Raw genomic sequence first — 41,067 nt, 5'->3', positions numbered from 1 at the left:
GCCCGTCGACGCCCAGCCGTCGCCGTCCTCGCGCGGCCGTCGCCGCGCCCTCGTGATCGGCGCCGGGATCGGCGCCGCCGTCCTCGTCCTCGGCGGAGCCCTCGTCGCCGTCCCCCTGCTCACGCAGGGCGGGGACGACGCGGCGGAGCCCGTCGCCGCGGCACCCGGCACCACGGAGGCGGCCGTCGCGTGGGTCGCCTCCTCGCTCGACCCCGACTCCGTGCTCCTCGTCGAGGACGCCCTCGTCACCGACGTCACCGACGCCGGCTTCCCGGGCGACACCGTCGTCTCGGAGTCGACCCTCACGGCCGCCGCGCCGGACTCGGCCTGGCGCGCGGCGGACTACGTCCTCGCGACGCCCGCGCTCCGGGCGAGCGCGTCCGGCGAGGCCGAGACCGCGCTGGCCAACTCCGAGCCGGTCGCCGCCTTCGGCAGCGGCGGGTCCGCCGTGGAGGTGCGCCGGGTGCTCGACGAGGGGATCGATCAGGCCGCAGCCGCAGCCGCCGTCCTCACCGCCGCTCGCGCGTCGGCCGGAGGGCAGCTCGCCGCGAATCCGGCGCTCACCACGACTCCCGCCGCGCGTGCTCTGCTCGAGCAGGGTCGGGTCGACGCCCGCCTGCTCCTGCTGCTGGGTCAGCAGCTCGCCTCCGCGCCGCTCTCGGTCGCCGACTTCCCCGTCGGACCGAACGAGACCGACGGAGTGCGCCACCTCCTGGTCCTGTCCGGCTACAACGGGGCCGGCGTGCCCGCGGACCCCACCGCCACCACCGAGGCCACGACGTGGCTCGGCAGCCAGTCGGGGGAGTTCGTCCCCACCTCCGTCGAGTCGACCCCCCAGGGCCTGCTCGTCACCCTCGACCTCGACGAGCCGACCGGGCTGCTCCCGGGCGCGCCGTAAGGCACCACCTCACCCGAAGGACCTCTCATGCACCCGTTCGCCCCCTCCTCCCGCCGCCGCACCTGGGCCGCGATCGCCCTCGCCGCGGTGTCCGCCGCGACGCTCCTCGGAGCGGCCCCCGCCTCGGCCGCGGAGCAGGGGACCGGATGGGTGCGGGTCGCGCACCTCTCGCCCGACACCAAGTCGGTCGACGTGACCCTGACGTCGCTGGCGGGCGGCGGCGCCGCGTTCGAGCTCGACGACGTGGCCTACGGAGCGGTCTCGCCCTACTGGACCCTGCAGCCCGGCACCTACGTCGTCTCGATGGTGCCCTCCGACGCCCCCGAGGGCACGTCGCCCGTCATCGAGCAGTCCGTCGACGTGTCAGCGGGCACTCCGCTCACCGTCGCCGCTCTGGGCCGGAACGCCGTGCTGCGCACCACCGTCTTCATCGACGATCTGACGCCCCCGGCCGACGGGCAGACCCGCGTGCGGGTGATCCAGGCCTCCACGACGGCCTCGCAGGTCGACGTCGCCACCACCACCGGCACCGCTCTGGCCACCGACGCCGCGCAGGGGACCGCCACCCCGTACACGAGCGTGCCCGCGGGTCCCTGGAGCCTGGACCTCTCCGCCGGCAGCGTCTCGGCGACCGCCGACCTCGACCTGGCCCCCGGTTCCGTGGCGTCCCTCTTCGTCCTCGACGACGCGAGCTCGGGACTGGTCGTCTCCCCGGTCCTCGACTCCGCCGCGGTGGGCGATCTCCCCGTCGGCGGCATCCAGACCGGTGGCGGAGCGACCGCCGTGCACGTCTCCTCCGCGCAGGGTGCGGCGGTCCCCGGACTGCTCGGCGTCGTCTCCGTCCTCGGCCTGATCGCGGGAGCGGCCGCCCTGCTCGCGCGTCGCACCCGCCTCGGCGGCCGGACGAGCTGATGCGCGCCGCCGCGCACGCCGCAGGCCTCGTCGCGGCGCTCCTGCTCCTCGCCGGCTGCTCGGGCGCCCCGGGGGCGGGCGCGCCCGAGGGGAGCTCCCCGGTCGCCGCGAGCACTGCGCCGTCGCCGACCGCGCCCGCGACGCCCGGACCCGGTGCCGCCGGAGCGCTGCAGGACCCGGTCTCCACCGCAGCACCGGCCCGCTCCTCGGTCGTCCCCGTGCGCGTGGTCGTCCCCGCGCTCGGGGTCGACTCCACCCTCGAGTCGCTGACCAGGGACGGCACGGGCTGGATCCAGCCTCCTGTCGCGGTCGACGAGGCCGGCTGGTACCGCGACGGAGTGGTGCCCGGCGACATCGGTCCCGCGGTGATCGCGGGTCACGTCGACTCCCGCATCGGCCCCGGGGTCTTCCTCGACCTCGACTCCCTCGTCCCGGGCGACACGGTGGACGTCGTGCTCTCCGACGGCAGCACGCGTACCTTCGCGGTCACGGGCTCCGTGACGGTGCCCAAGGAGGCCTTCCCGACGGAGGACGTCTACGGCCCGCAGCCGACGGCCCAGCTGCGCCTGATCACCTGCGGCGGCGTGTTCGACGACTCCTACGGCCACTACGTCGACAACGTCGTCGTCTCGGCCGAGCGGGTCGCCTGACGTCCCGCGACTCGCAGCGGGCTCCGTGGTTCGGCGCGTACCCTCCCGGGGTATGAGCACCACTTGGAAGCGCTGGGCGCCCGCTGCGGCCGTCCCCCTGGTCGTCGTCGCCGCGGCCGTCGCCCTGCCCCTCTCCGCGAGCGCCGCCGGGGACCTCCCCGAGAAGTCCGCCTCCGAGCTGCTGAGCTTCGTCGCCGAGAACGACGTCACCGCGTTCTCCGGCGACATCGAGCAGACCTCCGACCTCGGGCTGCCCGATCTGTCCGCGCTGGGCGGGTCGGCCGCGGGCGGAGCGCCCGACTCCGAGGCCTCCGCAGTCGACGCCCTGATGGAGCTCGCCACCGGCTCGCACGAGGCGCGGGTCTTCGTCGACGCCGACCGCGGCGCCCGGCTCCAGGTCCTCGACCGCCTCGCCGAGCGCGACGTCGTCGCGACGAAGGGCGAGGGCGTCTGGGTCTACGACTCCGCCGAGAACACCGCCACCCACTTCCTGCCCCCGGAGTCCGACGACGCGGCCCCCGAGGCCGTCCCGCCGACCGAGGTGCCGACGCCCTCGAGCGTCGCCGAGCAGCTCCTCGCGAGCATCGATCCCACGACGACCGTCGCCGTCGGCTCCGACGTCGAGGTCGCCGGGCGGGACGCCTACGAGCTGGTCCTCACGCCGCGCGACGGCACGACCCTCGTCGGCTCCGTGACGGTCTCGATCGACGGAGAGACCGGGCTCCCGCTCGGCGTCGCCGTCACGGCCCGCGGAGGCACGGCCCCCGCGTTCAGCGTCGCGTACTCGAGCATCGACTTCGACGCTCCCGACGCGGCGATGCTGACGTTCACCCCGCCCGCCGGTGCCGAGGTCACCGAGAAGGCCGCGCCCGTGCACGAGGCGCCCGAGCCCGGTGCCGTCGAGCCCGGTGCGGTCGAGCCCGGTGCCGTCGAGCCCGGTGCGGTCGAGCTCCGGAAGCCCGGCGCCGACGGATCCGAGGTCGTCACGACCGGAAGCGGATGGGCGACCGTCGTCGAGCTGCCCGCCGGCGGCACCGGAGCGCTCGGCGCCCTCGACGCCGTGAGCACCCCCGTCGCCGGCGGCCGCGCCCTCGAGTCGGCCCTCGTCTCGGTGCTGCTGACCGACGACGGCCGCGTCCTCGCCGGAGCGGTCCCCGTCGACGTCCTGGTCGACGCGGCCGGTCGGTGACCGCGGCCGACCTCGCGGTCGAGACCCGCGGCCTCACGAAGCGCTTCGGGCGTCAGGAGGCCGTCTCGGGTCTCGACCTGGCGGTCCCGCGCGGAGCCGTGTTCGGCTTCCTCGGACCCAACGGCTCCGGCAAGACCACGACCATCCGGATGCTCCTGGCCCTCGCCGCACCGACCGCGGGGAGCATCACCGTACTCGGTGAGAGCATGCCCCGGCGCTCGGCCGACGTGCTCCCGCGGGTCGGCGCCCTGGTCGAGGGGCCCGGCTTCTACCCGTTCCTCTCGGGTTCGGCCAACCTGCACCGCTTCGACGCCGCCGAGGCCGGCACGTCGTCGCGCACCCGCAGGGCGCGCGTCGACGAGGCGCTGGCCCGCGTCGGGCTGGGCGCCGCCGCCCGCAAGAAGGTCGGCTCCTACTCGCTCGGCATGAAGCAGCGTCTCGGCATCGCCGTCGCCCTGCTCTCCCCGCGCGATCTCATCGTGCTCGACGAGCCCACCAACGGCCTCGACCCGCAGGGCACCCGCGAGGTGCGGTCGCTCGTGCGCAGCCTCAACGCCGACGGCACGACCGTGCTGGTCTCCAGCCACCTCCTCGCCGAGATCGAGCAGCTCTGCACCCACGCCGCCGTGATGCGGACGGGGCGCCTCGTGGCGCAGGGAGGGCTGGACGAGCTCCGCGGGGACGCCGCTGCGATCGAGCTCGTCACCCCCGACCCAGAGCGGGCGCAGCGGAGCCTCGCGCAGATGGGGCTGGTGCCCCGCACCGCGCCCGGAGGCCATCCCTCCGACCCGCCCGTCGTCCTCGCCGCGATGCCTCCCGGACTCGCCGCCGAGTCCGTCGTCGCCGTGCTGGTCGCGGACGACGTGCGCGTGCGCGGCTTCGCCGTGCGCCGCCCCTCGCTCGAGGAGCGCTTCGTCGAGCTGACCGGGGAGGGATTCGATGTCGAGCGCTGACCCCGCGATCGCCGTGCGCCGCTCCCGCGGGGGAGCGGGCGGGCTCCTGCTCTCGGAGCTCGCGCTGCTGTTCCGCCGCCGCCGCACGTGGGCGCTCCTGGCGGCCCTCGCGGCGATCCCCGTGCTGCTCGCCGTGGCCGTCCGGCTGTCGGGCGAGGGCGGCGGCCCGTCCTTCGTCGGAGCGATCGGGGGCAACGGCCTGTTCACCGGGTTCGCGGCCGTCACCGTCGCTGTGCCGCTCTTCCTGCCGTTGACCGTCGGAGTGGTCGCCGGCGACGCGATCGCGGGCGAGGCGTCCCTCGGGACGCTCCGCTACCTCCTCGTCACCCCGGTCGGGCGGCTCCGCCTGCTCGCGGTCAAGTTCGCGGCCTCGCTCGCCTTCTGCCTCGCCGCCGCCCTCACGGTGATGGTGGTCGGCATCCTGATCGGCTTCGCGCTGTTCCCCGTCGGGCCGGTGACGCTGCTGTCCGGCAGCACGGTGCCGCTGGCCGACGCCGTCGCACGCGCGCTGGCGATCGCCGTCTACGTGGCCCTCTCGCTCGTCGGACTCGCCGCGATCGGCCTGTTCGTCTCGACGCTGACCGACGTGCCCGTCGGCGCCATGGCCGCCACCGTGGTCGTGTCGATCGCGGCGCAGATCGTCGGCTCCCTCTCGCAGCTCGACGCGCTGCATCCGTTCCTCTTCACCGACCGGTGGTTCGACTTCGCCGACCTGCTGCGCGACCCGATCGCGTGGAGCTCGATCGGCGAGAACGCGCTCCTGCAGCTCGCGTACGTCGCCGTCTTCGGCGCCCTGGCGGCCGGCCGGTTCACGACCCGCGACATCCTGTCCTGACGCTGGCCGCAGGAACACGAGAGGCCGCCTCCCGCTGGAGCGGGGAGGCGGCCTCTCGACGGTTCAGCGGACTCAGCCCTGCGCGGCGAGCCCGAAGCTGACGGTGCCGCTGTCGTCGACCTGCGCGTCGAGCACCTTGTCGCCGAGGGCGACCGAGGCGGCGACGTCGAGGAAGACGCGGGCGCCGTCCTGCTCCACCACCGCGTCGGTGGTCTCCGGAGCGGCCGCGACCGCGACCGCGAAGTTCTGCGCGTCGAGGTCGTTCCCGCTGATGCGCAGGCCTCCCTCGACGGGGGTCTCGGTCTGTCCCGTGATGGTCTTGACGACGGTGCTGGCGTTGTCGGTGAGCGTGAGCATCGGTCGTTCCTTTCCGTCCGTGGTCGATGAGACGGCCACGATTCCGAGAACCGCCGTGCGTCTCAAGGCGGGGGAGCGGATGTGGAGGGGATGCACACCTGAGCGGCCTGCTCCCTCACCTGCGACACTGTCCGGATGCACCCCGCCGACGCCTGCCCGTGCGGAAGCCGCCGCCACTACGCCGACTGCTGCCGCCCCGCCCACCTCGGCGAGACCCCGTCGCCCACCGCCGAGCGCCTGATGCGCAGCCGCTACAGCGCGAACGTGCTCGGCAGCGCTCCGTACCTGCTCGCGAGCTGGCACCCGTCGACCCGGCCCGCGCGCATCGACCTCGACGACGGCGTCCGCTGGCGCCGTCTGCAGATCGTCGACACGGCCCGCGGAGAAGAGGGCGACGTCGACGGGCTCGTCGAGTTCCGCGCGTCCTACCGCTCGTCCGAGGGCGTCGGCCTCGTGCACGAGCGCAGCCGGTTCGTCCGCGAGGACGGGCGCTGGTACTACGTCGACGGCGACCTCCTCGACGACGAGTCCTGATCGGGGTCTTTCGGACACCTCGCCCGCGGCGCCCGCCCTCGTCCTACGCTGAGGGCATGGCCCAGGAATTCCGTCGAGCGGACGACGCCTCCCGCTACGAGCTGCACCAGGACGGCGCCCTCGTCGGCGTCCTCGACTACCGCGAGAACGACGAGGCGGTCTCGCTCGTGCGCTCGTTCACGTCGCCGCCGTTCCGCGGGCGGGGCCTCGCCGGCGAGCTCGTGGCGTTCGCGGTGGAGGACATCGAGACCTCGAGCACGCGACGGGTGGTGCCGCTCTGCTGGTACGTCGGCCAGTGGTTCGACGAGCACCCCGAGAAGGCGCACCTGCTCACCCGCGGGGGCTGAGCCTCACTCCCGGACGAGCGGCTCGACGCCTTCGAGGTCGGGTCCCAGTCCGATGTCGACCAGGCGGATGCGCCCGGCGAACGCATCACCGGGCGGCAGCAGGAGCCCCGCCTTGATCGCCCCGAAGGTGACGGTCACGTCAGCGCGCAGGACGACCGGGTCGGGCACGCCGCCGTCGTCCGGTCCGACGCCGCTGGGCAGATCGACCGCGACGACGACGGGCGGGTGCTCGCGGTCGGTGAGAGCATCGATCACCGTCGCGACGATCTCGCGCGGCCGTCCCGTCAGAGCGGGGTGGCGGGTGCCGATGCCGAGGATCCCGTCGACGACGACGTCCGCCTTCGCGACCGCCGCCAGCAGAGCGCGCACATCGTCGGCCTGCACGCGGTCGCAGCCCTCGTCGAGCGCGACCGCGAGGCCGCGCTGGTGCCAGCGGTCCGCGGTGAGCACCAGCAGCACGTCGACTCCGGAGGACGCCACCTCGGCCGCCGCGTAGAGGGCGTCTCCGCCGTTGTTCCCCGGCCCCACCAGCACGAGAACCGTTCCGGGCCCGCGGCGGTCGCGTCGCCCGGCGAGCAGTGCGCGGATCTCGCGTGCCAGACCGTCCGCAGCCCGCTGCATCAGCGGTTCGCGCCGGGCGAGGTGCGGCGCCTCTGCGGCCCGCACCTGCGCGGCGGAGTAGCCCTCGACCATCCCTCCACTGTGCGCTCCGAGGGGCGGTTCGGCAAGCCCGGTCCGGTGCTCGACAGCGGGCGATCGTCGGGTTCGGCAGAGGTGAGGGAATGTCAGTGGTCGCTGGTTCACTCCTAGTGGGGCGGGGGAGCGATCAGAGGAGGTGGCGGGTGTGGCGAGAGGGTTCGAGAGCGACGAGCGAGAACAGTCGTCGGGGTCGGAGTCGGGGCTCGCGGAGGTGCGCGGGCGCGGTGATCGGGCGGACGTGCTGGTGCGTTCGGTGGCTCCGGTGCTGCTGGCGGCGGCGGAGGAGCTGTATGAGGGGCATCGGGCGGCGCTGAGGTGTCCGGAGGCGTTCGCGCGGGGGCTGTCGCGGAGCGAGTCGGATGACCTGGTGGAGCGGTCGGTGCGCGCCGAGCTGGCCGTGGCGCTGGGGGTGTCGGAGCGGGTGGTGTCGCGGGAGCTGGAGTACGCGCAGCTGCTGGTCGAGGATCTGCCGTGCACGCGGGCGGCGCTGGCGTCGGCGTCGGTGCGGTGGGAGGCGGGGCAGGTGATCTGCGCGGTCGCGGCGACGCTGCCGCCGGAGTCGCGGCCGGCGTTCGATGCGCGGGCCGCACCGTTAGCGGTCGAGCTGACGCCGACGCAGCTGCGACGGCGGGTGGCGCGGTTGCGGGACGAGCTGCACGCGGAACCCCTCGCTGTGCGGCATGCGCGGGCTCGGGAGGATCGTGCGGTGTGGGTGGTGCCGGAGGTGGACGGCATGGCGGTGCTGTGCGCGCTGCTGCCGGCTCCGGTGGCGGTGGGGGCGTTCGCGCGGCTCGATCGCATCGCCCGCTGCCTGCGCGAGGGCGCGGAGAGCGGGCGGGTGGACGGCGACGGGCGCACGCTGTCGCAGCTGCGCGCGGACGCCCTCGCTGATCTGCTGTGCGACGGGGACGTCGCGGGCACCGCTCCCGGCGCCGGACCGGCGGACTCGACGTTCGTGCCGGGGGTGCGCGCCGAGGTGCGGCTGACCCTGGCCGCGAGCACCGCTGCCGGACTCGACGACGCGCCCGCGGTGCTCGACGGCTACGGCCTGGTCCCTTCCGGAGCCGCCCGCGAGCTGGTCGGGGTCGCCGCGTCGTTCACCCGGGTCCTGACCGAACCGCGTGCGGGAACCGTGATGTCGGTCGGGCGCACGCACCGGGTGCCTCCGCCGCAGCTGCGCCTCGCGCTGCAGCTGCGGGATCAGACCTGCCGCTTCCCCGGCTGCACCAGGGTCGCGGCGAGAGCGGAGGCGGACCACACGATCGAGTGCCGCCACGGAGGCGAGACCGCGCTCGAGAACCTCGCGTCGCTCTGCGTCGCGCACCATCACGTGCGACACGGCGACCGCTGGACCTACGTCCTCCACCCCGACGGCCCCGCCGACTGGACCACCCCCACCGGACGCCGCATCACCACGAGACCACCCGCACTCGCCCCCGAGCTCGCCACCACCGCGCGCTCGCCACGCTTCCAGGAGTCCCCACCGCCGTTCTGAGGGTGCCGGCCGGTGGCCGAGCCGGCCGTCGGGTGCGGCGGAGAGAGCGTCCTGCGGCGTTCCGAGCAACTCCTGGGGCGCTGCCGAGCCGCTCCTGCGCGCCCGGACCGCCGGCATCCCTCGGAGACGCTCGTCTTCCTCCGGCCGGAGGCGTCGGTTCGAGGTCCGAGCCGCCGGCGAGCACGGCTGCTCAGGACGACTGCACCGCCCGATCCGACTCCTCCACGATCGCCCGCATCGCGGTCTCGGCGGACTCCCCGTCCCCGTCGGCGACAGCCGATGCGACCGCGCGGTGCAATCGCACGGCCTCGCTGTCCGCCTCGCGCGGCATGAGCGCGTTGCGGGTGCGCCCCGCGAGTACCTCGGCCACCAGGTCGGCGAGCTGCGCGAGCATCCGGTTGCCGGACGCGGCCAGGAGGGTCCGGTGGAAGGCGGTGTCGGCGGCGAGGTAGGCGCTCTCGTCCGCCGACCCGGCGTTCGCCGACATCGTCCGCACCGAGTCCACCAGTGCCTCCCGTTGCGCAGGAGTCGCGTTCACCGCCGCGAGCCGCGCGGCCAGCGGCTCGACGCCCAGGCGGAGCTCGCTGAGCTGATGCAGCTGCCGTTGGCGGTCCGGTCCGTCCAGACTCCAGCCGATCACCCGGGGATCCAGCGCGTTCCACGACTCCTGGGGCTCCACTCGGGTGCCGGAGCGGCGCCGCGAGGTGACCAGTCCGAGGGACTCCAGCACGCGCACGGCCTCGCGCATCACCGACCGGGACACCCCCCGGCGCTCCGCCCGCTCGTCGGCGCTGAACGCCGTTCCCGGCTCCAGCTCCCCGCGCACGATCTGCGAGCCGAGCTCGTCGAGCACCGAGTGGTGCAGGGAGGGCGGCGTCGCGGTCATGGGGACATCCTCCCAAGTCCGCTCGACGCCGCGCCAATCATCGGACATAATCTTCGAGCACACCGGTTATGTCGGACATAACGCTCCTCAGGAGCCGTCCGGCCGCCGTCGGATCGACCAAGGACGCTCATGACACCGACTCTTCCCTCCCTCCTCCGCGCCGCGGGCGAGGAGGTCAGCACCACCGCTCCGCAGGGGCAGCTGATCCTCGCCGCGATCCTCGGCATCGCCGTGATCGTCGTGCTGATCACCTGGCTCAAGCTGCACCCCTTCGTCTCGCTGCTGATCGGCGCACTCACCACCGGTCTCGTCGCGGCGATGGCCCCCGCCGACGCCGTGGCGAGCTTCGCGCTCGGCTTCGGCAACACCATGGGCGGCGTCGGCATCCTCATCGGCCTCGGAGCCATGTACGGCAAGCTCCTCGCCGATTCCGGCGGCGCCGACCGCATCGTCGACACCCTGATCGCCCGCTCCAGCACCCGGGCACTGCCCTGGATGATGGGCTTCGTCGGCGCGCTGATCGGCCTGCCGATGTTCTTCGAGGTCGGCCTCGTGCTGCTCATCCCCGTCGTCATCCTGGTCGCCCGCCGAAGCGGACTGCCCCTGATGAAGGTGGCCGTCCCGACGCTCGCCGGCCTCTCCGTCATGCACGGTCTCGTGCCGCCGCACCCGGGCCCGCTCGTCGCCATCGACGCCCTCGGAGCGAACCTCGGTGTCACCCTCGCGTTCGGCGTCCTGGTCGCGATCCCGACCGTCGTCGTCGCCGGCCCGCTCTTCGGCCGCCTCGCGGCGAAGTGGGCGCCCGTCGAGACGCCTCCGCTGTTCGGCGAGGGAGCCGGCGACGCCCGCGAGCACCGCCCCGGCTTCGTAGCCGCGGTCGCGAGCATCCTGCTGCCCGTCGTGCTCATGCTCGGCAAGGCCGTCGCCGACATCGCCGCTCCGGGATCCGACGACGCGTGGAAGTCCCTGCTCGACTTCCTCGGCACTCCGACCATCGCCCTCGCCATCGCGCTGCTGGCCGGTCTGGTGCTGCTCGGGCGCGGCGGCCGGATGAACCGCTCCGAGCTGCAGGACTCGCTCTCCAGCTCCCTCCCGCCCATCGCGGGGATCCTGCTGATCGTCGGCGCCGGCGGCGGATTCAAGCAGGTCCTCGTCGACACCGGCATCGGCAGCGTCGTCGCTCGGCTCGCCGAGGGGAGCGGAGCGTCCGCGCTCCTGCTCGCCTGGCTCGTCGCGGTCGTCATCCGCATCGCCACCGGCTCGGCGACGGTCGCCACCGTGACCGCCGCAGGGATCCTCCAGCCTCTGACCGAGACGATGGACGGACCGATGGTCGCCCTCATGGTGCTCGCGATCGGCGCCGGCTCGGTGTTCCTGTCCCATGTCAACGACGCGGGCTTCTGGCTCGTCAAGGAGTACCTGGGACTCAGCATCGGCCAGACACTGAAGACCTGGACCGTGATGGAGTGCCTGGTCTCGGTGACCGGGCTCGCCGGGGTGCTCGTGATCGGTCTGTTCGTAGGAGGTCTCTGATGTCGCAGCCGCTCACCGCGCCTGTCCGCGCGATCGTCGTCATGGGGGTGTCCGGCAGTGGGAAGTCCACGGTCGCCGCCCTGCTCGCCGGTTTCCTGCACTGGAGCTTCCTCGAGGGCGACGACCTGCATCCGCGCTCGAACGTCGAGAAGATGGCGGCAGGAACGCCTCTGACCGACGTCGACCGGGGGCCGTGGCTCGCCGAGATCGCCCGAGAGGTCGACGAGCGGATCGCTAACGGCCGCCCTGTCGTCGTCACCTGCTCGGCTCTGCGCCGCAGCTACCGCGACATCCTGCGCCGCGACGACCTGGTGTTCGTGCACCTCGCCGGGTCGAAGGAGGTCGTCGCCGACCGTCTTGCCTCGCGGCTCGACCACTTCATGCCGGCGGCGCTCCTGGACTCGCAGTTCGGCCTGCTCGAGCCCCTCGGCGACGACGAGCGTCACATCGCGGTCGACGTCGGCAGGGCTCCGGAGGAGGAGATCGCGGAGATCGTCGAGCGGCTCGGTCTGAGCTGACCCGAGCCGACCCGGTCCGTCCGACCCGGTCCGGCCCGCCCGCCCGATCCGCACCGTCCCGGGCGATCCGTCCTCTCCTGGTCGGCCGCGGAGCGAGTTCCGCTTGCACCCCTGTCCGCATCAGGGCACTGTCGTCCCAGGGCCCGCCGAGCACTGGAGACCGATGGACGACGAGAATCTGCTCGCAGCACTGCACCGCGGTCGTCCGGGCACTCTGGCCGAGGCGGCCGAGCTCACCCACCTCGATCCGTCCGAGGTGGCGGCGGGGGCCGAGCGGCTCCGCGGCCGGGGGCTGCTGGCGGGCGAGGGCGAGCTGCTCTCGTACGTCCCGCCGGCCGAGTGGGCAGGCCTGCGGATCGCGCAGCACACGGCGGCGGCCCGCCGCGCCACCCGGGAGTCGACCGACGGCATCGAGGGCATCGTGGCCGAGCTGCAGGGCCTGCTCGGAGCCTGGTCGGTCGGCGAGGTGTCCGGCGACCTCGTGCCCACCCTCCTGCGCCACGGACCGCACGCCTCCGAGGACCTCTGGTTCGATCTCGTCCGCCGCGACTCCGGAACCCTCATCGCGGTCCTGCCGGATGTCGAGCGCTTCCTCGATCCGCCGACCGAGCGGGCGCTGCGCTTCGGGCGCGCACTGGCCGCCAAGGACCGCGTGCGGGTCATCATCCCGTCCGAGGGGATCCGCGACCCGCGGGTGCTCGCCCGGATCGAGGCGTACCAGCAGGCGGGCGTGGAGTACCGGCTGCTCGAGACCCCGCCCAGCTGGTTCTGGGTCGACGGCGAGTACCTGGCGGTGCCGTTCGAGTGGGGCGAGACCCGGCCGACGAGCGTGCTGGGCCTGCGGCATCCCGCCCTCGCCGGGCTGGTCGGCTCGTACTTCGAGGAGCTCTGGCGGCAGGCCGTCCCGGTCGACGCCGTCGAGGAGCACTGGACCCCGCTCCTGCGCCTGATGCGCACGGGCATCACCCTCGAGACCGCGTCCTACCGGCTCGGCATCAATCCGCGCACCGGCCGTCGTCGGGTCGCCGCCGCCATGGAGCACCACGGGGTCTCCACCCTGTTCGCGCTCGGGGCGGCCTGGGCGGTCGACTACCGCTCAGCGGGGGCCGAGCCGGGCACCTGACGCGGTGCGCGCCCGCTCGTCGTGGGCGGGGCCGGCGGCCCGGCGCTCCCGTCCGTCCGTAGGATCGGGTCATGGCCAGGGGGACGCGCTCGCACCGCACACAGGCCTACCTCCTGGAGCACCCCTGGGCGCTGTCGCTCATCAGCGCCGTCTTCGTGCTCGCGATCGTGGTCCTGGCGGCCGACGCCGGCTGGGACCTCCGGGCCGACATCGGCGGCTCGCGCCGCCACGCCCCGCTGTGGTTCGTGCTCCTGCTCGGTCTGCCGCTGTTCGGCGCCGGAGTGGTGCTGGGAGTCGTGCAGCAGGTCCGGCTCCTGATCCACCGGTCCGCGGCATCGGCCGCACCGGGAGCCGACGGCACGCCGAGCGATGATCGGCGGCGGCTCGGCAGTGAGGGACCGGGGTGGCTGAGCCGGCGCGGCGAGGTCGGGGACGACGACCCCCCGAGCGCCGCATGAGCGCCCGGCGTGCCCATGCGCGGACCCCGGCCGCCGTGGCCGTGCTGCGGATCTCCCTGGCACTCGTCGTCCTCGCGGTCCTCGGCTACGCGTACGGCCTCCGTCTCGCCGCCGGCGACGGCGCCCCGTTCGACTACTTCGGCTACTTCACGAATCAGACGAGCGCCCTCTTCGCCGTCGTGCTCCTCGCGTCCGGCGCGGGCGCGATAGCCGGGCAGCGCACGTCGGCGGTGTTCGATCTCGTCCGGGGCATCGCGACGGCGTCGCTGATCGTGGTCGGCGCGATCTACAACACCCTCGTCCCGGGCACCGGATCCGCCCCGACCTGGGTCAGCGCGCTCCTGCACGTCGTGCTCCCGCTGCTCGCGGTCCTCGACTGGGCGCTGGTCGCCGACCGCCGCCGGCTGCGCTGGTCCGCCCTGCCCGTGGTCCTGGCGCACCCGCTCGTGTGGCTCGTCGTCGTCCTCATCCGCGGACGCACGGACGGCTGGGTCCCCTACGGCTTCCTGCTGCCCGCGAACGGCGCGCCGTCCCTCGTCCTCCACGTCGTCGGCCTCTCCGCCGCCGTGCTCGCGGCAGGAGCGGCGGTGTGGGCGCTCAGCCGCCGTGCCTCCCGCCCAGCAGCTCGTCCACGCGGGTGACGGGCAGCCCGAACGCCTCCGCGACCGCCGCGTTCACCACGTGCCCCTCGTGGGTGCTGAGGCCCTTCGCGAGGGACGGGTCGGCCGACAGCGCCCCCTCCCATCCGCGGTCGGCCAGGGCCACGACGTAGGGGAGCGTCGCGTTCGTGAGGGCGCGCGTCGAGGTCTCGGGAACGGCACCCGGCATGTTCGCAACGCAGTAGTAGACGCTGTCGTGCACCGCGAAGACGGGATCGTCGTGCGTGGTCGGCCGCGAGCCCTCGAAGCAGCCGCCCTGGTCGATCGCGATGTCGACCAGCACGGAGCCCGCCTTCATGGTGGCGACCATCTCGTCCGTCACGAGCTTCGGAGCGCGAGCCCCCGGGATCAGGACGGAGCCGACGACCAGATCGGCCTCGGCGACCTGGGCGGCGATCTCGTAGGTCGACGACGCCCGGGTCTGCACCGCGCCGCCGAACCGGTTCTCGAGCTCGCGCAGGCGGGGGAGCGACAGGTCGACGACGGTGACGTCCGCGCCCATCCCGAGGGCGTTGGCCGCGGCATGCTCTCCGGCGACTCCTCCGCCGATCACCACGACCTTCGCCTTGGGTGTGCCGGGCACTCCGCCCAGGAGCGTGCCGCGCCCTCCGGTCGGGCTCATCAGGTGGTAGGCCCCGACGGTGATCGAGAGGCGCCCCGCGACCTCGCTCATCGGCGAGAGCAGCGGCAGCCGGCGGTCGGGGAGCTGCACCGTCTCATAGGCGATCGCGGTCGTGCCGGAGGCGAGCAGCGCGTCGGTGCAGTCGCGCGACGCCGCGAGGTGCAGGTAGGTGAAGAGCACCTGCCCCGAGCGCATCCGCGGGTACTCCGCCTCGATCGGCTCCTTGACCTTCAGGATCAGGTCCGCCTCGCCCCAGACCTCGTCGGCGTCCGCCGCGAGCCGGGCTCCGGCGGCGGTGAAGTCCTCGTCGCGGAGGTGCGAGCCCAGGCCCGCGCCGGACTGCACGAGCACGTCGTGCCCGCGCCGGACGAGCTCGTGGACGCCGGCGGGCGTCGCGGCGACGCGGCTCTCGTTGTTCTTGATCTCGCTGGGGATCCCGATGCGCATGACGGCTCCTCGACTCGCGGGCGCCCGAGGTGCGGCGCCCGGCACTGGGCGGTGGACGCCGATCCTGCACCGACGTCGGTCCTATCGTGCGAAGATCGTGTTCCGAACACATGACGTTCCGCAGGATCGTCGATGATCGCCGCCCGATCCGCAGGATCAGCGGTGCGAGAACAGGTGGGGCGGATGAGACCGAAGGATCTGCACGACCTCGGCGATCTCGACCCGGTCGATCGCACGCTGGTACGGCTGCTGCGCGCGGATGCCCGGACGCCCAACAGCCGCCTCGCCGAGCAGGCCGGCATCGCGGCGTCCACGTGCGTCTCGCGCGTGCGCTCGCTCCTGGACCGCGGCATCATCACGGGCTTCACCGCCGAGCTCGACCCGGCCGCGCTCGGACTCGCACTGCAGGCCCTGATCAGCGTCAGCATCCGCGTCGGTCAGCGCCAGGCGATCACGCGGTTCGCCGATGAGATCCGGGCGCTGCCCGAGGTCGTCCAGCTCTTCTTCCTCGGCGGCTCCGAGGACTTCATCATCCATGTCGCGGTCCGCGACTCGAACGATGTGCGCGACTTCGTGGTGTCGAACCTGTCGGCGCACCCGGCGGTGGCGTCGACCCGCACGAGCATCGTGTTCGACCACCACCGCAAGGGCCCGGCGGTCCCGGAGTAGCGCGGCCGGCGAGCGGTCAGTGCGCTCCGGGGTTCATCTCGCCGTCGCTGCGCTCGTCCAGCCCGGGGATCCGCTTCACGAGCCCGGCGATGCTCTCCTCCGGGATCTCGATGCGGGTGTCGCGCAGCCGCTGGCGCAGCAGTGCCTCCGGGTCCTCGTCGGGCCGCAGCTGGAGGTCTCCGGCGACCTGGAGCAGGATCCCCTGCACCTTCTCGTCCTCGACCGCGTCGTCGCTGCCGTGCTGGATCGGGTGGTCCTGGGATGCATTCGTCATGCCTCCATGCTTCCACCCCGCGCAGGGCTCGGCGAGCACTTGCGGACGCCGCCGCGCGGCAGGATGGAGTCATGCCGTTCACCCGCGCCGAGCTCGCCTCGTTCCGCGACCGCACCGTCGAGGACCTGCTGGGGCCCCGCGTCCGGCTCCTGTTCGTCGGCATCAACCCCGGGCTCTGGACGGCGGCGACGGGCGCGCACTTCGCCCATCCCGGCAACCGCTTCTACCCGGCGCTGCTCGCGGCAGGGATCCTCGAGCGGCCGATGCGCGTGTCGGAGGGGATGAGCGACGACGACCGCCGCCTCCTGATCGAGCGCGGCGTCGGCATCACGAATCTGGCCTCCCGCGCCACCGCGCGAGCCGACGAGCTGAGCGCGGCCGAGCTCCGCGCCGGAGCGGACCGACTGGTCGCCACGGTCGAGCGCGTCCGCCCGTCGGTCGTGGCGATGGTCGGGATCACCGCCTACCGCGCCGCGTTCGGCCGCCGCACCGCGAAGCAGGGCCGTCAGGAGGAGGGCATCGCGGGAGTCCCGCTCTGGGTGCTCCCCAACCCGAGCGGTCTGAACGCGCACGACACCACGGCCACGCTCGGCCGCGCGTACCGCGAGCCGGCCCTCGCCGCCGGGGTCGTGCAGCCGGAGGTCGAGGAGGCCGATATCGTCCTGAACGGCGCCGTCGAGGAATAGTCCTCGTCGCCGGGAGGTTGCAGAAGTCCATGAGTACGCATGAAGTGAAGTTCGGGGTCGACACGTTCGGCGACGTCACCCGCGGCGCCGACGGCGCCCTGCTCCCGCACGGCCAGGTGCTGCGCGACGTCGTCGAGGAGGGCGTCCACGCGGACGCCGTCGGCATCGACTTCTTCGGCATCGGCGAGCACCACCGCGCCGACTTCGCGGTCAGCGCGCCCGACGTGGTCCTCGCCGCGATCGCGGGGCGGACCGAGCGCATCCACCTCGGCTCCGCGGTCACGGTCCTCTCCTCCGACGACCCGGTGCGGGTCTACCAGCGCTTCGCGACGCTCGACGGCCTCTCCGGCGGCCGTGCCGAGGTCATCCTCGGCCGCGGCTCCTTCACCGAGTCCTTCCCGCTCTTCGGTCTCGACCTCTCCCAGTACGAACTCCTCTTCGAGGAGAAGCTGGAGCTGTTCCACGCGCTCGTCGAGGGCGGTCCGGTCACCTGGGAGGGTCGCACCCGCGCCGCGCTCACCCAGCAGAGCGTCTACCCGTCCGTCGAGAGCGGACGGCGCCTGCGCACCTGGATCGGCGTGGGCGGCAGCCCGGAGTCGGTGGTGCGCGCGGCGCGCTTCGGGTTCCCGCTCGTGCTCGCGATCATCGGGGGCTCGCCCGCGCGGTTCCGCCCCTACGTCGATCTGTTCGGCCGTGCGCTCGACCAGCTCGAGCAGCCCCGGCTCCCGGTCGCCGTGCACTCGCCGGGCTTCGTCGCCGACACCGACGAGGAGGCGCGCGAGCTCTACTTCCCGCACTACAAGGGCATGGCCGACGCCATCGGCCGCGAGCGCGGCTGGTCCCCGCTCACCCCCGAGCGCTTCGCGGAGGAGGCGGGCCCCGACGGCGCCCTGCACGTGGGATCGCCCGAGACCGTGGCCCGCAAGATCGCGAACACGATCGGCGCCCTCGGCATCGACCGCTTCGACCTCAAGTACAGCGCGGGCACCCTCCCGCACGCCGCGATCATGCACAACCTCGAGCTCTACGGCACCCGCGTGATCCCGATGGTGCGCGAGATGCTCGCCGAGGGCTGAGCCGCCGCTCCCGGCGCGTTCCGAGCGGGCGCAGTGCGGGCTCCCATCGGGCACCCGGCCCCCGCCGATATGCTCGAGGACCCGGTGCCCGCACCGCCCCCGACCCCTCCGGAAGACCATGCCCGACAGCCACGCCGCCCGCACGCCCTACGAGGTCCTCGGCGTCCGCGCCACCGCGTCCGACGACGAGCTGAGGAAGGCGTACCGCCGCCTGCTCCGCGAGACCCACCCGGACACGGGCGGGGACGCCGCCTCGTTCCACGCCGTCCAGCTCGCCTGGGAGCGGATCGGCAGCGCCTCCGCGCGGAGTGACTACGACCGCGGCGCTCCGGCTCCGGGTGCGCAGTCGCCGCAGTCGCCCTACACCGGCTCGCCCCGCCCGCAGACGGCCTCGGCCGTCCGGGCCCGCTCCTACGGCCACCCGGGCGGAGCGGCGCGCGAGTACTACCTGCGCCTCGTGCGCGAGTGGCTCGGCCGCGGTGTCGACGTCGACGATCCGTTCGACCCCGCGATCGTCCGCTCGGCCCCGCGCGAGGTGCGCAGCTGGCTGGCGAAGGCGCAGGCCGAGGAGGCGACCGCGTCCCTCGTCGCCTCCCTCGGCATCGCGTACACGGTCTGGAACGACGTCGCCGTCGGCGACGGCGGGCTGAAGGTCGACCATGTCGTGCTCGGACCGTCGGGCCTTCTCGCCCTCACCTCGGCGGACTGGGGCGATCCCGTCCGCCTGCGCAAGGGCGAGCTCGAGGGCCCGGGCATCCGGGAGGACGAGAAGCCGATCGCGTCGCTGTCCAAGGCGGCGCGCCGCCTCGGCCGGGAGCTCGGAGTCCGCTTCTCGGCGAGCGTGGTGGTGGTGCCGGACGACGGGCTCGAGCAGCCCTACGAGCAGGTCGAGCGGGGCCGCCACCAGGGCGCCGTGGTGATCCGGCGCTCGCTCCTGCCGCAGCTGCTGCGCTCGGGAACCGACGATCGGCTCGGCGGCTACGGCGAGTCGTTCGAGGTCCGCACCCGCGTGCAGAACCGCGTCCGCTTCGTCTGACGCCGCGCTAGCCCCCTCCGCCGGCCCGTGCAAGGGGTTAGCACGCGCCGGGGTCGCCGCGCACGATGGGACGGTGCCCGCGGGCACGCCCCACGAGCGGAACGAGGAGCGACCATGGTGCGATTCGGATACACCCTGATGACGGAGCAGAGCGGACCCAAGCAGCTGGTCGGCTACGCGGTCGACGCCGAGCGGCACGGCTTCGAGTTCGCGGTCTCGAGCGACCACTACTCGCCGTGGCTGACCGAGCAGGGTCACGCCTCCTACGCCTGGACGATGCTCGGAGCGGTCGCGCAGGCCACCTCGACCATCGACCTCACGACCTACGTCACCGCCCCGACGATCCGCTACCACCCCGCGGTCGTCGCCCAGAAGGCGGCGACGCTCGCGATCCTCTCCGACGACCGCTTCACCCTGGGCCTGGGCTCGGGGGAGAACCTCAACGAGCACGTGGTCGGCGAGGGCTGGCCCGCGGTCTCGGTCCGGCAGGACATGCTCGAGGAGGCGGTGCACATCATCCGCGCGCTGCACACCGGCGAGCTGGTCACCTGGGAGGGCGAGTACTTCCGTGTCGACTCGGCGCGGATCTGGGACCTGCCCGACCGGCCCGTCGAGATCGGCCTCGCCGTCTCGGGCGAGAAGTCGATCGAGCGCTTCGCCCCGCTGGGCGACCACCTCATCACCACCGAGCCCGACGCCGAGCTGATCTCGCAGTGGACCGCGGTCCGCGGAGCCGACGCAGCGCCCTCGCGCACCATCGGCCAGATCCCGATCTGCTGGGCGCCGGACAAGGAGCAGGGCATCGCCCTCGCGCACGAGCAGTTCCGCTGGTTCGCCGGCGGCTGGTCCGTGAACGCCGACCTCCCGACCCCGGCGGGCTTCTCCGGAGCGTCGAAGTTCGTCCGTCCCGAGGACGTCGCCGAGCAGATCGCCTGCGGCCCCGATCTCGACGAGCTGGCCGAGAGCTTCGTGCCCTACATCGAGGCGGGCTTCACCGACATCGCCCTGGTCCAGGTCGGGGACGAGCTCCAGCAGCGCTTCCTCGACGAGGCGGCCGACGGCCTGCTCGAGCGGCTGCGGGCCCTCGCGCCGTGACCCTCAGAAGCCGCGCAGGCGCTCGATCTCGCGGCGGTCGCGCTTCGTCGGCCGCCCGGCGCCCCGGTCGCGCTCGATGATCGCGGGCGCCGACTCGCGCGGCGGGGGCGGCGGAGTGAGATCCTCCGCGCACTCCGCGGCGATCGGCGCGCCGACGCGCTTCACGATCAGCCCTCGCACGATCAGGCGCCGGTCGAATCCGGCGATGCGCGCGCGGACCTCGTCGCCGACCTTCACGGTCTGCGCGGCCTTCGAGCGCTCGCCGTTCACGCGGATGTGGCCCGCGCGCGCCGCCGAGGTCGCGGCCGAGCGCGTCTTGTACACGCGGACCGCCCACAGCCAGGCGTCCACGCGCACGGCGCCGGTGACCGGGATCTGCATCCCACCAGTCTACGAACCCGAGCACGACGCGGTCCTCCCGGACCGCCCGACAAGGAGAACCCCATGAGCACCGACGGCATCAACACCGGATCGAACCCCAACGGCAGCACCTACACCGGGCAGGAGGACGCTCCCGTCGCGGAAGGCACCGCGACGAGCACCGCGGCCGGCACCTCGGCCGACGTGGGGATGAGCACGACGAGCGCCCGCTCCTCCGAGGGCGGCACCGGCGTCCCCACCCGCGGCGCGCCCCCGCACAGCGGTCTGCCGTCCGAGCTGCGCGACACCCCCTTCGAGCACTCCGGAGGCACGTTCTCCCTCGTCCCGTCCGGACACGAGGAGTGGCAGGTCCGCCACCCCGACGGCCGCGCCGTCGGCACGCTGGCCGTCATCTCGCACGCGGGGGAGGAGTCGGAGGCCGTGTTCGTCTCCAGCCGTCTCGGATCCGAGGACGCCGTCGCCGAGGGCACCGACTGGCGCGGCCTGGTCTCGGCCGTCATCAACGACGAGGCCGCTGATCAGCGCGAGGGCGTCGATCTCGATCCCGCCGCCGTGCGCGTGCGCGGAGGCATGATCAGCCGCACGACGACGGACGTCACCGACCTCTCCTGAGCGCTCGGCCCGGATCGACCGCGTCGTCAGCGCGCGAGCAGCGCCGCGTTGATCCTGGCCGACAGGGCCGGATCGACGCGGCGCTCCCGGCCGTCGACGGCACGGACCGGAGCGGCGTTGCGCGCGCTCGAGACCAGCCAGGCGGCGTCGGCGGCCTCCAGGTCCTCCTCGCGCAGCGGGCGGTAGGCGCCGTCCAGCCCCAGTCCCGGCGCCAGTGCGAAGAGATCCGCCTGCGTCGTCCCGGGCAGGAGCCCGAGGCTCGGCGGCGGAGTCAGCAGCACGCCGTCCGAGAGCAGCACGAGGTTCGACGTCGGACCCTCCAGCAGGAAGCCGTCGCTCGAGACGAACAGGGCGTCGTCGGCTCCGCGGCGCGCCGCCTCGCGGGCGGCCGCGCGGTTCACCGCGTACGACAGCGTCTTCGCCCCTGCGAGCAGCCAGGGCGACGTCTCGCGCACGTCGGAGCGGAGCCCGCGGTCCAGCAGCGCGATGCGCACCCCCTCCCGCCTCGCCGAGGTGAAGTCCGGGCTCGTCTGCACGAAGACGACGCCCGTGGGGCGACCGGCGCCCTCGAGGCCGCGGGTCAGGATCGTCTTCACCATCGCCTCCGGCACCGGCGGGTGCGCGGCGACCGCGGTCCGGATCGCGATGAGCCACGCCTCGCGGTCCGGGGCGACCAGCTCCAGCATCCGCGCCGAGCTCGCGAAGCGGTCGAGGTGGGCGTCGAGCGCCTGCAGCCGGCCGTCGACCAGGTTGATCGTCTCGAAGACCCCGTCGCCCCGGGTGAAGCCGAGGTCGGTGACGTCGATGCCGCCCACTCCGCTCGGGTCCACGACGACCGGGGAGGGGAGTCCGCGGGCCGGCGCCTCGGCGGACGGGCGATCGAGCAGGACGAGGGTCTCAGCGGGCATGGGCGGTGCGGTCCTTCCGGGCGGTGCTGCGGGGGGAGGGGCGGGGCAGGAGCACGATCACCAGCAGGGCGCCCAGGAGCGAGCCGAGCCCGTTCGACACGAGATCGCGGACGTCGGCGACGCGCGACGGCAGCCAGAGCAGCTGGATCGTCTCGACGAGCACCGAGACGCCGAGCCCCGTCAGCGCGGCGAGGAGGCGGCGGCGCGGCGGGAGCTGCGCGGCGAGCAGGGCGCCCAGCGGCACGAGCATCAGCACATTGGCGGTGAACTCGGCGACGTCGTAGTCGAACCACGCGGTCAGCGGAGTGGACCCGAGGAACGCGATGATCGAGCGCACGAGCTCGGACGGCTCACCGGCCGGGTACGGGGCCGGCGTCAGCGTGATCAGCGCGATCACGCCGATCCAGAGCACGGTCGCGAGGCGGAGGACTCCCGAGCGGCGCATCGTCCGATTCTGCCAGTCACACGGCGTCCCGCCGTCCGGCTCGCCCGGCGCGGTGTGCCAGGCTGGAGGGCATGACCGGCAACGACAGCGGCGGCGACGCCGCCCTTCCGCGCCACCCCTTCGACGCGTCGCTCGGCGACGGCTGGGTCGAGATCGGGGACGGGCGCCGGTTCTGGGGCCGCTTCGGCGCCGCCGGGCTGCTGCTGCGCGATCCCGACGGCCGCATCCTCCTGCAGCACCGCGTCGCGTGGAGCCACTTCGGCGGCACCTGGGGTCTGCCCGGCGGCGCACGGCACCCGGAGGAGAGCGCCTTCGAGGCGGCCCTGCGGGAGTCGGCCGAGGAGGCGGGCGTCCCGGTCGCGATCGTCGTGCCCGATGCCGCGAGCGTCGTGACCATCGGGCCGTGGAGCTACACGACGGTCCTCGCGCACGCGCTCGAGCACTTCGAGCCCGTGATCACCGATGCCGAGAGCACCGAGCTGCGCTGGGTCGCTCCGGACGACGTGGACTCGCTCCCGCTGCATCCGGGCTTCGGCGCCTCCTGGACCGGGCTCCGCGACCTCGATGCAGCGCTGCCGGTGCTCGTCGTCGATGCCGCGAACGTCGTCGGCTCCCGGCCCGACGGCTGGTGGCGCGACCGCGCCGGAGCGGCCGAGCGGCTCCTGCTCGGCCTCGCCCGGCTGAGCGTCGACGGACTGCCCGGAGCCGTGCTCGGCGTCGACGCCGACCGGGTCTGGCCGCTGATCGCGGTCGTGCTCGAGGGGGCCGCGCGCGACGCCGGTACCGGTGCGGCCCTCGCCGCGTCCGCGCCGGGCCGCCTCCGCATCGAGTCGGCCGAGGGGTCCGGCGACGACGCGATCGTCGCCCTGGTCGCGGGCCTGCACGCCCCCGCCCGCGTCGTCACCGCCGACCGCGAGCTCGTCGCCCGCATCGAGGCGCTCGGAGCGAGCGCCGTCGGGCCCCGCGCCCTGCTCGACCGCCTCGCCGCGGAGGACCACGCGGGCCACCGGGAATAGCCGCGCGCCGTCGGGGGTTGGAACCGGCATGGCTACGACTGCGATGACCCTCGACTCCCACGACGAGACCGTCTCCGACGGCATCGTCCTCATCGACTTCTGGGCGGCCTGGTGCGGCCCGTGCCGCCAGTTCGCCCCGGTCTTCGAGGCGTCGAGCGACAAGAACTCCGACATCGTCTTCGCGAAGGTCGACACCGAGGATCAGCAGCAGCTCGCCGCGAGCTACGGCATCTCCTCCATCCCGACCCTCGTCGTCTACCGCGACGGCATCCCGCTGATGGCGCAGCCCGGCGCCCTCCCCGCTCCCGCACTCGACAACCTGATCGAGCAGGTCCGCGGCCTCGACATGGTCGAGGTGCGCCGCCAGTACGACGAGGCGAAGGCCGCTCAGGCGGCCGCCGGCCCCGAGCAGTTCGCCGACGGCGCCCAGATCTGATCGGGCCCGATCCGATCCCGACCGCCATCGGCTGATCTCGAGCGCGAACGACGGAACCCCCGCCGACCGGAGGGTCGCGGGGGTTCCGTCGTTCGAGGGACTCGATCAGCCCGTGTTCTGCAGGCCGGCGGCGACGCCGTTGACGGCCAGCAGCAGCAGGCGCTGATTCTGCTCGGTGCCGGATCCGCCCGGGTCCGTCCGCAGCGCGCGGAGGGCGCGCAGCTGCAGGAGCGACAGCGCGTTGACGTAGGGCGTGCGCAGGCGCACGGCGCGGCCCAGCACCCGGTGCCCGGTGAGCAGGCTCTCCTCGCCCGTGATCGAGAGCACCCAGCGACGGGTGCGCTCCATCTCGTCGAGCACGAGGCCCGCGAGGTCCTCCCGGGAGTCGAGGGCCAGATAGCGGCGGGCGATGCCCTCGTCGGTCTTGGCGAGCGACATCTCGACGTTGTCGATCATCGTGGTGAACAGCGGCCACGACGAGTACGCCGACCGCAGCAGCTCCAGATCGCCGACCGCCTCGAGGGCGCTGCCGAGACCGAACCAGCCGGTGAGGTTCACCCGAGCCTGGGTCCAGGCGAACACCCACGGGATCGCCCGCAGGTCCTCGAGCGACTCGACCGAGAGACCGCGGCGGGCGGGGCGCGAGCCCAGCGCGAGCAGGCCGACCTCCTCCTGCGGAGTCACCCGGGCGAACCACGGCGCGAAGCCGTCCGCCTTCACGAGCTCGAAGAAGCGCTTGCGCGACTCGCGGTCCATGGTCGCCGCGACGTCGCGGAAGCGGTCGGCCGCCTCGGCGTTGCGGTCGCCCACCGAGGGGGAGGAGGCGAGGAGCGTCGCCCCCGCCACCTGCTCGATGTGCCGCGTCGCGATGTCCGGGTTGCCGTAGCGCGCGAAGATCACCTCGCCCTGCTCGGTCAGCTTGAAGCGGCCGTCGACGGATCCCGGGGGCTGGGCCAGCACGGCGCGGTTGGCGGGTCCGCCGCCGCGGCCCAGCGCTCCTCCTCGGCCGTGGAACAGCGTGAGCACGATGCCCTCGTCCTCGGCCCACTGCGCGATGCGCGCCTGGGCGTCGTAGAGCGCGAGGGTCGCCGAGACCGGTCCGACGTCCTTCGACGAGTCGGAGTAGCCGAGCATGACCTCGAGGCGGTTCCCGGTCTCGTCGAGGCGCTTGCGCACCTGCGGCAGCCGGATCATCTCGGCGAGGATGTCCGTCGACGCGTCCAGGTCGGCGAAGGTCTCGAAGAGCGGGACGGCGTCGATGATCGGGGGGTGCCCCTCCGTCGCCGCCTCGGCGAGCTCGAACACGGTCCGCAGGTCGTCCGAGGACTGCGTGAACGAGACGATGTAGCGCCGTGCGGCGTCCACGCCGAAGCGCTCCTGCACCGTGGCGATCGCGCGGAAGACGGCGAGCACCTCCTCGCTGCGCTCGTCGAGCTCACCGCCGGCCTCGATGGCCGCGATCGTCTCGCGGTGCACCTTCGAGTGCTGGCGCACCTCGATCTCGGCGAGGTGGAAGCCGAAGGTCTCGACCTGCCAGATCATGTTCTGCAGGTCGCCGTACGCCGAGCGGGCGTCGCCGGCCGCCACGAGCGACTCCTGCAGGGTGCGCAGGTCGCTCATCAGGTCGGCGGCGGCGGAGTAGGCGAGCGGGCCGCCGGAGCGCGTCGCGGCGAGCCGCTCCGCCGCGAAGAGCAGCACGCGGCGGTGGGTCTCGTTGGGGGAGCGGTCGGCGATGTCGGCCGCGAGCTCGGGCGCGCGGTCGGTGCAGGCCGACCAGAGGGCGAGGACCGCGTCCGAGGGCGGGGTGGTCGCGGCGTCGAGGGTCAGAGCGCGGCCCACGCGGCGCGCGACCCGCTCGAGGCCCATCAGCACGTGCTCGGAGGCGATGCCGACGGCCTCCAGGGTCGTCTCGGCGGTCACGAACGGGTTGCCGTCGCGGTCGCCGCCGATCCAGGTGCCGAGCCGCACGAACGCGGGGGCGATCGGGGCGCGGGTGCCGGAGGCCTCGCCGAGGAGCGCGTCGTCCAGGCGGCGGTAGACGCGGGGGAGGACCGAGAAGAGCGACTCGTCGAAGACGCTCATGGCCGTGCGCACCTCGTCCAGCGGCGAGGGCTTCGACTCGCGCAGCGGGGCGGTGCGCCACAGGGTGTCGACGTCGGCCAGCAGGCGGCGGCGGTTCTCGAGCAGCACCACGCCGCCCGTGCGCGGGTCGTCGCGCTGCTCGAGCAGCGCGCTGATCCGGCGGATGGTCGAGGCGACCGCGCGACGGCGGGCCTCGGTGGGGTGCGCAGTGAGCACCGGGCGGAACTCGAGGCGGGAGAGGCGGTCGAACGCCTCCTCCTCGCCGAGCTCGGCCGTGAGGGTGGCGATCGACGCGGTGATCGAGTCCTCCGGCGACTGCGCGCCCGCGTCCGCCTCGCGCTTGCGGAGCACGCGGACGCGGTGGAACTCCTCCGCCACGTTCACGAGGTGGAAGTAGCACGTGAAGGCGCGGGCCACCTCCTCGGCCCGCTCGGCCGAGAGCGACGCGACGAACGCCTCCGCGTCGGCCAGGTCCTCGGGTCTCCCGCTGTCGTACGCGCTGATCGTCAGCGCGCGCAGGCGCTCCACGTCGGTGTACAGGGACGGGTCCCCGGACTCGCGGAGCACCTGGCCGAGGAGCTCGCCCAGGAGGTGGACGTCCGCTCGGATGCGGTCGTCCAGGGGCGGCGCGACGGTGCCGTCGGCGGAGGAGGGGGCGGGTGCTGCGGTCGCGGCTGGCGCGTCGGAGATCGGAGGCACGTGAGAGACATTAGCGGCGGTGCGTATCCGGGAGATGACGCCCCGGTCCCGTTTCGGAATGGAATGATCGGAGGTGTGACCGTGACACCCGCACCCTCAGCGCCCGCCGTCCAGACCGAGCAGGCCGCGCCCCACGTCGTCGTGCTCTTCGGTGCGGTCGGCGATCTGGCCCGGCGCAAGCTCATCCCGGGCATGGCGCACCTCGCGCTGTCCTCCCTCGCGCCGGACGTCCGGATCGTCGGGACCTCCCTCGAGGAGCACGACGACGAGTCGTTCCGCGCGTTCGCGAAACTGGCCTACGACGAGTTCGGCAGCCGCTCGCTGACCCGCGCCCAGTGGGACGAGTTCGCGTCGAAGCTCTGCTACGTCCCGCAGTCGGCGGGCCCGGCGGCTCTCGCCGAGGCTGTGATGTCGGCCGAGAAGGAGCTGGGCCCGGACGTCAGCCGGCTCCACTACCTCAGCGTGCCGCCCAAGGCCGCCCTGTCGGTCGTCCGGATGCTCGCCGAGGCCGGCCTCGTCGAGCGCTCCCGCATCATCATGGAGAAGCCCTTCGGCGTCGACCTCGAGAGCGCCGTCGTCCTCAACGCCGAGCTGCACGAGACGTTCGACGAGGAGCAGATCTTCCGGATCGACCACTTCCTGGGCAAGGAGCCGGCGCAGAACATCCTCGCCTTCCGCTTCGCCAACGGCCTCTTCGAGCCGATCTGGAACCGCAACTTCATCGACCACGTCCAGATCGACATCCCCGAGAAGCTGACGCTGGACCGGCGTGCCGAGTTCTACGAGTCGACCGGCGCCTATAAGGACATGGTCGTCACCCACCTCTTCCAGGTGCTCGCGTTCATGGCGATGGAGCCACCCACGGCGCTCGAGCCGCAGGCCATCAGCGAGGAGAAGAACAAGGTCTTCCGCTCGATGCGCCCGCTGAACCCCGAGAACGTCGTGCGCGGCCAGTACATCGGCTACCGCGAGGAGCCGGGGGTGGCCCCCGACTCCGAGACCGACACCTTCGTCGCGCTCAAGTGCGAGATCGACAACTGGCGCTGGGCGGGGGTGCCGTTCTACCTCCGCACCGGCAAGCGCATGGCCGAGGGCCAGCGCATCATCTCGATCGCGTTCCGCGAACCCCCGAAGAGCATGTTCCCGCAGGGCTCCGGAGTCGGTGCCCACGGGCCGGACCACCTCACGTTCGACCTCGCCGACGCCTCCAAGGTCTCGCTGTCCTTCTACGGCAAGCGCCCGGGCCCCGGCATGCGCCTGGACAAGCTCAGCATGCAGTTCGCGCTGCAGGAGACCGATCGCGCGGGAGACGCCCTCGAGGCCTACGAGCGCCTGATCCTCGACGCGATGCGCGGGGATCACACCCTCTTCACGACCGCCGAGGGCATCGAGCGGCTGTGGGAGGTGTCGGCCCCCCTGCTCCAGGACCCGCCGCCCGTGCGCCTCTACGCCCCCGGCTCGTGGGGCCCCAACGCGATCCACCAGCTGATCGCGCCGCACGCGTGGCGCCTGCCGTTCGAGCGGGTCTGGCGCGACAAGCGCTGACCGCGCGCCGGGAGCCCGCCCGTAGGCTGGACGCATGGCGCGCACGGGGGAGGACCGGATCTGGACGGTGCCGAACGTCCTGAGCATGGTCCGCCTCGCCCTGGTGCCGGTCTTCCTCGTCCTCGTGATCGAGGGGGAGGACGCGCTGGCGCTGCTCACCCTCGTGGTCTCGAGCCTCACCGACTACCTCGACGGCTGGATCGCGCGCCGCTTCGACCAGATGACGCGCCTCGGGCGGATCCTCGATCCGGCCGCCGACCGCCTCTACATCTTCGCGACGGTGCTCGGCCTGGCCTTCCGCGAGCTCGTGCCGTGGTGGCTGGTCGCGGTGCTGGTCGCCCGCGATCTGATGCTCGTCGTCCTCGCCGTGATCCTGGCCAACACGGGGTACGGGCCGCTGCCCGTGCACCACCTGGGCAAGTTCGCCACCTTCTGCCTGTTCTACGCGCTGCCGTTGATCATGCTCGGGCAGGCGTTCCCGGCCCTCGCCCCTGCCTCGCTGCCGATCGCGTGGGCCTTCGCGCTGTGGGGCGCGTTCCTCTACTGGTGGGCCGGCGTCGTCTACGCCGTGCAGACTGCCGGGCTCGTCCGGGGGGTGCGCGACGAGAACTCCGGGTCCGGCGCCCGCCCGGATTCCGATACGCTGAACGGATAGGAGGTACGTCTTGGCCGAGCCCGTGCGTGGAGCATCATCCACCGAACCGCTGAAGTCCGAGTCCGTCGAGCCCTCGACCGACACGACGCTCACGTTCACCGACGACATCGGTGCGCAGCTCGCTGCGCTCGACAACCGCGCCTCCCGCGAGGAGGCCGAGGCGGTGCGCGCGCTCCCCTCGGGATCCGCCCTGCTGGTGGTCCGCCGCGGTCCCAACACCGGAGCGCGCTTCCTCCTCGACACCGATTCGACCACCGTCGGCCGCCACCCCGACGCGGGCATCTTCCTCGACGACGTCACCGTCTCGCGCCGCCACGCGGAGTTCGTCCGTCGCGGCACCGGCTTCGAGGTCCGCGACCTCGGCTCGCTCAACGGCACCTACTTCGACGGCGTGCGCATCGAATCCGCACTCCTCACCGACGGCTCCGAGGTGCAGGTCGGCAAGTTCCGACTCACCTTCTACGCGTCCCGCGCCGACCTCGTCGCCGCTCCGGACGCGTAGACCGTGGGGCGATCCACCGCCCGGGCGATCGCGTCCGGTCCGGCCGCTCTGCTGAGCATCGGGCAGGTCCTGTCCCGGCTGACGACGGAGTTCCCGGACGTCACCCCGTCGAAGCTGCGCTTCCTCGAGGAGCAGGGACTCGTCTCGCCGGCCCGCACCGAGTCCGGCTACCGCAAGTTCTCCTCGGCCGACGTCGAGCGCCTGCGCATGATCCTGGCGCTCCAGCGCGACCACTACCTCCCGCTCAAGGTCATCCGGGGCTACCTGGACGACGTCGACGCGGGCCGCGAGCCGGTGCTCCCGAGCGGAGTGGGCGGCGGCCCCGCCTCGCTCCTCGCTCCCGCCACGCGGCTCACCCGCGATCAGCTCGCACAGGAGGCCGGCGCGAGCCCCGCCCTCCTCCAGGAGGCGATCGCCGCCGGCCTCGTGCGCGGCGGCGAGTTCTACGGCGAGGAGGCCGTGACGACCCTCAAGGCCCTCGTCGAGCTCGGCCGCTCGGGCATCGAGCCACGCCACCTCCGTCCGCTCCGCGTCGCCGTCGAGCGCGAGATGTCGCTCATCGAGAGCGTCGTCGCCTCCAGTGCGCGCCGGGGCGACGCCTCCGGATCGGCGGGAGCCGCCGAGAACGCGATGGGGCTCGCCGCGCAGCTGGGCACCATCCGCCAGGCGATGGTCCGCAGCGCCCTCACGCGGATCTCGCGCTCCTGATCCGACCGCCGCGACGACACGCCGCGGCCCGGGAGCCGATGTCGTTTACTCGGCACCCCCGGGTGAGTACCGTAGGGAGCGCGTTCGGACGATCCGGCGTTTCGGATCCGGAAGGCCACGGGATGAGAGAAGTCAGCCGCGACGTCAGCGGCCAGCGCGACCTCGTCCTGTTCACCGACGGACTGCCCGATCTCGACGCGCACGCGGGGTACCGCGGTGCCGTCGCGGCTCGTGCCGCGGGCATCACCTACCGCCAGCTCGATTACTGGGCGCGCACCGAGCTCGTCGAGCCGACGGTGCGAGGGGCCTCCGGCTCGGGCACGCAGCGCCTCTACGGCTTCCGCGACATCCTCGTGCTCAAGCTCGTGAAGCGACTCCTCGACACCGGCATCTCGCTCCAGCAGATCCGCACGGCCGTCAACCAGCTCCGCGAGTCCGGGGTCGACGACCTCGCTCAGACCACGCTGATGAGCGACGGGGCGAGCGTCTACCTCTGCACCTCCAACGACGAGGTCATCGACCTCCTCAGCCGCGGGCAGGGCGTCTTCGGCATCGCCGTCGGCAAGGTGCTCCGCGAGGTCGAGTCCAGCCTCGTCGACCTCGGCGACCAGGCCGTCGATCCGACGGACGAGCTCGCCCAGCGCCGCGCCTCCCGCAAGGTCGGCTGACCGCTCCGCACCACGGGCGTGTCGAGATCCGACGCGTCTCGCACCCCGGCGCCGTGCCGCTTTCCGGCCGCGCACCCCGCCCGACGACGGCGGCGCCGCAGCCGGAGCTGCGACGCCGTGATCGAGACGGGGGAGGCGCTACTTCGCCGCCGGAACCTGCTCGCCGATGCGGCCGGTCCGGATGACCCGGTCCAGCAGCAGATCGAAGTTGTGCGCCATCTCCTGGGCGCTCTCGCCGGGCCACACGTGCACCGGCTTCGCCGCGCCCTGCGCCTGCTGGAGCGACGTGCGCTCGGGCAGCTGAGGGCTGAGGACCAGCGGGCCGAACATGTCGCGCAGCTCCTTGATCCGGAACTGGTGCTCGAGCGACTGCACGCGGGCACGGTTGACGATGATGCCGAGCGGCTGGAGCCGGGGGCTCAGGCCGCGCCGGATCTCCTCGATGGCGCGCAGAGCGCGGTCGGCCGCGGCCACCGAGAAGAGGCCGGGCTCGGTGACGACGGCGACGCGGTCGCTCGCCGCCCAGGCCGTGCGCGTGAGCGCGTTGAGCGACGGAGCGCAGTCGATGAGCACGAGGTCGTAGTCGGCCTCGACGCTCGCCAGCGCCTCCTCCAGCTTCCAGATGTCGCGGATGCTCGGGTGCGGTCCGTCGAAGTTGATCGCGGAGGGACTGCCGATCAGCACGTCGATCGTGCCGTGGTGCTCCTTCGTCCATCCGGAGGGGGCGATGGCCGAGCGGACGATCTTCTCCTTCGGCGACGTGAGCACGTCGGCGATGTTCAGATGACCGGCGACATTGATGTCCATCCCGGTGGAGACGTCGGACTGGGGGTCGAGGTCGACCACGAGCGTTCGCAGACCCTTGGAGAACGCGGCGGACGCGAGGCCGAGGGTCACCGTGGTCTTGCCGACGCCGCCCTTGAGGGAGCTCACGCTGAGTACATGCATGGCTGGTTACTTTACTTTCACTAGGGTGGGAGAACCTAACCGTTCCCTGCGCGCCCACCGCCGGGGAGGCGGATGCAGGGGTCCCGACGTCGTGGCCCCGGCTCCTCGTCGCCCGCGGAGGACCGACCCGAAGGACTGCTGTGTTCTCGAAGATCCTTGTGGCCAATCGCGGCGAGATCGCGATCCGGGCGTTCCGCGCCGCCTACGAACTCGGTGCGCGCACGGTGGCGGTGTTCCCCTACGAGGATCGCAACTCGCTGCACCGGCTGAAGGCCGACGAGGCGTACCAGATCGGCGAGAAGGGGCACCCGGTCCGCGCGTACCTCGACGTCTCCGAGATCATCCGGGTGGCACGCGAGTGCGGCGCCGACGCGATCTACCCCGGCTACGGCTTCCTCTCCGAGAACCCCGAGCTCGCGCGTGCTGCGGCGGAGGCGGGCATCACCTTCATCGGGCCACCCGCACGGGTGCTCGAGATGGCGGGGAACAAGGTCACGGCCAAGGAGCACGCCACCGCGGCCGGCGTGCCGGTGCTGCGCTCCACTCCTGCCTCCCGCGATCTCGACGAGCTCGTCGCCGGAGCGGAGGGGATCGGGTTCCCGATCTTCGCGAAGGCGGTGGCCGGAGGGGGCGGCCGCGGGATGCGTCGCGTCGACGCCCCGGAGGACCTCCGCGCCGCCCTCGAAGCGGCCATGCGCGAGGCCGACAGCGCGTTCGGCGACCCCACGATGTTCCTCGAGCAGGCGGTGGTCCGCCCCCGGCACATCGAGGTGCAGATCCTCGCCGACGCGACCGGCGAGACCGTCCACCTCTTCGAGCGCGACTGCTCGGTGCAGCGACGGCACCAGAAGGTCGTCGAGATCGCGCCCGCGCCGAACCTCGACGAGGCGACGCGGCAGGCCATGCACCGGGACGCCATCGCCTTCGCCCGCTCGATCGGGTACGTCAACGCGGGCACGGTCGAGTTCCTCCTCGACACGGCGGGGGAGCGCGCGGGAGAGCACGTCTTCATCGAGATGAACCCGCGCATCCAGGTCGAGCACACCGTGACCGAGGAGGTCACCGACGTGGATCTCGTCGCGTCGCAGATGCGGATCGCGTTCGGGCAGACCCTCGCCGAGCTGGGCCTCACCCAGGGCGAGCTGCGGCTGCACGGCGCGGCGCTGCAGTGCCGCATCACGACCGAGGACCCGGCGGCCGGATTCCGGCCGGACACCGGCCGCATCACGACCTACCGCTCGCCCGGCGGCGGCGGGATCCGGCTCGATGGCGGCACGATCAATCCGGGCGCGCAGATCAGCCCGCACTTCGACTCCATGCTCGCGAAGCTCACCTGCCGCGGGCGGGACTTCGAGGCGGCCGTCGGACGCGCCAAGCGCGCCCTGGCCGAGTTCCGGATCCGCGGCGTCTCGACCAACATCCCGTTCCTGCAGGCTGTGCTCGAGGATCCGTCCTTCGCGGTCGGCGACCTCAGCACGTCCTTCATCGACGAGCGGCCGGGACTGCTGGCCGGCCGGGAGTCCCGTGACCGCGGCACGAAGCTGCTGACGTGGCTCGCAGAGGTCACGGTGAACCAGCCGCACGGCGCCCGTCCGCCCGGACTGCCGCCCGTCGACAAGCTGCCCGCCGTCGATCTCTCCGCACCCGCGCCGACGGGGTCGCGTCAGCGCCTGCTCGAACTCGGCCCGCGCGGGTTCGCCGCCGCACTGCGCGCCCAGACGGCACTCGCGGTCACCGACACGACCTTCCGCGACGCCCACCAGTCGCTGCTCGCCACCCGGGTGCGATCGCGCGACCTCGTCGCCGCGGCACCCTCGGTCGCCCGGCTGACGCCGCAGCTGCTGTCGGTCGAAGCGTGGGGCGGGGCGACCTACGACGTCGCGCTCCGCTTCCTCGGCGAGGACCCGTGGGAGCGGCTCGACGCCCTGCGCTCCGCGCTGCCCAACGTCGCGATCCAGATGCTGCTGCGCGGGCGCAACACCGTCGGCTACACGCCCTACCCCACCGAGGTGACCGACGCCTTCGTCCAGGAGGCCGCGGCGTCGGGCATCGATGTCTTCCGCATCTTCGACGCCCTCAACGACGTCTCGCAGATGCGTCCCGCGATCGACGCCGTGCTCGCCACCGGCACCACCCTCGCCGAGGTCGCCGTCTGCTACACGGGCGACCTGCTCGACCCGGCCGAGAACCTCTACACGCTCGACTACTACCTCCGCCTGGCCGAGCAGATCGTCGAGGCGGGAGCGCACGTGCTCGCGATCAAGGACATGGCGGGTCTGCTGCGGCCCTACGCCGCCGCGCGCCTCGTCGAGGCGCTGCGCACCAGGTTCGACCTCCCGGTGCACGTGCACACGCACGACACCCCGGGCGGCCAGCTCGCGACGCTCCTCGCCGCGGCGGAGGCGGGGGCCGATGCGGTCGACGCCGCCTCGGCTCCGATGGCGGGCACCACCAGTCAGCCGTCCCTGTCGGCGCTCGTCGCCGCGCTCGCGCACACTCCTCGCGACACCGGGCTCGATCTCGGCGCCGTCTCGGACCTCGAGCCGTACTGGGAGGCCGTCCGTCGGCTCTACCGCCCGTTCGAGTCGGGCCTGCCGGGCCCCACCGGTCGCGTCTACCGCCACGAGATCCCGGGCGGTCAGCTCTCGAACCTGCGTCAGCAGGCCATCGCGCTCGGACTCGCCGACCGGTTCGAGGTCGTCGAGGACCTCTACGCCGCAGCGAACGGGATCCTGGGCCGCGTGCCGAAGGTGACCCCGTCGTCCAAGGTGGTCGGCGACCTCGCCCTGCACCTGGCCGCGGTCGACGCCGATCCTGCCGACTTCGCCGAGAACCCGCAGAACTACGACATCCCCGACTCCGTCGTGGGATTCATGGCCGGAGAGCTCGGCGAGCTCCCCGGCGGCTGGCCCGAACCCTTCCGCTCGCGGGTGCTCGAGGGGCGCGACGTCCGGATCGCAGTGGCCGACGTGTCCGAGCAGGACCGCGCGGTGCTCGGCGGCGACGACGCGGCAGCGAGGCGCGCGACGCTGAACCGTCTGCTGTTCCCCGGTCCGTCGGAGCAGTTCCTCGGCGTGCGCGAAGCGTACGGCGACGTGTCGGCGCTCGACACGGCCGACTACCTCTACGGCTTGCGCCAGGGGGAGGAGCACGTGGTCGAGATGTCGCGCGGCGTCCGGCTCTACGTCGGCCTCGAGGCCGTCGGCGACGCGGACGACCAGGGGATGCGGACCGTGATGACGACGCTCAACGGGCAGCTCCGTCCCGTGTTCGTGCGCGACAGGACGATCACGGTCGAGACCACGAGCGCCGAGAGGGCCGATCGCTCCGATCCCGGCCAGGTCGCCGCTCCCTTCGCGGGTGTCGTCACGCTCAAGGTCGCGGTCGGCGATCGCATCGCAGTCGGCGCCGCCGTCGCCACGATCGAGGCGATGAAGATGGAGGCGGCCATCACGACGCCCGTCGCGGGCACCGTCCGCAGGCTCGCCGTGCCGGCGACGCAGCAGGTCGACGCGGGCGATCTGCTCGTCGTCGTGGACCCCTCCTAGCAGCCGGGCCCCGGGCACTCCAAGGCCCGGCGCCCCGGAAGGGGGCGCCGGTACACTGACCGCAAGCGGAAGGAGGCTCGTTCGCATGGATGAGCGCAACGACGAACAGCCCGACACCGGCACCGGTCCCGTTCCCCGCACCGCGCTCGACGCGGCGAGGGACTCGGCGCAGTACGTGCCGCGCGCCAGCGACACCGCGCCCACGCGGATCCCGGACGGTGTGCGGCTGGATCCGCCCGCCCCTCCGCTGCGCCGCTCGACCGCTCCGGCGCCCGTCGACGACGACTCCGTCGACGTGGGGACCTTGGGCATCCCCTCCGCGCCCGCTTCCCGCTCCGCCGGGATCCTCCCCCCGGAGCCCGCTCCGGCCGACCCGGGTGGAGCGGTTCGACCGGTCTCCGCAGGCTACGCCGCGCGCGACGAGGTGTCGGTGCTGCCCGGAGACGGCGGCGAGCGCCCTCGCGGCCGCGGCGAGGCGCCGGCGGCGGCTCCCGCCGCCGAGGCGCTCGCGAACGAGCAGAGCCGGGCGGCCACGCGCCGCGACCGCCTGCGCGCCGAGACGGCGACGTCGACCGGCACCGCCTCGACGCCCGAGTCGTCCTCCATGCTCACGCCGGACCGCCTCCTCGAGGTCAACCGGCGCACCCGCCCGGCACCCGTCGGCGGCTGGAACCGCTTCGTCTACAACGTCACCTTCCACGCCGTGAATCTGGGCGACTCCGGCAAGGTGCAGGCGTGGAAGGCCATGGACGAGCGGATCGGACGCCAGTTCGAGGGTGGGACGCGCTTCGTGCCCGTCATGACCCGCAAGGGCGGCGTCGGCAAGACGACGGTGACGACCCTGCTCGGCATGGCCCTGGCGGACTCCCGGGAGGACCGCATCATCGCCGTCGACGCGAACCCCGATCGCGGGACCCTCGCGGAGCGCGTGCCGAAGCAGACGCGCTCGACCGTCCGCGACGTCGTGAACAGCGCGTCGGGCGTCTCGGGATTCACCGACTTCTCGACGATGGTCTCCCGCGACGAGACCCGGCTGGACGTCCTCGCCTCCGACACCGACCCGATGCTCTCCGAGGCCTTCGACGAGGACGACTACAACGTGGTCGCCGATCTCGTCGAGCGCTTCTACTCGATCATGCTCACCGACTGCGGCACGGGCATCGTGCACTCGGTGATGCGCGCGACCCTCCAGCGGGCCGACACCGTCGTGATCGTCTCGGGCGGCAGCGTCGACGAGGCGCGCCTCGCGTCCGAGACGCTCACCTGGCTCGACGCGAACGGCTACGGCGATCTCGTCAAGAACGCCGTCGTCGCCCTCAACACCGCGACCCAGGGCACGAGCCTGGTCAAGCTCGAGGAGATCGAGTCGCACTTCCGCTCGCGGGTGCGCGACATCGTCCGCATCCCCTACGACCCGGTGCTCGCCGCCGGCTCCGTCGTGAAGTGGGAGCAGCTGCGCCCGGGGACGAAGGAGGCGGCCCGCCTGCTGGCCGCGCTCGTCGTCGAGGGCATGCCGGTCCGGCGTGCCTGACGCGGCCGTGGAGCAGTCGTCGGAGGGGCTCGCTCCGGTGGAGGAGTTCGACCTCATCGTCGTCGGTGCCGGCTCGGGCAACTCGATCGTCGGTCCCGAGTACGACGACGCCCGCGTCGCTCTCCTCGACGACGGCGAGTGGTTCGGCGGCACCTGCCTGAACGCCGGTTGCATCCCGACCAAGATGTTGGTGCACGTGGCCGACGTCGTCACCGACGTCGACGAGGGCGGGCCCCTCGGCGTGCGCGGGTCGCTCGCGCGGCCCGAGTGGGCGGCTGTGCGCGACCGGGTCTTCGGCCGCACCGACACGATCAGCCGGGCGGGCCTGGAGTACCGCGACGAGCGATCGCCGAACGTGACGGTGCTGCGCGAGAGCTTCGGCTTCGAGTCCCTGGGCGACGGTGCCCGTCCGCACGTGCTCGTGAGCGCGAGCGGCACCCGGATCAGCGCTCCCCGCGTGGTCGTCGCCGCAGGATCCCGCCCACGGCCCCTGCTCGCCGCCTACTCGCCCGACCCGCGGATCCACGACTCGTCGTCGATCATGCGGCTCGACGACCTCCCCGAGCGCCTGGTGATCCTGGGCGGAGGGGCCGTCGCAGTCGAGTTCGCGCACGTGTTCTCCGCCTTCGGCACCGCCGTGACCGTGGCGGTCCGCAGCGACCGCCTGCTCCGCTCGCTGGACGAGGACATCGCGCGCCGCTTCACCGACCTCGCCCGCGAGCGCTGGGACGTGCGCACGGAGGTGACCGCCGAGCAGGTGGACGCCGGCGACGACGGACTCGTCGTCACATTCAGCGACGGAACCCGCGTCGAGACGGACGTCCTGCTGGTCGCCCTCGGCCGCGACCCCAACAGCGACACCCTCGCCGCGGCGGCCGTCGGCATCGATCTGCACTCCGACGGCCGCATCGCGGTCGACCCGGAGCAGCGCGTGCTCTCGGGCGGCGCTCCCGTCCCGGGGCTCTACGCGCTCGGCGACGTCTCGTCCGAGTGGCAGCTCAAGCACGTCGCCAACCACGAGGCGCGGATCGTCGCCCACAACCTCCTCCACCCGGACGAGCCGATGCGCAACACGCTGTCGCCCGTGCCCGGCGCGATCTTCGCGCATCCGCAGATCGCGCACTTCGGTCTCACCCTGGCGGACGCCGAGGAGGCCGGCCTCGCCGCGATCTCCGTGAGCCAGGAGTACCGCACGACGGCCTACGGCTGGGCGCTCGAAGACGAGTCGAGCGTCTGCATCCTGGTCGTCGGTCTCGACGGCGCCCTGCTCGGCGCCCACCTCATGGGTCCGCAGGCGAGTATCCTCATTCAGCCGCTCGTCCAGGCCGCCAGCGTCGGACGCGGTGTCCACGGACTCGCCCGCAGCCAGTACTGGCCGCACCCGGCGGCGAGCGAAGTCGTCGAGAACGCCCTCCTGAAAGCGGAGGAGGCCCTGAGGGAGCGCACCACATGACCGAACGCCAGATCCGCATCTTCGGAGATCCCGTCCTGAAGACCCCGTCCGCCCCCATCGACGCGATCGATGACGGGATCCGCGGACTCGTCGAGGACCTCGTGGACAGCGTCCGCCCCGCCGGCCGAGCCGGCGTCGCAGCACCGCAGATCGGCGTCAACCTCCGCGCCTTCAGCTACAACGTCGACGGCGTCATCGGCTACGTCCTCAACCCCGAGATCATCGAGCTCAGCGGCGAGCCGCAGCCCGTCGACGAGGGCTGCCTCTCGGTCCCGAACCTCTGGTACCCGGCGATCCGCTACCCCCACGCCAAGGTCCGCGGCACCGACCTCGACGGCAACGAGGTGATCCTGGAGGGGGACGGCCTGATGGCCCAGGCTCTCCAGCACGAATGCGACCACCTCGACGGCCGCCTCTACCTCGACCGCCTGTCCAAGGAGGACCGCCGCGCCGCCATGAAGGACGTGCGGGAATCCCCCTGGTTCTGAGTTGATCGGACGCCCGTCCCTGCCGGGCGTCGCGCAGTCGGCTCGGTGAGGTGGTCGCGTTCTGCAGAGCGGGTCGCGACCGCCGACGGGAAAGCGCTGCAACGCGCTTTCCCGGATACGGCTGCACCTTCGGGGAGCCGGTCCCTCTCCGACTCCGTCGGTGCCAGGGGCGCGGACATGCTTCGCAGAGCATGTTGCGTCCGCCGACGGTAAAGCGCTGAGACGCGCTTTCCCGGATACGGCTGCACCTTCGGCGAGCCGGTCCCTGTCCGGCTCCCCGCGGTCGGCTCTTCGAGGTGGTCGCGGTTCGCAGAGCGTGTTGCGTCCGCCGACGGTAAAGCGCTAGGACGCGCTTTCCCGGATACGGCTGCGCCTTCGCTGGGCCGGGTCAGCAGCGTGGCGTTCCCCTCTCCGCTGATCGAGTAGCCCGCGCAGCGGGCGTATCGAGATCCCAGTGTCCAGGACGGGTGTGGACCGAACGTGACGGGCTCTCCGGAGGCGCAGCCGTCTCCGGCGAGGCGCGATGCAGCGTCTTCCCGTCGGCGGTCGCTTCCCGCTCTGCGAACCACGAACGCTCGCGCGAGCCGACCGCGGCCAGCCGACGGGCCGGTGGCCTCAGCGGAGCGAGATGCCCTCGGTGGCCGGCGCGGCGGAGTACAGCGCCGAGACGGTGGTCGCGTAGTCCGAGAGGATCACCGCGCGCTTGATGCTCATCTTGGGCGTCAAGTGGCCGCTGGCCTCGGTGAACTCGGTCGGCAGGATCACGAACTTGCGGATGGACTCCGCCCGCGAGACCGCGGTGTTCGCGTAGTCGACGGCCCTCTGGATCTCGGCGAGGACCGCCGGATTGACCGCCGCCTCGTCGAGCGTCAGCTTCGGGTCCTGACCGTTGTTGCCGAGCCAGGTCGGCAGCATCTCGCTGTCGAGCGTCACGAGGGCCGCGATGAACGGGCGCTGGTCGCCCACGACGACCACCTGACCGACGAGCGGATTCGCGCGGATCGGATCCTCCAGCGCAGCCGGCGCGACGTTCTTGCCGCCCGCCGTGACGATGATCTCCTTCTTGCGCCCGGTGACGCGCAGGTAGCCGTCCTCGTCGAGCGAGCCGAGGTCGCCGGTCCGGAACCACTCGCCGTCGAACGCCTCCGCGGTCGCCGTCTCGTTGTTCCAGTACCCGCCGAAGACGCAGATGCCCCTGACCTGGATCTCGCCGTCGGCGGCGATCCGGATGGAGGCGCCGGGCATCGCCGGTCCGACGGTCCCGATCTTGAAGAGCTCGGTGCGGTTCACGCTCGCGGGAGCGGTGGTCTCGGTGAGGCCGTAGCCCTCGAGGATCTTGATCCCGAGGCTGTGGAAGAAGTGACCGAGCCGGTCGCCGAGGGGTGCGGATCCGGAGACGGCGAATCGCACGTTCCCGCCCATCGCCGCGCGGAGCTTGGAGTACACGAGCCGGTCGAAGAGGAGGTACTGCAGCTTGAGGGCGAGCGGCACGGACCCGGCCTCGACGGCGACGGAGTGGGCCACCGCGACATCGGCCGCACGGCGGAAGATCTTCCCCTTGCCTCCTGCCTCCGCCTTCTGCTCGGCAGAGTTGTACACCTTCTCGAAGACGCGGGGCACGGCGAGCAGGAACGTCGGCTTGAACGAGGCGAGCGAGGGCAGCAGCTGCTTGGTGTCGGCCTGGTGGCCTACCTTCACGCCGCCGTGCACGCAGAGCACCGAGATGAAGCGCGCGAAGACGTGCGCGGTCGTGATGAAGAGCAGCGTCGAGGCGCCCGGCTGGTGGATCAGCTCGGTCAGCGCCACCGCGGAGTTGCGGCTGAGCTCGACGAAGTTCGAGTGGCGGATGATGCAGCCCTTGGGGCGGCCCGTCGATCCGGAGGTGTAGATGATCGTCGCGATGTCCGAGCCGGTGGCCAGCGAGCGGCGGCGCTCGATCTCGGCGTCGGGCACGTCGATCCCCCGCGCCGCGAGCTTGTCGAGGTCGCCGAGGCCGATCTGCCACGCGATCCGGACGTCAGGGACGTCGGCGCGGATCTCGTCGAGTCGCGCGAAGTGGTCGGCCGTCTCGACGATGACCGCGTGCGCCCCCGAGTCGGTGAGGTTCCACTGCACCTGGGCGGGGGAGGAGGTCTCGTAGATCGGCACGAGGATCGCGCCGGCGAACCACACGGCGAAGTCGATGAGCGTCCACTCGTAGCGGGTCTTGCAGATCAGCCCGATCTTCTCGCCGGGCTCGATGCCCGACGCCACGAGGCCCTTCGCGAGTGCCGTGACCTCGTCGAGGAACTCCTGCGCGGTGACGTCCCGCCAGCCTCCGCCCTCCGGCACGCCGAAGAGCACGCGATCGGGTGTCTCGCGGACCCGGTCCAGCAGCAGGTCCGCAGTGTTGGCCTGCGGATCGGCGGCCACCACGGCGGGCGAATCGAACTGTTCCACGGCAACTCCTTCGGTACCTGACGAACGTCGAGCCCACTCTATCGGCGGGATC

At 72.9% G+C, this 41,067-nt stretch carries 42 protein-coding genes; 31 read left to right on the top strand and 11 right to left on the bottom strand.

The window, feature by feature from the left end:
* The 6 genes from IOC53_RS13180 to IOC53_RS13155 all read left to right on the top strand — a co-directional run.
* Nucleotides 1-898, top strand: an 898-nt coding sequence (locus tag IOC53_RS13180) for a hypothetical protein (protein WP_207406383.1), incomplete at its 5' end; no start/stop codon positions are given.
* Between the two features lie 27 nt (nucleotides 899-925).
* Nucleotides 926-1,810 carry a DUF4397 domain-containing protein gene (locus IOC53_RS13175; RefSeq protein WP_207406380.1) on the top strand — a complete coding sequence of 295 codons (885 nt, stop codon included), beginning with the start codon at nucleotides 926-928 and terminating at the stop codon, nucleotides 1,808-1,810.
* Nucleotides 1,810-2,460 carry a class F sortase gene (locus IOC53_RS13170; RefSeq protein WP_207406378.1) on the top strand — a complete coding sequence of 217 codons (651 nt, stop codon included), beginning with the start codon at nucleotides 1,810-1,812 and terminating at the stop codon, nucleotides 2,458-2,460. The genes IOC53_RS13175 and IOC53_RS13170 overlap by 1 nt, the downstream gene beginning before the upstream one ends.
* 52 nt (nucleotides 2,461-2,512) lie before the next feature.
* On the top strand, nucleotides 2,513-3,649 hold the full coding sequence (locus IOC53_RS13165) for a hypothetical protein (protein ID WP_207406376.1): 1,137 nt from the start codon (nucleotides 2,513-2,515) through the stop codon (nucleotides 3,647-3,649).
* Nucleotides 3,646-4,602 carry an ABC transporter ATP-binding protein gene (locus tag IOC53_RS13160; protein ID WP_207406375.1) on the top strand — a complete coding sequence of 319 codons (957 nt, stop codon included), beginning with the start codon at nucleotides 3,646-3,648 and terminating at the stop codon, nucleotides 4,600-4,602. The genes IOC53_RS13165 and IOC53_RS13160 overlap by 4 nt, the downstream gene beginning before the upstream one ends.
* The gene (locus IOC53_RS13155) at nucleotides 4,589-5,437 is read left to right on the top strand and encodes an ABC transporter permease (RefSeq protein ID WP_207406374.1); all 849 of its coding nucleotides are present in this window, start codon (nucleotides 4,589-4,591) and stop codon (nucleotides 5,435-5,437) included. The genes IOC53_RS13160 and IOC53_RS13155 overlap by 14 nt, the downstream gene beginning before the upstream one ends.
* A gap of 72 nt (nucleotides 5,438-5,509) precedes the next feature.
* Here the strand turns inward: IOC53_RS13155 and IOC53_RS13150 are convergent, their stop codons facing one another.
* Nucleotides 5,510-5,794 (bottom strand): hypothetical protein, encoded by a 285-nt coding sequence (locus tag IOC53_RS13150; protein ID WP_207406373.1) that lies wholly within the window; start codon nucleotides 5,792-5,794, stop codon nucleotides 5,510-5,512.
* Between the two features lie 135 nt (nucleotides 5,795-5,929).
* On the opposite strand from IOC53_RS13150, the gene IOC53_RS13145 reads away from it, so the two are divergent.
* Nucleotides 5,930-6,328, top strand: coding sequence for a YchJ family protein (locus tag IOC53_RS13145; protein WP_207406372.1), 399 nt, complete (start codon nucleotides 5,930-5,932; stop codon nucleotides 6,326-6,328).
* Nucleotides 6,286-6,675, top strand: a complete 390-nt coding sequence (locus IOC53_RS13140; RefSeq protein ID WP_374070836.1) for a GNAT family N-acetyltransferase — start codon at nucleotides 6,286-6,288, stop codon at nucleotides 6,673-6,675. The genes IOC53_RS13145 and IOC53_RS13140 overlap by 43 nt, the downstream gene beginning before the upstream one ends.
* Before the next feature lie 3 nt (nucleotides 6,676-6,678).
* Here the strand turns inward: IOC53_RS13140 and IOC53_RS13135 are convergent, their stop codons facing one another.
* Nucleotides 6,679-7,368, bottom strand: a complete 690-nt coding sequence (locus IOC53_RS13135; RefSeq protein ID WP_207406363.1) for an NAD(P)H-hydrate epimerase — start codon at nucleotides 7,366-7,368, stop codon at nucleotides 6,679-6,681.
* Nucleotides 7,369-7,612: 244 nt separating this feature from the next.
* Here IOC53_RS13135 and IOC53_RS13130 point away from each other — a divergent pair, with 244 nt between their 5' ends.
* On the top strand, nucleotides 7,613-8,869 hold the full coding sequence (locus tag IOC53_RS13130; protein ID WP_207406362.1) for an HNH endonuclease signature motif containing protein: 1,257 nt from the start codon (nucleotides 7,613-7,615) through the stop codon (nucleotides 8,867-8,869).
* A 190-nt stretch (nucleotides 8,870-9,059) separates the two neighbouring features.
* On the opposite strand, the gene IOC53_RS13125 is transcribed toward IOC53_RS13130, so the two are convergent.
* The gene (locus tag IOC53_RS13125; RefSeq protein WP_207406361.1) at nucleotides 9,060-9,755 is read right to left on the bottom strand and encodes a FadR/GntR family transcriptional regulator; all 696 of its coding nucleotides are present in this window, start codon (nucleotides 9,753-9,755) and stop codon (nucleotides 9,060-9,062) included.
* A gap of 129 nt (nucleotides 9,756-9,884) precedes the next feature.
* On the opposite strand from IOC53_RS13125, the gene IOC53_RS13120 reads away from it, so the two are divergent.
* From IOC53_RS13120 to IOC53_RS13100, 5 genes are all read left to right on the top strand, one after another.
* A complete protein-coding gene (locus tag IOC53_RS13120) occupies nucleotides 9,885-11,288 on the top strand; it encodes a GntP family permease (RefSeq protein ID WP_207406360.1) in 1,404 nt (467 codons plus the stop codon).
* The gene (locus IOC53_RS13115; protein WP_207406359.1) at nucleotides 11,288-11,806 is read left to right on the top strand and encodes a gluconokinase; all 519 of its coding nucleotides are present in this window, start codon (nucleotides 11,288-11,290) and stop codon (nucleotides 11,804-11,806) included. Before IOC53_RS13120 ends, IOC53_RS13115 begins: the two co-directional genes overlap by 1 nt.
* 163 nt (nucleotides 11,807-11,969) lie before the next feature.
* Nucleotides 11,970-12,929 (top strand): hypothetical protein, encoded by a 960-nt coding sequence (locus IOC53_RS13110; protein WP_207406358.1) that lies wholly within the window; start codon nucleotides 11,970-11,972, stop codon nucleotides 12,927-12,929.
* A 71-nt stretch (nucleotides 12,930-13,000) separates the two neighbouring features.
* Nucleotides 13,001-13,387, top strand: coding sequence for a hypothetical protein (locus tag IOC53_RS13105; protein WP_207406356.1), 387 nt, complete (start codon nucleotides 13,001-13,003; stop codon nucleotides 13,385-13,387).
* Nucleotides 13,384-14,028, top strand: a complete 645-nt coding sequence (locus IOC53_RS13100) for a Pr6Pr family membrane protein (RefSeq protein WP_207406354.1) — start codon at nucleotides 13,384-13,386, stop codon at nucleotides 14,026-14,028. Before IOC53_RS13105 ends, IOC53_RS13100 begins: the two co-directional genes overlap by 4 nt.
* Here IOC53_RS13100 and ald read toward each other — a convergent pair.
* Nucleotides 13,985-15,115 (bottom strand): alanine dehydrogenase, encoded by a 1,131-nt coding sequence (gene ald / locus IOC53_RS13095; protein WP_207406352.1) that lies wholly within the window; start codon nucleotides 15,113-15,115, stop codon nucleotides 13,985-13,987. The two genes, IOC53_RS13100 and ald, sit on opposite strands and share 44 nt — an antisense overlap.
* A gap of 183 nt (nucleotides 15,116-15,298) precedes the next feature.
* Here ald and IOC53_RS13090 point away from each other — a divergent pair, with 183 nt between their 5' ends.
* Nucleotides 15,299-15,784, top strand: coding sequence for an Lrp/AsnC family transcriptional regulator (locus IOC53_RS13090; protein ID WP_207406350.1), 486 nt, complete (start codon nucleotides 15,299-15,301; stop codon nucleotides 15,782-15,784).
* Nucleotides 15,785-15,800: 16 nt separating this feature from the next.
* Here the strand turns inward: IOC53_RS13090 and IOC53_RS13085 are convergent, their stop codons facing one another.
* Nucleotides 15,801-16,058, bottom strand: coding sequence for a hypothetical protein (locus IOC53_RS13085; RefSeq protein ID WP_207406349.1), 258 nt, complete (start codon nucleotides 16,056-16,058; stop codon nucleotides 15,801-15,803).
* A 71-nt stretch (nucleotides 16,059-16,129) separates the two neighbouring features.
* On the opposite strand from IOC53_RS13085, the gene IOC53_RS13080 reads away from it, so the two are divergent.
* The 4 genes from IOC53_RS13080 (at nucleotide 16,130) to IOC53_RS13065 (ending at nucleotide 19,951) form a co-directional block, all read left to right on the top strand.
* Complete coding sequence (locus tag IOC53_RS13080) at nucleotides 16,130-16,744, top strand: mismatch-specific DNA-glycosylase (RefSeq protein WP_207406348.1); 615 nt, start codon at nucleotides 16,130-16,132, stop codon at nucleotides 16,742-16,744.
* A 29-nt stretch (nucleotides 16,745-16,773) separates the two neighbouring features.
* Nucleotides 16,774-17,820, top strand: coding sequence for an LLM class flavin-dependent oxidoreductase (locus IOC53_RS13075; protein WP_207406347.1), 1,047 nt, complete (start codon nucleotides 16,774-16,776; stop codon nucleotides 17,818-17,820).
* Nucleotides 17,821-17,938: 118 nt separating this feature from the next.
* Complete coding sequence (locus IOC53_RS13070) at nucleotides 17,939-18,856, top strand: J domain-containing protein (protein ID WP_207406346.1); 918 nt, start codon at nucleotides 17,939-17,941, stop codon at nucleotides 18,854-18,856.
* A gap of 114 nt (nucleotides 18,857-18,970) precedes the next feature.
* The gene (locus tag IOC53_RS13065) at nucleotides 18,971-19,951 is read left to right on the top strand and encodes a TIGR03557 family F420-dependent LLM class oxidoreductase (protein WP_207406345.1); all 981 of its coding nucleotides are present in this window, start codon (nucleotides 18,971-18,973) and stop codon (nucleotides 19,949-19,951) included.
* 3 nt (nucleotides 19,952-19,954) lie between these two features.
* Here IOC53_RS13065 and IOC53_RS13060 read toward each other — a convergent pair whose 3' ends face one another.
* The gene (locus IOC53_RS13060; protein WP_207406343.1) at nucleotides 19,955-20,332 is read right to left on the bottom strand and encodes an RNA-binding S4 domain-containing protein; all 378 of its coding nucleotides are present in this window, start codon (nucleotides 20,330-20,332) and stop codon (nucleotides 19,955-19,957) included.
* Nucleotides 20,333-20,395: 63 nt separating this feature from the next.
* On the opposite strand from IOC53_RS13060, the gene IOC53_RS13055 reads away from it, so the two are divergent.
* Nucleotides 20,396-20,944 carry a hypothetical protein gene (locus tag IOC53_RS13055; protein ID WP_207406341.1) on the top strand — a complete coding sequence of 183 codons (549 nt, stop codon included), beginning with the start codon at nucleotides 20,396-20,398 and terminating at the stop codon, nucleotides 20,942-20,944.
* Between the two features lie 26 nt (nucleotides 20,945-20,970).
* On the opposite strand, the gene IOC53_RS13050 is transcribed toward IOC53_RS13055, so the two are convergent.
* Nucleotides 20,971-21,852 carry an aminotransferase class IV gene (locus IOC53_RS13050; protein ID WP_207406339.1) on the bottom strand — a complete coding sequence of 294 codons (882 nt, stop codon included), beginning with the start codon at nucleotides 21,850-21,852 and terminating at the stop codon, nucleotides 20,971-20,973.
* Nucleotides 21,842-22,297: a VanZ family protein gene (locus tag IOC53_RS13045; protein WP_207406338.1), complete on the bottom strand. Its 456-nt coding sequence runs from the start codon at nucleotides 22,295-22,297 to the stop codon at nucleotides 21,842-21,844. The genes IOC53_RS13050 and IOC53_RS13045 overlap by 11 nt, the downstream gene beginning before the upstream one ends.
* Before the next feature lie 71 nt (nucleotides 22,298-22,368).
* On the opposite strand from IOC53_RS13045, the gene IOC53_RS13040 reads away from it, so the two are divergent.
* Together IOC53_RS13040 and trxA are read left to right on the top strand one after the other, a co-directional pair.
* Nucleotides 22,369-23,313 (top strand): NUDIX domain-containing protein, encoded by a 945-nt coding sequence (locus IOC53_RS13040; RefSeq protein WP_207406337.1) that lies wholly within the window; start codon nucleotides 22,369-22,371, stop codon nucleotides 23,311-23,313.
* 28 nt (nucleotides 23,314-23,341) lie between these two features.
* Nucleotides 23,342-23,749 (top strand): thioredoxin, encoded by a 408-nt coding sequence (gene trxA, locus IOC53_RS13035; protein ID WP_207406336.1) that lies wholly within the window; start codon nucleotides 23,342-23,344, stop codon nucleotides 23,747-23,749.
* 105 nt (nucleotides 23,750-23,854) lie between these two features.
* Here trxA and IOC53_RS13030 read toward each other — a convergent pair whose 3' ends face one another.
* Nucleotides 23,855-26,452, bottom strand: a complete 2,598-nt coding sequence (locus tag IOC53_RS13030) for a phosphoenolpyruvate carboxylase (protein ID WP_207406388.1) — start codon at nucleotides 26,450-26,452, stop codon at nucleotides 23,855-23,857.
* A 159-nt stretch (nucleotides 26,453-26,611) separates the two neighbouring features.
* Here IOC53_RS13030 and zwf point away from each other — a divergent pair, with 159 nt between their 5' ends.
* From zwf to IOC53_RS13005, 5 genes are all read left to right on the top strand, one after another.
* The gene (zwf, locus tag IOC53_RS13025) at nucleotides 26,612-28,075 is read left to right on the top strand and encodes a glucose-6-phosphate dehydrogenase (RefSeq protein WP_307786192.1); all 1,464 of its coding nucleotides are present in this window, start codon (nucleotides 26,612-26,614) and stop codon (nucleotides 28,073-28,075) included.
* A 34-nt stretch (nucleotides 28,076-28,109) separates the two neighbouring features.
* On the top strand, nucleotides 28,110-28,730 hold the full coding sequence (locus IOC53_RS13020; protein ID WP_207406334.1) for a CDP-alcohol phosphatidyltransferase family protein: 621 nt from the start codon (nucleotides 28,110-28,112) through the stop codon (nucleotides 28,728-28,730).
* 49 nt (nucleotides 28,731-28,779) lie between these two features.
* Nucleotides 28,780-29,232 carry an FHA domain-containing protein gene (locus tag IOC53_RS13015; RefSeq protein WP_242683311.1) on the top strand — a complete coding sequence of 151 codons (453 nt, stop codon included), beginning with the start codon at nucleotides 28,780-28,782 and terminating at the stop codon, nucleotides 29,230-29,232.
* A gap of 3 nt (nucleotides 29,233-29,235) precedes the next feature.
* Nucleotides 29,236-29,940, top strand: coding sequence for a MerR family transcriptional regulator (locus tag IOC53_RS13010; protein ID WP_207406332.1), 705 nt, complete (start codon nucleotides 29,236-29,238; stop codon nucleotides 29,938-29,940).
* A 122-nt stretch (nucleotides 29,941-30,062) separates the two neighbouring features.
* A complete protein-coding gene (locus IOC53_RS13005) occupies nucleotides 30,063-30,608 on the top strand; it encodes a MerR family transcriptional regulator (RefSeq protein ID WP_207406330.1) in 546 nt (181 codons plus the stop codon).
* A 138-nt stretch (nucleotides 30,609-30,746) separates the two neighbouring features.
* Here IOC53_RS13005 and IOC53_RS13000 read toward each other — a convergent pair whose 3' ends face one another.
* Entirely contained in the window at nucleotides 30,747-31,556 is an 810-nt protein-coding gene (locus tag IOC53_RS13000) for a ParA family protein (RefSeq protein ID WP_097166986.1), read from the bottom strand.
* A 140-nt stretch (nucleotides 31,557-31,696) separates the two neighbouring features.
* Between IOC53_RS13000 and IOC53_RS12995 the strand changes: the two genes are divergently transcribed.
* From IOC53_RS12995 to def, 4 genes are all read left to right on the top strand, one after another.
* Nucleotides 31,697-35,104, top strand: a complete 3,408-nt coding sequence (locus tag IOC53_RS12995; RefSeq protein WP_207406328.1) for a pyruvate carboxylase — start codon at nucleotides 31,697-31,699, stop codon at nucleotides 35,102-35,104.
* 85 nt (nucleotides 35,105-35,189) lie between these two features.
* Complete coding sequence (locus IOC53_RS12990) at nucleotides 35,190-36,635, top strand: MinD/ParA family protein (protein ID WP_207406326.1); 1,446 nt, start codon at nucleotides 35,190-35,192, stop codon at nucleotides 36,633-36,635.
* Complete coding sequence (locus tag IOC53_RS12985; RefSeq protein ID WP_307786191.1) at nucleotides 36,628-38,088, top strand: mycothione reductase; 1,461 nt, start codon at nucleotides 36,628-36,630, stop codon at nucleotides 38,086-38,088. Before IOC53_RS12990 ends, IOC53_RS12985 begins: the two co-directional genes overlap by 8 nt.
* The gene (def, locus tag IOC53_RS12980; protein WP_207406324.1) at nucleotides 38,085-38,576 is read left to right on the top strand and encodes a peptide deformylase; all 492 of its coding nucleotides are present in this window, start codon (nucleotides 38,085-38,087) and stop codon (nucleotides 38,574-38,576) included. The genes IOC53_RS12985 and def overlap by 4 nt, the downstream gene beginning before the upstream one ends.
* Nucleotides 38,577-39,191: 615 nt before the next feature.
* Here def and IOC53_RS12975 read toward each other — a convergent pair.
* On the bottom strand, nucleotides 39,192-41,015 hold the full coding sequence (locus tag IOC53_RS12975; RefSeq protein ID WP_207406322.1) for a long-chain fatty acid--CoA ligase: 1,824 nt from the start codon (nucleotides 41,013-41,015) through the stop codon (nucleotides 39,192-39,194).
* Between the last annotated feature and the right edge of the window lie 52 nt (nucleotides 41,016-41,067).

The sequence above is a fragment of the Rathayibacter sp. SD072 genome (assembly GCF_017355185.1).
Lineage (GTDB): Bacteria > Actinomycetota > Actinomycetes > Actinomycetales > Microbacteriaceae > Rathayibacter.
Note: the sequence above shows the minus strand (reverse complement) of the source record. Positions and strands in the feature narration are given on the sequence as shown.

Excerpts from the sequence above, each read along its gene's own strand:
- IOC53_RS13055 (WP_207406341.1), top strand. The coding sequence starts at position 20,396 with ATGAGCACCGACGGCATCAACACCGGATCGAACCCCAACGGCAGCACC.
- IOC53_RS13125 (WP_207406361.1), bottom strand. The coding sequence starts at position 9,755 with ATGACCGCGACGCCGCCCTCCCTGCACCACTCGGTGCTCGACGAGCTC.
- ald (WP_207406352.1), bottom strand. The coding sequence starts at position 15,115 with ATGCGCATCGGGATCCCCAGCGAGATCAAGAACAACGAGAGCCGCGTC.
- IOC53_RS13090 (WP_207406350.1), top strand. The coding sequence starts at position 15,299 with ATGAGACCGAAGGATCTGCACGACCTCGGCGATCTCGACCCGGTCGAT.
- IOC53_RS13175 (WP_207406380.1), top strand. The coding sequence starts at position 926 with ATGCACCCGTTCGCCCCCTCCTCCCGCCGCCGCACCTGGGCCGCGATC.
- IOC53_RS13080 (WP_207406348.1), top strand. The coding sequence starts at position 16,130 with ATGCCGTTCACCCGCGCCGAGCTCGCCTCGTTCCGCGACCGCACCGTC.
- IOC53_RS13050 (WP_207406339.1), bottom strand. The coding sequence starts at position 21,852 with ATGCCCGCTGAGACCCTCGTCCTGCTCGATCGCCCGTCCGCCGAGGCG.
- IOC53_RS13085 (WP_207406349.1), bottom strand. The coding sequence starts at position 16,058 with ATGACGAATGCATCCCAGGACCACCCGATCCAGCACGGCAGCGACGAC.
- IOC53_RS13020 (WP_207406334.1), top strand. The coding sequence starts at position 28,110 with ATGGCGCGCACGGGGGAGGACCGGATCTGGACGGTGCCGAACGTCCTG.
- IOC53_RS13105 (WP_207406356.1), top strand. The coding sequence starts at position 13,001 with ATGGCCAGGGGGACGCGCTCGCACCGCACACAGGCCTACCTCCTGGAG.
- IOC53_RS12990 (WP_207406326.1), top strand. The coding sequence starts at position 35,190 with ATGGATGAGCGCAACGACGAACAGCCCGACACCGGCACCGGTCCCGTT.
- IOC53_RS13150 (WP_207406373.1), bottom strand. The coding sequence starts at position 5,794 with ATGCTCACGCTCACCGACAACGCCAGCACCGTCGTCAAGACCATCACG.
- IOC53_RS13100 (WP_207406354.1), top strand. The coding sequence starts at position 13,384 with ATGAGCGCCCGGCGTGCCCATGCGCGGACCCCGGCCGCCGTGGCCGTG.
- IOC53_RS13135 (WP_207406363.1), bottom strand. The coding sequence starts at position 7,368 with ATGGTCGAGGGCTACTCCGCCGCGCAGGTGCGGGCCGCAGAGGCGCCG.
- IOC53_RS13070 (WP_207406346.1), top strand. The coding sequence starts at position 17,939 with ATGCCCGACAGCCACGCCGCCCGCACGCCCTACGAGGTCCTCGGCGTC.
- IOC53_RS13165 (WP_207406376.1), top strand. The coding sequence starts at position 2,513 with ATGAGCACCACTTGGAAGCGCTGGGCGCCCGCTGCGGCCGTCCCCCTG.
- IOC53_RS13115 (WP_207406359.1), top strand. The coding sequence starts at position 11,288 with ATGTCGCAGCCGCTCACCGCGCCTGTCCGCGCGATCGTCGTCATGGGG.
- def (WP_207406324.1), top strand. The coding sequence starts at position 38,085 with ATGACCGAACGCCAGATCCGCATCTTCGGAGATCCCGTCCTGAAGACC.
- IOC53_RS13005 (WP_207406330.1), top strand. The coding sequence starts at position 30,063 with ATGAGAGAAGTCAGCCGCGACGTCAGCGGCCAGCGCGACCTCGTCCTG.
- IOC53_RS13045 (WP_207406338.1), bottom strand. The coding sequence starts at position 22,297 with ATGCGCCGCTCGGGAGTCCTCCGCCTCGCGACCGTGCTCTGGATCGGC.
- trxA (WP_207406336.1), top strand. The coding sequence starts at position 23,342 with ATGGCTACGACTGCGATGACCCTCGACTCCCACGACGAGACCGTCTCC.
- IOC53_RS13075 (WP_207406347.1), top strand. The coding sequence starts at position 16,774 with ATGAGTACGCATGAAGTGAAGTTCGGGGTCGACACGTTCGGCGACGTC.
- IOC53_RS13060 (WP_207406343.1), bottom strand. The coding sequence starts at position 20,332 with ATGCAGATCCCGGTCACCGGCGCCGTGCGCGTGGACGCCTGGCTGTGG.
- IOC53_RS13155 (WP_207406374.1), top strand. The coding sequence starts at position 4,589 with ATGTCGAGCGCTGACCCCGCGATCGCCGTGCGCCGCTCCCGCGGGGGA.
- IOC53_RS13145 (WP_207406372.1), top strand. The coding sequence starts at position 5,930 with ATGCACCCCGCCGACGCCTGCCCGTGCGGAAGCCGCCGCCACTACGCC.
- IOC53_RS13040 (WP_207406337.1), top strand. The coding sequence starts at position 22,369 with ATGACCGGCAACGACAGCGGCGGCGACGCCGCCCTTCCGCGCCACCCC.
- IOC53_RS13120 (WP_207406360.1), top strand. The coding sequence starts at position 9,885 with ATGACACCGACTCTTCCCTCCCTCCTCCGCGCCGCGGGCGAGGAGGTC.
- IOC53_RS13110 (WP_207406358.1), top strand. The coding sequence starts at position 11,970 with ATGGACGACGAGAATCTGCTCGCAGCACTGCACCGCGGTCGTCCGGGC.
- IOC53_RS13000 (WP_097166986.1), bottom strand. The coding sequence starts at position 31,556 with ATGCATGTACTCAGCGTGAGCTCCCTCAAGGGCGGCGTCGGCAAGACC.
- IOC53_RS13065 (WP_207406345.1), top strand. The coding sequence starts at position 18,971 with ATGGTGCGATTCGGATACACCCTGATGACGGAGCAGAGCGGACCCAAG.
- IOC53_RS13170 (WP_207406378.1), top strand. The coding sequence starts at position 1,810 with ATGCGCGCCGCCGCGCACGCCGCAGGCCTCGTCGCGGCGCTCCTGCTC.